Source organism: Pseudoalteromonas sp. McH1-42 (assembly GCF_022347845.1).
GTDB classification, from domain to species: domain Bacteria; phylum Pseudomonadota; class Gammaproteobacteria; order Enterobacterales; family Alteromonadaceae; genus Pseudoalteromonas; species Pseudoalteromonas rubra_D.
The window spans coordinates 57,198-114,868 of sequence record NZ_JAKRFU010000007.1 but is presented as its reverse complement, the minus strand read 5'-3'; the positions used below and the strand labels follow the sequence as shown (position 1 = coordinate 114,868).

Genomic DNA, 57,671 nt, shown 5'->3' with positions numbered 1-57,671 from the left:
TGTTAGCTGCTCTGTGTTGGCCGAGAAGGGTTGATCGGTAGAGCCGTCATCAATGAGGATAATATCAAGTTCGGGATGACGGGCTGCCAGCCCATCAAAGTAAGCCAGTCGCTCAGCAAAGTGTGTTTTATTACCTGCTTCATTATAAAACGGCACCAATATTGCCGTCGTTTGCGTTGTCACCCTTGGTGCCAACCAGGTTAACTGATAATCTTTCATAGCAAGCTCCTTAGTGGGATTTAACCAGCGACAACGACTGTGCCGGATAGGGATGCAGCTGACCATCACGCATCAGGTAATGGCAGTCACAACAATCAAAGTACGCCTCATCATGGGTGATCACGAACAGGGTTTTGCCCATGGCCTTCAATGTCGGTAACCATTGACGGTAAAACACCTGGCGGCTTTCGGGGTCGATGTTGGCGGCAAATTCGTCCAACACCAGAATAGGACGCTCTTCCATCAAAGCCTGCACCAGGGCCAGGCGCTTCATCTGGCCCGTCGACAAGCGGGTATTGGTAAAGCGGCCGTCACGAAACTGCACTTTGTCGCTCAACGCCAGCTTGTCCAGCCATTGATTGATCAACGCTTCATGCATCGGCTGACCATAGCGATCAGTAAACACCACACTGTCCGCCGAGATACCGGAAAACAGCTGGCGATAAGCCAATAACTGAGCATCATCCAACTGGGTATTATCAAGCCAGATCTGGCCACTTCGCGGCGTATACAAGCCACTGAGTAAGCGCATAAAGGTGGTTTTACCGGAGCCATTACCGCCAGATATAAACACGATATCTCCCTGATTAACCTCCAGATTAACAGGCCCCACGGTAAACCCTTGCTGGTGCTCAAACATCAACTTGTGGAGCGTCAGCCGATGCGAAAACGACACGTCTGATGGCACAATGCTCTGCTCCCCGGCTTCGCAGGCCAGTTGTTTGATTTCAGCCAGCTTTTGTTGCGAAACCTGGAGCTGACTAAGCACCCGAAATAACTCCATACTGCTGTGGAACGGGCTCACCATAAACAAAGTGATGATCACAAAGCTGATACTCTGCTGGGGCGATAAGGCAAACCACAGCGGCGCAACAAATACCGCCACCGCAGCCAATAGATAAAGTGCGGCCATCAACATCAGCTGATTATGCGCAAAACGACATTCCGCCATGATTTTATTGTGCTGGACTGCAGTCGCATCCCGGGTCAGGTGTTCCTGATACAGCGAGTCATTGCGCACAGCATTTTGCTTCACTTCCCGGATCCCCATCAACAGATCATGCAAATGCGTAAAGAAGCTGTCCTCAGCCTCTCGCGCACGTTCATATCCCTGATGAATGCGGGCAAAGCGTAAGCAATAGGCCGTCACTGCAAGCGCTATCAGACCCAGTGCAAGTAATGCCCCCATAGGCGCAATCACAAACATGTAAATCAGTGCCGCAATCACGGTAAATAAGTGGCCCACACTTAACGCGACGAACTGATTAAGCTGGCTGAGTGTGTTGGCATCATAAGCAATCGCCGAGAGGATCCGCTCCTGGCCAAATTGCTCGATCATCTGCAATCGCGCATGGCGCACCGCATCCAGAATATCCAACCGCACGGTCTTGATGGTGGTTTCAGTCAGTCGGATCACGCTGCGCTGAAAGGTCAGCTGCACCACCACAAAGCCAATGAAAGCCATTGAGAACCAGATAGCGCCCTGAGCTAGGCTGGCCGAATTACTACTATCCAGTTGCAGTGCCATGGTGAAGGTATGTAGGATCAAAATGGTGGTGCAGGCGCTTAAGCTGCTCAATAAAACCAGTTTGAGCGACAGCACCTGCCATAGGGCTCTGCATTTTTCTATCATGCCTGTCCTCCCAGACTGCGGGCATACAAGCGCGGTGAAAGCTGCCATAAAACGCCACCGAGTAACAACGAGCCGTAATACCGCAGATAACCATGAGTGCGGAACTTACGCTCATTGTGAACAAAGTGGCTTTGACTAAGCCACACATAATGCCCACCCTCACGCTGGCAACGCACGCCCAGATCGGTGTCTTCGCCACGTAATAAACGTGTATTAAAGCCACCAACGGTTTCAAACAAGTCAGCCGACACAAAACAATTGCCGCCCATGCTCTGGTGACGCTGGTTAAAACGATTGATATCTGTCGCGACAAAACGACCGAGCCAGTGACCACTGTCGCTCTTCAGTGGCGCCGTACCATACACAGCTCTGTGACTATCCTTGGCAAACTGAGCAATCTGCGCTGGTAATTGCGCACTACACAGGGTATCGGCATCAAGAAACAGCAGCATGTTGCCATTTGCCTGTGCAGCGCCATAATTACGCGCTGCAGCGGCACTGCCTGCGGAAATAGTAAATACCTGCTCAGTATAGGCCCGCGCCACCTGCACGGTTGCATCCGAACAGGTATCACAGACCACGATCAGCTCAGCATCCAGAGGCAACTGTTCAACCAGTAACGGCAAAGTAACTGCTAAAGTTTTTGCTTCATTATGAGCAGGCAAGATCACGGACAACATGCGCACCTCTAGAGCAAAAAGTTATGTGCATCGGGACACGCGTTGAGCACCTTTAGGCTTTGCTCACGCATCGTCTTTGCTGCACGCTGGTATGGCTCAGAAGCAATGAGCTCCTCAATTGGGGTATCAAGCACATTACCAAATACCAGATCAGGGAACTGCTTGGTCATCACCAGCTTGCCACCAATATCAACATCCAATTTCACACCCATTTTGAGATAATGTGGCCGTGCTGGCATTTTGCCGCGATAGTACTGACGGATTTCATCCGCATCATAATCCGGCCCGAACAACACGGGGATCTGTGCCGGATAGGCACGCAATGTATCTATAGTGTCGATGACATGTTCAATGTAATCCGGGCGAAAGTCCCCCATATCAAATCCGGTATAGGAATTAGGCACAGTATCAAAGTCTTCACAAAAGCGGTGATATTCGCTGCGCGCCATCATGTCCACGACCCACAGGTGGTTGTAGATCATCCAGTCAACACCCGCCTGTTCGCACTCATTAAGTAACTCAGTCGCCCGGTCCAGATTCTTAGCCATCATGGTATTCTCTACCCCGATCAGCCACTGTTTACCCTCTTTTTTACCGTCAGCCAGCAATTTAATACCGGCCATGGTTTTGTTGTAGGTGCCTTTACCCCGGATCGAGTCATGGATGTCTTTTGGGCCGTCGATGGAAATCAAAAAGGCCAGCTGATCGTGATACTTACTCAATACCTCAAAGTGGCGCTTAATCATCAGGCCGTTGGTACAGATATAAATAAAGCATCCGGCTTCAGCCAGACGGCTGAGAAACTTTGGAAAGTCAGGGTGTAAAGTGGGCTCTCCCCCGGTCAGTATGATGTCGCAGCGCTGACGCTCGACAAAATCAAATAAATGACCACTTTGCTCATAAGGGATGGCCGTAGGATCCAGGCCATGGTGAAAGCCTGTTTCACGCCACTGAAAACACTGCTCACAGCGCAAATTACAGCTGCTGGTCATTTTAATGACCAGCTTACAGATATTATCTGCTTCGATTTTTCCGCTCGCGGCATAGCGTCTGAGGGCGTTAGCCACTCGCTCGGTGCTGGCCTGATGATGGGCGGTAAACCCTGGGTTTCTGGCCATAAAATTCTGATGTGCCTGCGGTAATTCGCTGACCGCCAGTTGCGTGGCTTTCTTAGTCCACATAATCGACTCCTACAATATTATTTGCTACTTGCGAGTAAATGATGACAAATCTGGTTTGATGCATTGGCGTTCACTAAAGTGGCAGCCTTCATGATGGTTTGGCTGCGCAGTGATGCCGATGTCTGTATTTGGTTGAGCAAGTCACTGAGCTGCTGATCATTGCGCGCGTTCAGTGCTGCGCCCTGAGCGACAAACACCGCTCGATTGTGTTGCTCTTGCCCGGGTAAAGCGCCATGAATGATCAGACAGGTATTGGCCAGGGCCGCTTCGGTCAGAGTCAGGCCGCCTGCTTTCGTAATTATGATGTCCGCCTGGGCATAGTAGGGCTGCATATCCGACACGAACCCGGCCAGTTGCAACTGATGTTGGGCAACTTCTTGTCTAAAACGTGCTCCTAGCAGCTGGTGTAAAGCCTCATTCTGGCCGCAAATGACCGTCACCGAACCAGAGGGGTTCTGAGCCAATAACAAAGCCACTGTTGAAGCCGAAATGCCCAACCCCCAGCCACCGCCGCAGAGTAAAATGTTCAGAGCAGCCTCTTTCTTCTTCGCGGTGTTTTGGTCTGTCACCGTTAAGTCTGAGGCTACCTCAGTCGGGATACCCAGGGGCAATATGTCGGTCCCTCTGGCGCGATGCCAGTCCAACACAGGATGACTGTACTGATGAGAAACAAACAACTGAGTTAACGGCGTCCGCCAGCCATTAGAGATTTGATAATCACCCAGCACGCCACTGACTTCGACCTTGTGCCCAGCCAGTCTGGCAAAATAACGGGCGAAAAATGCACCGTAATAACTACAGGCAACCACCTGGTTATGGCGACGGATCACCGCTTTCGCTTCTTCCAGCTTTTCATTGCCTTTAAGCGCCAGCCACAACGGTAATAGTCGGTAGAGAAACGGATAAAACCAGCGGCTTGCATATAACTTACTGTGATGTTGTTTGCCCGACATGCACCACTGATAATACTGACCAAACAGCAAGTCGGAGAGCCACTGTGGCAACAGATCGGACACTGACAACAGCTCAACGGTTTTGCCTTGTTTGCGAAAACCGCTCGCCAGAGCCTCTGCCAGTGCTCGTGACCCCGCGCCAGACTCCACATATAACAAGAGCATGCTACTGAACCCGCTCAAGTGGACGCGTGGTATTGAGCCATAAGGCTCTTACTTCAGCCAACTCCAGTTTCATCACCACCATATCCTGTTGCGGACCATAGAAGCTTTCGAAACGACCCAAAGAGGTAAACTGCAAAGAATGATAGATATTGAGAATATTGGACTGCGTGGTGTCGGCAAACACCTCAATGTACAGCTCCTCATAATTGGTTTCTTCCAACAAGACCTTTAGGGTATCCAGCAACATTGCCATTTTGACCAGAGGTGAGACATGCTGATCGGCTACAAACCAGCCTCCCCAGACAATGCTTTTTGGGTCCCATAAGCGATAATGATAACCGGACATGCCAACCAGCTGTTCGCCTTGTTTAAAGCACCAGTAGTGACGACCATTGTCTATCCCCGCCGCCAGACAACGGCGATGAAATTCAATGGTGCGTATGGTGTCTTCGTTCAGTCCATCGACCATTGCATGCTCGATAAACTCAAGCTGCTCACCACCAAATGACACCGCTGTCTTTTCGAGCTGCTGATGGCGCATAAAGCGCTCGGTACGGCGCATTTTTTGTACCAAAAGTTCTGCTCTGCGATCTTTAAATTGCTGTTCCATATCCGGCCACCCATTTTGTTGCTTTGCTTTGATGGGCTGCAAGTTATTATAAGTATTGGATAAAATCGCTTATGGAAAAGTGATGAATGGTTACGAGAGCCCAATGAAGGCTGAGCAATGGTTATTCTAACTGATGATAAAACAGCCCATTTCAAAGCCATTAACATGGTCTTTTTTGCTTAACAACAGTCTCTAAATCCCACCTTATTTCCGAGCTGGAAAAGCACGTTTTTCTGTGTCATCTTAACCGGAACTTGTGCAACAAAAGAGGCTAATCATGCCGATAATCAAGCCACGATTTTACCTGCTGATACCACTCATTTTGTCTTTAATGGCATGTGTATCCCCCCCGTCAAAGGTCGTTGAATGGCCAGGAGGCAGATTGACGTTATCAGAAGAGGCGACCACATTCAGTGGCGAAGTTGGACAGAGAACATTTCAGGCGACTATCTCTGCACTGTGGCACGAAGGCGCACACTGGTATGTCATTTATGCCTGCAGCGCTTATGAACAAAACACGGACGCAGAGCGTTTTTCTGTCGGCGAGATAACATCTGAGTCAGCGCCCATCGACACACCTATCACGCTTGATTGTGGCTTAGGGATTACTTTGACTGTGCGACCGTGACTTTTTGGGACAACTATCGTGCAATAGTGGAGGGAGGAAGGGCGAAGGTGAGACCACGCAATACATCATCAACGGAGTCGCCTAAAACAAGATCCCGTATCGAGCACGGGATAACGGATGAAAAGGGTTGGAGTTGTATTCGATAGTAAGACATTTTAAAAGGCTGCTGACTGTTCCAAACATCTAACTGGGCTGAGCACATACACACTAGGTTCATGCCAAATCCCCTTGGTTATATCAGCCCTGAGCCGGCATCTGCTTAACACACAGCCACGCTGTGCCTTTCATTTTTTTCTGCACGAAACGCCTTTTTTACCGCGTTTAATCTCTTGCTCGATCTGCGCTTTAATGTCTTTAACACCCTGGCTGTCAGGATCTAGCTTCAATAATCTTTCTATCGTGCTCAGCGCTTCTTGGTATTTGCCTTGTGCAAACAATAACTGCGCGTTGGTTTCGATGAACACCGGGTGCCCGGGCACTAAATCCAATGCTTTTTGCAGCAGTGCTTCGGCTTCGTCAAGGCGCTTTTGTTGAATCAGTAAATCAGCATAGTTGTTGTACAACGTACAATCGTCAGGGTCTAATGCAATTGCTTCTTTATAGTACAACTCAGCTTCATCCGGCCGGTTGTGATTAGATAACAGGTTCGCATAGTTGTTCAAAGCTGAAATATATTGTGGGTTTAACTCTAATGCCTTTAGGTAATGATGTTCCGCTATGTCAAATAATTCCGCTTTCTCAGATAGCAAAGCGTAGTTATATTGATATTCACAATCATCAGGATCCAAAGTGATAGCATCTTTATAGTAGCGCTCGGCCTCTTGTATTCTGCCATTATCAAATAGTGCATTAGCGTAGTTGTTAAGTAACTCAGGTGATTTAGGTAGTGCCTTCACTGCGAGCAGATAGTGCTCAAGCTTTTCTTCCAAGGTCGACTTATTCTCAGCCTCTAGCGTCCAATCCAACCAGCTTTTATCCTGCTCTTGCTTAGGCTTAGGCAGTAGTTTTGCTTTGATGTCTTCTCCGCCCTCACGAGAGGTATTCAGTACCTGCTCCTGAAGCGTTTGCTTCATATCTTCGGTGTAGCGCTCCAAATCGTTTAGCTGATCATCATGCTTGTAACCCCAGAGGTTACCGATATCCAGCATCAACTGATCCCATTCAGGGGTCGGGACCAGCACACCGTTGTGCTTTTGCATCAGCGCAGCGATGTCGCCATTTGGTTGTCCGCCTGGTTCGTAATAGCACCAAAACGGTCTGCCACTGATGTCCCTTGGTGATAAATCAGATAAAAAGTTCATCAGACTGCCGTCGTTACCGCCATAGCCAATAAAAATGGGGGTATAGAATTTGAAGATATTCTTCAGGGCATCTTCCCAGGGCTTTTTCAGCTGCCCGGTGCCATCCGGGTCATTGATGGGGTCGGTAAACAAGTCACGGTGAATTTTGGCCACCATAGGGCGTCGTGCCAGTGGCTTCAGATACCCAGCTAGGGTTTCGTGACCAATCACATGAGGAGAGCGACGACCGTAAATATACAAAGAGTCGGCGACCAGATTATCGAAGTTGGTGGTGATCACCATGTTGTGGCTGGTTTTGGTCATTATCCAGGCTAGTACGGCATAACCAAAACTCGGACTACCAGCTTCAATGGCCTTTTCCAGCTCTGCGAAGCCAGCCTCATGATCGCCAGAAAAACAACGAGCAAATATCTCGGGATAATGACCAGCCAGGTTATCGGGCTGCCAGTTATCGATTTCCAGCGGGTTCAGCTTAAGCCAGCTGTCAAAGTCAGTCTCGGGCGATACCACCCGATGAAACAGCATTTGCATCCACTCCCTTGCCAGGGGGGCTGCGCCTTTAACACCAGACTGGATCGACGCACCAGCGCCCAGTATAAACACAAAACGCCGGTCTTCCATGGTGTCGTTAATACGCTTTAATTCGTCAAGGAAGCCTTTTAAGGCCCAAACCTGTACTGTTGATGCTTCTCTGTCCATGTTAATTTTTATAAATATTTTTATAACTGGACAAATTGTAACGCGAAAGTGCGACCCCTGAAAGTGATCTGGATCAGTCTCATAGAGGCATTGTCTAATCAGATGCGAGACAAAAACAAACTTCTTCTCAGATAAACAAGATTCAGTCAGTATCTGACAACACTATCGCTTAGGACACACTACCTTTTCAGCTTTCAGGTGATACATTTCAATGTCCGGATGACTGAAAAACCCCACTTCCCAGGGGTTTTTAGAGATAAACAATTCTCTCACCTCATTGAACAAGGCGCTGTCACTTGCTATCTGATGCACCTTTCCTGCGATTATGGAGTAATTCCACTCTACATAGTTTTCAAAGGTAAAACTGGCACGATTGTCGATGGCAAAATAGCACCGATTATCACGCTTCATCAGGCTGGATTTAAAGGTTTGTGGCAAAGTGATAAAAAAGACATCATCATCGGTGCTGGATAAAAACGCCATCACTGTGGTGTGTGGTTGTGATTGCGCTTTAGTGATCAGTACCCCGACTTTGTTGTCGTGTTCCTCATCATCCATTACAGGCGTTGCCGTTAACGGCGTGCATGGCAATGGCGTTTGCACACGCGGATCGTCAGGGAACTCATACTCCGGCGCTCGATATTCCAGTTCCACCGAAATCCCATAATAAACCTGATACTCAATTGGAGAAACGGTTATCTCTGTCTCATTGAGTGCAGTTACCCGGCCTTTATAAGATAAACGATAAACACTCAACTCAGCGTCATATTCGCTAACACCGGTGCGATTATCCAGATGTACCGTGACCAAATCTCCAACCTGCAATGCATGAGTTTCCCTGAGCTGGAGCAGGAGTTGATTGTCATCGTCTATTTGCGCAAAACAGATAAATACATCGATATCGCCAAGGTGTGTTTGGTAGGCCGACGCAACGGCAATCACAGGCGATGGAATAAACTGATTTAATGACGACATAACACTTCCTGAAAATGGGTTAACAGATTGCATTTGGCTGTATAACTCTAGCATATGGGCTTAAAAGCGCGCGCTTTGCAATACTACGCAACCATTCTTTTTTACAGAATGGTAGGTGCGATATTCGCGCATTTTGTTCTCCATGATAGAGCAGTAAAGTAGGGATATCACAGTTTAGGAGCATCACTGCTATGCCATCAATTCGTCGCGGCTCAGAGCGGGGCCTGGTTAATCTGGGCTGGTTGCAAAGCCAGCATACCTTTTCATTTGGTCATTACTACGACCCTAAACATATGGGATTTTCCGTACTACGCGTTATCAATGACGATACAGTGGCGCCGGGTAAGGGATTCGATACCCATGGGCACCGGGATATGGAGATCATTTCTTACGTTATGCAAGGTGCGCTGGAACACAAAGACAGTAAAGGCAATCATCACATTATTCCAGCCGGAGATATTCAGCTGATGAGCGCTGGTACCGGGATCACACATTCCGAGTACAACTATTTTGCGACTGAGCCAACCCGCTTTTTACAGATCTGGATCAGGCCTAACAAAAAGGGGCTCAATCCCAGTTATACACAAGCTACGATTCACCAAAAAGGTCCTCTTACGCCACTTGTGACCCCGGATGGACAGCGCGACTCATTGGTCATCCATCAGGATGCCAGGCTTTATCGTTTGCAGTTATCTTCTGGCGAGACTGTGACCCTGAACGCACCAGGAAGCTGGGGTTATCTGCACCTCATAAAGGGCGCAGCTCAATCCACGCAAACGCACCTTAATGCAGGCGATGCAGTAGGGCTCACAGAAGAAGAGTCTATTGAGCTAACCGCAACGACCCCACTCGAAGCACTGTGGTTTGAATTGCCACCAGATTGAGTTGCGCTCTTGGGCATGATCCCTTAGGGTAGGAAGCCTGCACCTAAAGTACCAACAAGATAATGTGAGTACTTACTGACAGCATTGTACTTTTATCTTGAGGGAATATGGCATGCCATTACATGTGCAATACAATCAATCACAACAACTACAGCATCTGAGTCATTCTTTTAGAGACTACACCGGGCCCGCTCGTTTGCTGCACAGCCAGCTCACCGACAACACAACCTTTTCCGCACTGGGTGGCCATGCCATTGCAAGTAGCGCACTGACTGCAACGCTACTGGATCACCCGGTGCATGATCGTACATCAATGAGCCAGTCGGTCCCTAAAAATACGCAACCTTCGACCCAAACCAGCGCTGAGCCCCGGACCTGCTGGCTCCATTATGAAATATCAGCATCACTTGGCGGCACCACAACGCTGCTCCGCCAGCAAGCAAATCACATATCGGCCAATACGCAGATACAGCTGGCAGCTTGCCTGAGCGCCCGCTCCGGCGACATCATCGCAGATACCCTCGCTGCGCAATTGACCGCTATACCCTGCATTTATTCCCACGAGGACGTCAAATCGCTCAAGCCCGGTGAGTCTCTCGCGCTTGATACTCAGGGTACATTAACAGTCCACACTTCAATAAAATGGAGTGAGTTGCTGTGTCGAAACTTTCATCTGTTCAGCCGCTGGCTAGCACAAGGAGAGCTGCTGGATCTGTCGTTCAATGCCAGTCTGAACGCCAACCTTGAGGTCTCCATCGAGGGAGGTTACCAGGTGATATTTGTCCGACCTGTCGACACACCTCATATACTGCGCCTTAGCTATGTCAAATCGACCGCAAACAATACACAAAATACTGTCAATGCCTGTATCACTGCAAAACTGAGTAACCCAAAAGCGTTTCAAGTCGCATACACGGCTATGGTGCAGGCTATCTTTCAACGCTCTACGGAAGAGGTTGATGCACTGACAGCACACTTACCTCCAAATACATTACCAAATCAACTGCTCCCCGTTGCGACAGCGCTCTTGAAACGACTGGGGCTGGACAAACTCGAAGAACTAAAACCGCGTATCAAAGAAATTCAGCAGAGCCTGGAAACCTCTATCTGCACAGCCGCTCAATCAGGTGTTGAGCTAAGCTTCTACTACCATTACCATCGCGTGCAGATGCATCAGGCACTTTTGCAACTGACAGTGTGCGACGACGCACTCACACCGGCATTGCATGAAGCCACAGTGACCGGCACACTGATGAGTCAACTGGACACACACCTGAAACAGGTGAACGTTGAGCAGTTTTTCAATCAGCGTATAACACAGCTACATCACACCTGGGGTTTTCACTTCAACGTCTTTTCCTGGCAGGCGATGAGCCGCGAAGATGCCAAGTTTCATGTTGTCACTCAAGAAAATGTTTATGGTGATGTCAAGCTAGCTGGTCAAGGCCAGCGATGTTATCAGGACCAGGTGGGCGAAGAGAAACGTCAGTTTTATCTCGACTTTGAAGCGGCCATGCCGACCTTTAAAGCACCAGATCAAGTTTCAATGCGGGACTTCAATCTGGCGCTGACCCTGTCACATAGCACACGTCAGGCCAGCCTGAGTGAACAAGCTGCTTGTCAGCTTGCTGATGAGTTAGCGGTCTGGGGACTCATTCCACCCGGTGAAGTCGATACCCTTGCCGGGCAACTCTATCGCAAGCTCAAAGCGCAGCAAGACATTCAGATCACATTGACACTCACCCTACCTTGTGATGTGTTTCGTGACTTACTGCCAATACTGGCAGACGCGAACCCGGCCCGGTTGTCGGAAGCACTGGCAGCGGCTTTGCCCCGTCATCTTCAGATGCCTAATTGCCGGGCCAACCCATTATTAAGAAGCGCTTTTTATGCACCAGCCTTTGCGCACTATCTCAGTGCCGACGAGTCAGACGCCGATACCCTGATTGAGCTTGCAGTCACACGTTTGAGACAACTCAGACAATATGAAAGCGCACATAAAGAACGAAACTGGCGCAGAAAACCGGGCCCGACACTTGCCAGAGTGATACACATGCACCCGGATTTAAAGGCAGACCTGGACAATCTGATAACAGGTATGCACAAGCTCAGTGGGCACGACAAGCTCAACGGTGACCCTGATGTACTAACAGCCATTTACCATTTATTCGATGATATGGGGGCGCAACACTTTTATATGCGCTTTTTCGCATACTATCTGCAGCTAAGCGTGACTGAGTTGGGTTACCAGCACGCTGCGCTGCAAGCCACGGGGTTGATTGAATTTGGCCCATCAACCACAAGACAAGCCTGGTTGCTGTCAGGTGTTGCGCCAATGCCTCGTTCTCTGTGACCGGCACATTGACAAAATCAGCAATGTATCTCAACCAAGCATACGATTATTTTGTAGGCAGTGCCCGGTATCCGGGTAATTGCTCAAAGCGCGCCAACCAGTCAAGTACGCGCGGAAAATCACGCAGGCTTGGCTCAAGTCTGGCAATCAGCGCAGTATAACTGTACAAGGCAATGTCAGCCAAAGTCGGGGTTCCCCCGGCAAGCCAGGGGCTTTGCTCAAGCTGGGTGCTTAAAAGTGAAAATAACCTTAACGTCTGCTGCATCGCGTGCGCCTCATTGCCGGGCTTCCCAAGCACCCGGATCCCACGCAGCGCCACGGGACCGGTACACAACTCACCGGCAGACAGGGCAAACCATCGCTGGATCTCAACCTGAGTAGTCAGGTCAGTTGGATACCAGACTCTTGCAGGATCATATTGCCGGGCAAGATAAAACAAAATGGCATGAGAGTCGGTGATAACCGTGTCCCCATCCACCAACACAGGTATCTTGGCAGCCGGGTTGAATTGTATAAACGACTCAGACAGGTGTTCACCGGATTTTATATCAACGGTCACAGTCTCTATGCTCAGACCCAGCATTGACGCAAGTGTGAGCACTTTATGGCTGTGCCCGGACAGTGGAAAATAGTAAAGCTGAAGATGACTCATAATAGCAACCAAATGCTCCTTATCGTGGTATTGGTCAATCATTAAACACCAAATGTCCAACAGAATAAAATGAAGAATATTGTTGACTGACTGTGGGTTATTAATTCAATGGCTGTTTTTTCGCTCAGCGTTTAAAGTGCACGCTTACAATGCTCACTCATCAGATCAATAAAGCATCGGATCTTGGCCGGGACATATCCACCGGGCCGATAAACAGCATGCACAGGAAACCCCTCCAGCTGATAATCCGCTAACAAGGCCACCAACTTGCCACTGTTCAGCGCCTCTTTGAATGCCCATCTTGGTCCCAGGTGCACCCCTTTACCAGCAAGTACAAGCTGCCTGACAGCAGATACACTGTTCACTGTAAACCCCCCTGACACTTTGACTTGGATGGCTTTTGTGCCTTTTAGCACTCTCACCTGCGCGTTACCCTGAGCGCGGGAATAAAACACAAACTGACACCGTTCAAGCATCGACGGCTCATTAATTTCTCCCACCCGGGCAAGATAATCCGGACTGGCAACCAACACCCGCTCGGCCATGCCCAGACCTCGGCAGATCAGGGCCGAATCCGACAACACACCAATACGGACCGCCACGTCGATGCCATTTGCAGTCAGGTCTTCAAAATGGCTCCCCAGCAGTAACTCGACCTTAAGATTGTCGTAAGTCGTCTGCATCTGACTGAGTACAGGCACGACAAATTGATTACCAAAATCGACCGGTGCAGCAATAGTCAGAGTCCCACTGGGCTGATCCTGCAACCCCCGCAGACGATTTTCTAATTCTATCTGCTGCTCCGAAATATGTTTTAGCCCCTGAAAATACACTAATCCGGCTTCAGTCGGCTGGGATCGCACCGTAGAGCGGTTAATCAGTTTAATACCCAAGTGCTGCTCCAATGCCGCCACCTTGCGACTCACCGAAGAAGGGTCTGTGTTGAGTTGCTCGGCAGCACCTTTCAAACTGCCAGCTTCTATGACCTTGAGGAATGTCAGCTCATTTGTGTTCATTACTTTTTGCATTTTTCGCAATTAATAAATGAAAATTTATGGGATACCTGAAATAAACGCAAGCGACTAAGCTTACTTTCGTCAACTAATCCAACAGGAGTAAGCATTATGTCCACCTCAAGCACACTTTTCGATTTGACCGACAAAGTCGCTATTGTCACTGGCTCAGCGCGTAATATGGGCCGAGCCTTTGCCATTTCACTGGCCGAACGAGGCGCGAATGTTGTGGTGCATTATCATAGTGATGCATCGCTGAGTGACGCACAGCAGACCGCAGCCGAGATCACTCAGATTGGCAGGCAGGCACTTGTGGTTCAGGGCGATCTGAGCCAGGAAAGCCAGGTTCTTGCGCTCTACAGCCAAACATTGGAAACCTTCGGCCGAGTAGACATTGTGATCAACAACGCCGGTAAAGTGCTGAAAAAAGCCATCGCGGATATCTCAGAGCAAGATTACGACCAGCTGTTTGCCATTAACACCAAGGCCCCATTCCTCATGATGAAGCACGCAGCCCGACATATTCAGGATCAGGGTCGTATTATCAATATGGGCACCTCTTTACTCGGCGCGTTTACCGGCCTGTACGGCGCTTATGCCGGTGCCAAAGCGCCGTTGGAAGACTTTACCCGGGCACTGGCAAAGGAAATTGGTAGCCGCGGCGTCACTGTCAACGTCGTAGCACCAGGCCCAATAGATACCGCATTTTTTCATGGCGAGGAAAATGCGCAATCAGTGGCCTATCTAAGCGCAGCCAGTGTCCTGAATCGCCTGGGTAACGTCGACGATGTAGTGCCCATGATTGACTTTCTGGTCAGTGAAGAAGCACGCTGGATAACTGGCCAGACTTTATTTGTCAACGGGGGGTTCGTTACCCGCTAAAATCGATATGACCAGCTCAGGCGCAGATTGCGCGGCGCCTGAATATACTTTACAGGAGACACGCCCCGGGCATTGCCATGGTAATAGGTCTTGTCGAATAAATTTTCGACATACAACCCCAGGGTGCTCTCCCCTTGTGTATAAGTCAGGTTCATATTGAGAGTTGTCCAGGCTGGTATTGTAACGACTTCAGTGCCGCTTTGTTGAAAACGGTTGGCTTCGGTCAGGACTTTATCCCAGTGATCAACAAAAGCTGAGACCTGCCAGTGCTGATCCAGGGTGTAACCCAGCCCCAGCTTGACCTTATAGCTAGGTACATCCAATCTGACCGATTGCGTCGCCACCTGGGTTTTATCCGGCGAAATATAACGCAGCGCCAGTTGTCCGTGCCAGCGCGATGCCTGCCAACGCAATTGGTTTTCCCAACCTGAGACTCTGTGTTCTCCTGCCACTATAGTGCGCCAAATCTGGGTATTGGGGTCCTGTACTTTTTGATAGAAATTCTTCGCCTGCATACTATACAGAGCTGAAATATTGGCGAATTCAATCTCACGCCAGCGAAATTTTTGGCTCCAGTTAAGCTCGTACATCTGCATACTTTGAGACTCAATTTCATCATCAACCACCAGGTCAAATTCAAAAATCGTTGGTGGTCGAAACGCTTTACCGTAAGTCAATTTGATTGCCTGATCGACATTGGGCTGATAAACCATGCTGATCCGGGGTAGCCAGCTGGCATTGGTGTAATCCTGGCGATGGTATCTGAGCCCGGCATTGACCTTAAGTGTGCGTTCGCCAAAGCGCCATAGCCTGGAATATTGCCCAAACACAGCATGCTTATCCGAGCGTTCCTTGTCCGTTGGCCAGGAGTCTGGGGTGACCAATTTAACGCCGTCTTCAGTTTGCCTGTATTTGATTTTACGGCCAATTTTGGTACGCCAGCCATCATACCCCAGTATCCAGTCCTGATCGGAGCTTGCCTGATAGGCCCATTGGGTATTGAGCCGAATTCTGTCCGACGGGCCGATATCTTCGCGCTCTGTATATAACACCAACGCTTCGTAGCGGCTTGCCTGAGCAGCGTTATCAACACTCAAGCGGTATTTCTCTTTGTATTCCCGAAAATAGCTTAGCTCCACATTACCCGACCAGTTTGCCGACGGTTGCATGTGCTTACCCAGATAGTAGCTACTATAACCGCGATAAGCATCATCGCCGGTAATATAATCGAAAGCCACCGCTTCTATACCACTTACGTTGGTTGTGCGGGTGAGGTTATTGCCAAAGTAAAACCAGGGAGTGCTGAGTCGGCTGTCCAGCGTGATATTTTTCTCACGATTGCGAAAATCATTCGGGTCATGGTTTCTTAACCCATCTTTGCTGTTTCGACTAAACGCTTCATCATCGACGATAAATTCTCGTATTTCACGATAATCCAGATCGCTTTCAAAATAACTGGCCGATACCGCCAGCTCGATCTCGCCTTGTTGAAAATGAAGCAAGCCGTGTCCGTGGCGTGTACCCACCTCACCAACCACTAGAGAGACTTCATTGACCTCACTTTCCAAACGAGTGATCACATTAATCACCCCTTGAGTTGCATTACCGCCGTACAAGGTGGAGTTTGGCCCTTGCAAAATTTCAACACGCTCAATTCTGGCGCTGGGAAAGTTATTCATAATAAAGGCTTCGTTAGCCAGCAGATTTTGTACTTCCCGCCCATCAATAAGCATCAAAGTCCCCGACATATTGCCGGTAAAACCTCTCTGCCCGCCTGGCAACCAGGCCCATTGATAGAAATAATCCATATTGGGTACTGAGGTGAGGATCTCTTTTAAGTCGCGCCAGCCATAACGCTCTATATCCGAACGACTGATCACATATACTGTGCCGGATGACGCCAGCCAGGTTTCGCTTTTACGTGCCGCAACGGTCACATCCTGACTGAGCAGCTCTTCAAACGACATTGCAAATACCGATCCCTCTTGCTCCTGTCCTACAGCCAGCGAACAGGGCAATATCGTGAAGAAAAACAAAGAAATAACTAATCGAGTCATATACTACTTACTGAACAAAGCGCCTTTGCCAAGTATAGCTAAGCATTTTGACTTTTGAGTGAAACCTAACAGAGCACAATGAACCTTATATAAATCATATTTTACGTATGACTTTTGCAACCGACGCAACACAAGTTATATCGATTTCAGAAATCCAGCTCGTTATTTAAACCATCAACGTTGGATTTCCGAGCAAGATAAAAGCAATTTAGGAGCAAGTTCAACTTATACTGAGAAATCAATATTCCAATAAATTTCATAGACATAAAACCGATTCAATGACAAAACCAATACCAGTTACAAAATGTCAACCTTGATATTAATCTTTGTTCACCTTAAAATTTATTTTTATTGAACGATCAATTAATAAAAACATGCCCAAAGTCGGAATGGAACCTGTGCGTCGCCAGCAGCTGATTGAGGCGACTTTGCAGTCAGTAGCTGAGCTTGGATTACAGGCCACCACAATCAACAGTATCAGTAAGAAGGCAGGCATGTCTTCGGGGATCATTAGCCACTATTTTGGTGGTAAACAAGGTCTCATAGAAGCCACAGTGCGCTATCTGCTGAGCAGTCTGCAACGCAGCTTATTGCAACGCACAGCTCAGGGATGCAAGCCTGAGCAACGCCTGATGTTTATTGTCGAAGCCAACTTTGCCGTGGTGCAACAACAGCGAGACACCACCCGCACCTGGTTGAGCTTTTGGGCGCATTCCATGCACGATGCTGAATTACATCGCTTACAACGCGTCAATGCTCGCCGACTTTACAGCAATTTGTTGTACTCGTTTAAACAATTAATGGCCCCAGCCAAAGCGCGCGAAGCCGCAGAGCTGAGTGCCGCTATGATCGACGGCCTGTGGCTCAGAGCCGTTCTCAATAAAGCCGATGATGCGCAGTTTGATAGCGCGCAGGATCTGGCCAAGCGTTATATCCAATCCCTCATCCAACAATTTGGAGTCTAATATGTCCACACCTGTCTACCAGAACTTTATTCACGGCCGCTATCTTGCCAACCAGACCGGCGAGCAGTTTGCGGTAAAAAACCCCGCGACCAACGAAGTCATTTATCACGTTGAAGTGGCCAATGCGCACATTCAAAAAGCGGCCATCGACAGTGCCAAAGCCGGGTTTGCGCAGTGGTCTGCCATGGCACCCATTGAGCGCAGCAGAATTCTGAATAAAGCAGTGGCACTATTACGTGAACGTAATGATGAACTGGCTAAAATTGAGGTGCTGGATACAGGTAAACCCTGGCAAGAAGCCGAGTGCGTTGACATTCAAACCGGTGCTGACGTAATCGAGTATTTTGCTGGGCTGGCGCCTGCGCAGGTTGGCCAGCAACAGATGGTCGGCAATGATTTTTACTACACCCGCAAAGAGCCGTTAGGAATTTGCGCGGGTATCGGTGCCTGGAACTACCCACTGCAAATTGCTTGCTGGAAATCCGGCCCAGCACTGGCGGCAGGTAATGCCTTGATCTTTAAACCGTCTGAAGAAACCCCGCTGGGTGCACTGAAGCTGGCCGAGATTTTTATCGAGGCCGGTATGCCAGCTGGTGTCTTTAACGTTGTACAAGGCGCTGCTGAAGTTGGGCAATGGCTCACGCTGCATCCGGAAATTGAAAAAGTGTCATTCACCGGTGAAGTGGGCACAGGTAAAAAAGTCATGCAAAGTGCGGCTTCTAACCTTAAAGACGTGACTATGGAACTGGGCGGTAAGTCGCCGCTATTGGTGTTTGATGATGCCGATATCGAGCAGGCAGTCAGTGCTGCCATGTTAGGCAACTTCTACACACAGGGCGAGATCTGCACCAACTGCACACGTGTTTATGTTCAGCGCGGGGTGTATGAGCAGTTTCTTGAGCAACTCAAGACTCGCACAGAGCAAAATATCATTGCCGGCGATCCACTTAATCCCGAAGTAAACCTGGGCGCCTTGATCTCGAAAAAACATCAGCAGCTGGTGCTGGATTACATTGAGCAAGGCAAGCAAGAAGGGGCCATTGTGCTTACCGGCGGTCATGCCTTGAGCCCTGCATCAGCGCCTAACGGCTACTTTGTCGCACCGACCATCTTCACTGACTGTCATGAGGACATGACCATAGTTCGCGAAGAGATCTTTGGTCCGGTGATGTGCGTCATGGTGTTCGATGACGAACAAGAAGCGATTGAACGCGCTAACAACACCCATTTAGGCCTCGCTGCTGGTGTGTTTAGCCGTGATATTCAACGTGCACACCGGGTTATCCACCAACTGCAAGCCGGTATTACCTGGATCAATGCCTATGGTAATTCTCCTGCCGAAATGCCAGTTGGGGGATATAAACAATCCGGTATTGGCCGCGAAAATGGTATCGAAACACTGGATCACTACACCCAGACCAAGTCTGTTTACGTCGGTATGAGCCAAATCGAAAGCCCATTTTAAGCAAAGGAGCCAGACTATGAAAAAAGTATTCGACTACATCATTGTCGGAGCTGGCTCAGCAGGCTGTGTACTGGCAAATAGACTGTCTGCTAATCCACAACACCGGGTTTTACTACTAGAAACCGGTGGCAGTGACAAAAGCATCTTTATTCAGATGCCCACGGCATTGTCAATTCCGATGAACACCGACAAATACGCCTGGCAGTTTCATACTGAGCCCGAGCCTTATCTGGACAACCGGGTCATGCATTGCCCACGCGGCAAGGTACTCGGTGGTTCGTCGTCTATCAATGGCATGGTATATGTACGTGGCCACGCCAAAGATTTCGATGAATGGCAGCAGCACGGTGCACAGGGCTGGGATTATCAGGCCTGCCTGCCTTACTTTAAGCGTGCTGAAAGCTGGTATCTGGGCGACGACCCTTATCGTGGCAATGATGGTCCATTGGGTACCAACAATGGTAATGAAATGGCCAACCCGCTGTATCGCGCATTTATCGAAGCCGGTGCACAAGCAGGATATGCCACCACACAAGATTACAATGGTGAGCAGCAAGAAGGTTTTGGTCCCATGCATATGACGGTTAAAGATGGCCGTCGCTGCTCCGCCAGCCGTGCCTACCTTGACCCTGTAAAGGGGCGTGACAATCTGACAATCGTAACTGGCGCTCTGGTACATAAAGTACTGCTGGAAGGTAAGCGCGCTGTTGGGGTCGAGTACCAATGCAAAGGTAAAATCCACAGCGCCAGTGCCGAACGCCGCGTCATTTTAAGTGCCGGTCCAATTGGCTCGCCTCACTTGTTGCAGTTGTCGGGCATCGGCGATCAGGCAACTTTGCAGGCCGCCGGTGTTGAGGTTAAGCACCACCTGCCAGGTGTCGGTAAGAACTTGCAGGATCATCTGGAGTTTTATTTCCAGTATAAGTGTAAGCAGCCCATCACACTGAATGGCAAACTGGACTGGTTCTCCAAAGGCTTGATCGGCGCTCGCTGGCTCCTAAATAAATCAGGTCTTGGCGCTACCAACCATTTTGAGTCCTGTGCTTTTATCCGCTCAAAAGCAGGCGTAGAGTGGCCAGATCTGCAATATCACTTTTTACCCGCAGCCATTCGCTACGACGGCAAAAGTGCATTTGACGGACACGGTTTCCAGGTGCATATCGGCCATAACAAGCCAAAAAGCCGCGGTGAGGTCACCCTTAAATCAGCCGACCCCACACAGGCGCCTAAGATCCAATTTAACTACCTGGCCCATCAGGATGATATTGAAGGCTTCCGGGCGTGTGTCCGACTCACTCGTGAGATCATTGAACAACCAGCGTTTGATGCTTATCGCGATGGTGAAATTCAGCCAGGAAAAGGCGTGCAGAGCGACGCAGAAATCGATGCCTTTGTACGCCAGGCAGTCGAAAGCGCCTATCACCCGTCCTGCTCATGCAAAATGGGTGAAGATGACATGGCCGTGGTGGATTCAAACACCCAGGTACATGGTATTGATGGCCTGAATGTGGTGGATTCATCTATCTTCCCGACAATCCCGAACGGCAACCTCAACGCGCCAACCATTATGGTCGCAGAGAAAGCCGCAGACATTATTCTGGGCCTGCCAGCCCTTAAAGCAAACAACGCTCAGGTTGCCATTGCAAGACAATGGCAGACAGTACAACGCAGCACGGAGATTTAACAAAGCCACCTGCGGCCCAACCGGGCCGTGGGATCTGCAGTGGTGCGCGATACAAATTGGTTGTATCGGGTTAATGCGGAAACATAAAAAAACGGAGAGACAATGAGTTATTTTTACTTATTTTGGGAGGGTGACAATGACAGTATGGCTTAGTGCAGGCATTGTGTTTACCCTAGTTGCTATCGCTTTTATTCTATTAAAATGGGGGAACCTACGCTGTGTCGGTGTGACACCGGTTAAAACCTTTACCTTTATTGCTATTTTATTTACGTCCGGCCTGGATGTTGGACTTATCATGTTTCCGCTGACGGAGTTTGCGGGTTACGCAGACATAAAAGCAAGCCCAGAATATGCGTTTGCCAATCCACTCGCCATTGAATTTGGCTTTTGGGGCTTCCTGATCTGGGGATTTTATTTTCTGACGTGTTTTTATTTCTGCGTAATAGAACCTAAGGTGAAGTTCTTCGAAATTCCCTGGGTTAAATTTATCAATAATGTTGTTATTATTGGTACTTGCGCCTTTACGGCCTATCTGTTGCTGACTAACCTGCCCTGGTATATGCCAAGTGTGGGCGATGGCGAGTCTATTGTGCCAACCTTTTACCTCATCGTGTTCGCCGCCATTTGTTTTGCGGTGTATTCAAGCACCAGCCTGAAGTATGTACGCATTCTGAGTATCTCTACGACCTGGATGTTTATCGCCCTGATCGCCTTTATGTGGGCCTCTGCGTTCGTATTTGGTGACAGTGAGATGAGCGCCTTTACGAATAACATTGCGTTGCTGGGTAGCTACTTCAGTAATATCAACGAGTTTGTGTTGCCACTTAACGATTACCACGAATTTTATCTGTTCTGGTGGTTTGCGTGGAGCATTATGATAGGTCAGTTCACCTCGCGTTTTGTCGGTGGCCTGAAAACCTATCAGGTACTGGCTGCTATGCTGGTGTTCCCGTCTATTCCCATCGCTGTCTGGTTTAGTGTCTTGTATCACTATCATGAAGCCGGGATCGACACCGCGGGTATCAAGAACCTGGCGATGGTAGTGGTTGGCGTGATTTTCGTGATCAACTCTCTGGACTCATTAGTTCGACTGTATACCGACAACCTGGGGTTGACGGTTAAAAAACTCGGGAAGCGCAACTATATTTTGTTTAATATTGCCGCCCTGTCGTTGCTGACGCTGCTATTTAAACTAAACTTTTTGCAGATACAATGGGTTGGTGCACTGGTTATTGCGCTCTTTTTTGGCTGTTTTGGCTATATTTGCTATAGCAAATTCAAAACAGTCGCCAACATTACCCGTTCACCGAAAGAGAATACCATCGACTTCAGCCGTATCGAGACCGTAAACTAAGGTTCAAAAGAAATGAAAATAAATTTAAAAACAACACTCTGCGCACTTCCTCTGGCTCTACTGTCGAACATAGCTATGGCAGGCTGGTCAACAACCATTACCGGTACTTCAGACTATACCTTTAACGGGGTGTCACAAACACAGAGCGACCCAACCATTCAGGGTAGCCTGGACTACGCAGCCGATGCAGGCTGGTATGTCGGTACCTGGGCTTCTGGTGTAGACTTTAGCGATGACACAGGCCACGAGTGGGACTTTTACGTTGGTCGCTCTTCGGAGCTGTCCAGCGCATGGACGGTAGACTATGGTATCGCATACTACACCTATCACGGCGATGATGCGTCCAGCGACTATAACTACCCTGAAGTCTATACAAAGTTTGCTTACGCCAGTAGCCTGGGCACTACCAATGTCAACTTATGGTATAGCTGGGACTATTTCGGTGTTGACGTCGGTCATAGTATTGTAATGCTATCGCATACTTTTGATATCGCCGATAACCACTCGGTTACCCTCAGTGGCGACGTGTCTAACTCATTTGATGCTGAGAAATATGCCTGGGATGGGCTCGACAGCTCTTATACCCACTATGCGGTGTCTTACACCACCACGCAGTTCGATTTCGATCTAACTTTCACTGTGGAAGACACCACCATAGATGGCGAGCATACCGACGAACGCTTTGTGTTCGCGATTGCACGAACATTTGACCTGTAATTTCTGCAACAACCAGGCACTGTTCAATCAGTGCCTGACTTCTTGCTTTATCACCAGTGAAGACCCAAACAACTTAAGAGCCACAGCGAAAAGCACTTGGCACAGAGCCCGTCCAACGTTTAAACGCGCGACGAAAGCTATGCACATCGGCAAACGCCATGGTGCTGGCAAGCTGACTGTTATTCCACTGATTGAGATCCATCAGGTGCAACGCTTCTTGCCCCCTCACTTCATCAACCAACAATTTGAAATTGGTGCCGTCCTGTTTGAGGCGACGCTTGAGTGTGGCCGGGCTCATGCCCAGATAATTAGCGGTATAATCCAGCGACCAGGCCTGTCCAAGGTTCTTTCGAAACAAGCGACGTAAGTGTGCCTGAAGTAATTGCGGTGGGTGCGATACCTGACTAGCACTGCGTTTTGCCTGAGCAAAGCGCAATGTGCTGGCCTCTTTAAAAGGCTGATACATCACCTCATCAGACATCACAATCGCGCAACGCGGTGCATTAAACCGCACATGCTCACCCAGATAGACCGGATAATGAAAATCCTGCCCGGGTTGCGACCAGGGCAGCTCTATCTGTATCCAGGTCTGTGCACCTAGCTGCTCTTTCAGCAACAAGCGACAAGCCGACAGGACAATCTCAAACACCATTCGCTGTTGAGTGCTCAACGACGCTGATTCAGTCAGCCTGATATACAGCTTGCCCTGATGTCGCTCAACATTAAACTGGATCAACGTCTCAAACCCTTTTTGTACTCTTGCCCAGGCCGTCAGTGCGCTGTGCAGGTCAGGGGCATACCGCCACAAGTCAAACAAAACATGACCATGTCCGGTCGCGATTCTTTGTCCCAGCTCCATCGCCAATTGCGGCTGCTCAGCAAGCTCTCGTTTGAGCTTTTTCAGAATAATAAGTACGTTGATTGGGGCAACCTGAGCCCCCGGATAGGCCAAATCTTCAAGAAACAACTGAGACCCACGGATCAGGTGCTGTGGTTTTATCTGATAGTGTTCAGCCAGCTCTAATATGGTAATCAGGAAGTGTGCCGGCATGCGCTTATCATGCAAATAGGCAAATTTCAAAGACATCACACATCCTCCCCGTCCATAGCCACGGAGCTCGTGCGTTTCGCTCCCGCCAGCTGCTGATTCAGTCGTTCGAACAGCGCCTGCTCTGATTCCCCGGCAATTCGGGTGGCCTGTACTGTGGTCACCGTCAACGTCCCCTTTAGCGCTGAGTTACAACACGCCTGGATCAACTGAGAGAATACTCTGGCCTCATCCGGTGGTGTTTCGGGCAGTAAAATCGCAAACCGATCACTGGTATAACGGCACGCCAGATCCGTTTCTCGCAGCGCAATTTCCAGCGCAGAGGCTACCTCATTGAGAGACTCGTCGCCTTTTTGCACACCATGTACCCGGTTGTATTGAGCAAAACCCTTTATATCAACCATCACCAACGAAAGTGGCTGGTTGCGTTTATCGTGCAATACCGCTTCACGGTTAAGCTGGATCAACAAATAGCGCAGGCTGTAAAGCTGAGTCACAGGGTCGATCAGGCTATGTTCACGATGAAAATGCTCTCTTTGTTTCAGCTGACGATTGACCGCTTGCTGTTCGCGATACCAGGTGACTAGCCCCCAGGTTAGCAAGGTCATACTGACTGGGGCAGGCAGCGACTCAAGCCAGGTAAACAGGTGGCTCTGTAGCGGGTAAGCAATGAACTCATCCAATAGATCCAGCCAGGTTGTGAGCCAGTAAGTTGCGGAACCTAGCAGCAATACCGTGGTAACCCGGCCTCTTGGACGACACAACATCAGGAGAATAAACCAAATAGCTGCCATCATCGACGTAGTGGCCTCGCCCGCGGCGTCAACCCAATCGATGTCATTCACTGATTTCAGCTCACCGATGAAGAGCGCCAACATGGTCAGCAAGATACTGACACAGAGAGTTATGTATAAGCTACTGACATTCTTCATCTTTTTATCCAATTACGCAATCATCCGGGTATCCTAGCTCGGATATATGACACTTTTAAGGCAAGCTCAATAATGGTCTGAGCTAATTGGACCCGGCCAGAATAGCTCACTTAACTTGCTCCGGGTTATACAGCCCTTTGAATCAAACCGAATATCACCATGATTTTATTGCGTTTTATATGAAATAAAGACGATGGTATTAAGACAAAGCAGCTCACCATTATAATTATATTGTTCTATCTGCATCGTTTTAGGTCCATCGACTGCCAAACCCTGCTCAGGGTGAAACAGAACTGTCACATTACCTGCTTAAGGTAGCCGCTCACTTTACACCCGTTGATGGTTTGGCGGCCTGCACACAACACCTGATGCAGGCTCGCTTCTGTCAGTTCTCTGTGATGTCGGAGCAAAAATATGAACATATCAACCTTATCTAAAACCATGCTTACTTTAGGTCTACTGGGCGCATTGAGCGCCTGCCAAAGCCAGCAGCCACAACAAGTAGTTACGCAAACTCTGCAAACCAAAATACAAGGCTCTGTCGAGGCAATTGTTGACAGCTGGCACTTACCCGGAACAGATCAGGTATTAACGGCATCAGAACACCATGGACTCAGTCTACTTCAGGGGAATGTACACAAAGCGCAACTCCCGGGCACATTCAAACAACTCCGCCTCAGTGCGATAAGCGACAACCAGTGGCTATATGCCGCGCTTGAAGGCAGCAAAGACAGTGTATTTGTGGGCACGCTGGATGCTACTGATGCACAACTGCAACCACGCTTTGAACTCACGCAAACCGGACTCCTGGTTGACAACTTCTGCTTATTTGCAGATCCGGCAGATCAGACTCTGTCTATCTTTGTTTCCGATGGTCGTGGCAGGGCGGAACAATGGCTGCTTCGCCAGCAACAACGTTGGCTGCAGGCCCCTTTGCTACTGCGTTCATTATCTTTGCCCTACGATGCCGATTCCTGTGCCGTGGACCCTGGCAATGGCTACCTCTACATCAGTGAACCACTGGGGATCTGGCGCTATTCAGCACGCATTGAAGACAATCCACAGTATTATCCGGTCTCACTGGTTGCCCCATACGGCGAACAGCGAGCACCGGCAATAAGCCTGGCAACCAGTCACTCTGGCGAACTCTTTGCGTTACTGGAAAATGGCCAGGAGATCCTGTACTGGGATACACCAGACGCCGCAGACAGCTGGATACCCGCTGACACGTTAGTGCTCAAAAATTACGAAGCCACAATGATGAACCTCAGCCAGTCATCGGGGCAACAAACTGCCGAGCTGAGCTTTGCCAATGAACAACAAGGCAGTTACGCCAGTGTGAATATTGCACTTAAACCAGCCCCAACGGCGAAGACGCTGCCAATAGTTCGGCCTAAGTCACAGAGCCAACCTGCTGAGCAGTTTGGCGATGCGATGGATGACCCGGCCATCTGGGTGCACCCGAGTAATCCCGCAGCTTCTCTGGTACTGGGTACACACAAAAAGCAAGGTCTGGAAGTCTATGACCTCAAGGGTAACCTGTTACAACAGTTCAAAGATGGTCGACTCAATAATGTCGACCTGCGCGATGGTTTCAGCTGGCAGGGTCGCACCATCAGTATTGTAGCAGCAAGTAAACGCAATGATGATAGCCTGGCATTTTATGGTATTGAAGCTGACGGCACAGTGTTTAGGCTGGGAACAGTACCTGCCGGGCTCAATGAAATTTATGGTCTCTGTATGGCCGCTTTTGAGGGCAACCATTATGTATTTGCCAATAACAAAGCTGGTCTGACAATTCAGTACACACTGGAGGCTGACAAAGGCAAAATTGCCGCCTTGAAGGCGCGCGAAATATCATTGCGCTCGCAACCGGAAGGCTGTGTGGCAGATGATGAGCGCGGCCGCTTGTTTATTGGCGAAGAAGATGTTGGGATCTGGGCCACCAGCCTGAACCCAAAGGATAACAGCCAGCCTGTGTCAGTGGCAAAAGTGGGTGAGCACCTGGTTGATGACATCGAAGGCCTTGCCTTATCGTTTGGCAAATCACCTGTTCTGGTCGTTTCCAGCCAGGGCAACAACAGCTATCAACTATACGAAGCAACGCCCCCATACCGACACCTGGCAGGGTTCCGCGTTGGAATGGATGGCTTTAGGGGCCTTGATGGTGCATCAGAAACAGATGGCCTTGCCCTGTCGACTCGCCTGCGCACTCCAGACTACCCTGAAGGCTTACTGGTGATTCAGGACGGTCGTAACCGCTTCCCCGATCAACCTCAGAACTTTAAATATGTAAGTTGGCAGGATGTATTAACAGCTACAGAGCTGAACAAACTTTCTCGCTAATCTGCGAAAATTTATACTGAGGCCTTATAGGCCTCCTACAATGGGTTAATAAAATTACTTTTCCACAATACAAACATATAACGGCATGACTCATATTCAATAAAAATCGTATTTATTTGCAAATACGGTCTCCACACATCAAGTTAACATTAAAAAAACAACCTTACCCAACCAGTTAATTTAACTTAATAAAAACCGATATTGATATATTATAACATATTAAAAATATGATTTTATATCTGGATTTAAAATCACAAACAAAATGATTAAATAACACACACAATCAAATAAAAGACCAACAATCAAATGAAAACCCACCACAACATTTAACATTATTTGACATAAAACCTTTGTACCCGAAAAGATATAGTATAGAATCCGCCACTTTTATAATACGGATATACTAGGATGAAAAAATCCCTTATCTTGGCACTGTTATTCAGTGCCAATGCTGCCGCATTTAAAATAGATACCCATGTCTGGGTTGGCCAACAAGTAATCGAAGATTTACAAGATGGTAAACTCGACTTTAAGGTCGACGGTAAAACTATTTCGGTACCAGTCAATAACAACACCAAAGACCTGATACTGCAAAACCAAAGCTATTATCGCTCAGGTAACATCGGTCCTGATATGTCACCTGACGTGATTGTTGGACAATCTCAGATCCATACTGAAGACCAGCTCGACAGAACAATGTGGAACACCAGCCAATGGTTAGACTTTCTGGATTCGGTTGCAGAGCGAGATTCGGAGCGAGCTTTTGTGCTTGGGTTTAAAGCGCATGCTGCCGCAGATATTTTCGCCCATACATATGTCAACCGCTATGCTGGCGGAGCATTTGACCTGGCAGATGGTGAAATTGACGTTGAACTGCGTCATATTCTGATTGAATCGCTTATTTCAAAACACACGCCCAAAGGCGCCTACAGCAGTCAACTTAGTGTGCCCGTTGGGTTTATTCGCGATAAAATTGTCTATAACCCAGACACCCAGTCGCAATGGAACTCCCCTTCTGGTAGCCATCTCTACGCCATCAACACACTCAGAAAAAACGTTGAAGACCTTGCCTACTCAAATATTTTTAAAGAATTAAAGGTTGCAGCGGTCAAGGCAGTAGCCAAAGCACAAGCAGGCATCCAGCTCAACGATCAAACAGCCGAAAAAATCGTTGAGCTTGGAGAAGACATAAATAAAGTCAGTAACTGGAACATAGACAAGGCACAACAAGTTCGCGATGCCGCCACGCGTTTCAAAAAAGACCTGACCAATGGACACCAAAAGCTCATCAGTGCGCAACTTGATACGATTAATAATGCCGCGAATGCTGTGGTTAAAGCACACGGCGAGCTATCCAATGCCCGGCTCAAATTAGCAAAGCTCACTAATGAGCTCAATTCAATTCCAATGAACCTCACCGAAAAAGTGACAGAAAAAGTTTGTAAGAACGTCAAATCTTGGTCAGGCGGATTATTTGGAGGTTGGGTAACTAAAAAGGTATGTGAGTCCAAACTTGTCGAAAAAATAATTGGCCTGAACCCAACGTATAAAGTGCAACAAGAACTGATAAGAGCAGAGAAACGCCTGGTTGAAAAACTAGGTTCATCTATCAATAAGGAAGTGAGTAAGTTAAAGAAAGCGTCTAAAGAGGCGCATGAGATCCTAAAATCAACCATTGATCTGGAAAACCAGCTGGCACAAAACCTGATTGACACACTGCAACAGTTCAACTCAGCCTCAATCAGTCCGGTTGAAGCATTCCTGAAGGCTTGGCTACAAAACATTGACCTTGCAACCACTCAGTACATTCACAATATCAACCATGCGGTGATTTACTCGGTAACCGATAAAGATCGCTCACAAAAAATGATTAATGACTGGGTAACCTGCTATTCATCTGGATTAATGGGTATGCCTGTCACCCTGACTTCATCAAGATGTACTGTCGAGGATTATTTACAGGAAACCCTGGATAAACTCTCAGAAATTATGCACGTTGTCAGCCCTGCTTATAAAGTCTATGAAGAGATCCAGAGAATTAAATCCAAGGTTGCAAATAAAGCAGTCGAAAAACTGATTAAAGAACTTACCAGTGATGAACTTTATCAGTTATTAAAACACCTCAGATCTGACATGAGTGAAGTGGCTTTGCAGCGCCAGTTTAGCAAAGATAACTCAGGTAAAGGGCTACTTGTCACCAATGACATCGTTACCCGTATCAAAGCGGATATGCATGTCACCGGCAATAGTCAATTTAATCCAAGTAAGTTTGCAGCCGCCCACAATGCCGTTGTTCTGGCAAAGCTGAGCATTCTAAACTACCGTGAGCTTAACCATCTGATTGCACAGTTCGGACTATCCAGTAGCCAGCATTATGGCAGTAGCTTTTACTATGCTGGTGAGAACATTCTATCTTCTGCAGTTCGATCATTGGATGGTAATCACCAATGGCAGGAAGTGGCTCCGCAGTATGTCAGACGCACAGGATTCAGTGGTGTGAGCACGCAACAGCGTAAATTTGGCTATGCACATAATAACGGCACACAGGGATTCAAGCTATGGCAAGATCCTAATGCACAAAGTAGAATCTTCAAGCAGTTGTTCATAGGCCCACTGGTACCTGGTATCGATGCTCCATCGGAAGTAGGTTTATCCCCACTCTCGGGTATTCAGTACACTCTGGACAGTTGTAGCTTTGCGCCATTCCCTCAGGATGAGCAAGACCGCACCTGTACCGTGATTAAAGTGCTCCCTGCACTGACCATGTTAAATTAATACCAATTTGCTTAATATTTGCTCCTTCAGATTGAACAGGTATTAAGTGAAATTGGTATGAGACATAAAAAAGCCGAGCTCACTAGCTCGGCTTTCTTCATCCTGCGCCCGATAAAGGCGCATTAAATCATCGACTCAGACAATTAGTTTTTCACAATGGCGTTGTGATACACGTTTTGTACGTCGTCACAGTCTTCCAGCATATTGATAAACTTCTCAAAGTTTGCCAGATCGTCTTCACCTGTGATCTCAACGTGTGTTTGTGGTACCCAGGTAATTTCATCTACTTCGAAAGTGATGCCATCAAATGCTTCAATCAGCGCTGTTTTCGCTTTGAAGTACTCAGTGTGTGGTGCAAACACAGAAACCTGACCGTCTTCGACCTCAACGTCAGTCACGTCTACATCCGCCATCATCAGCGCTTCCAGTACGGCTTCATCATCATCACCGGCGAAGCCAAGGATTGCAAAGTGATCAAACATGTGTGCAACACAGCCCGGACTACCAATTTTTGAGTCTGTCTTAGTGAACGGCAGACGTACATCCTTGATAGTACGGTTTGGGTTGTCTGTCAGACAGTCCACAATCACCATACAGTTACCAGGGCCGTAACCTTCATAACGTGCTGGTGAGTAATCTTCACCTGCACCACCGGCTGCTTTTTCAATCGCTTTTTCAATAACGTGCGCCGGAACCTGGTCTTTCTTAGCTTTATCGATCAAACGACGAAGGGAGAGGTTGGTGTCGGGATCAGCGCCACCATTCTTTGCGACTACATAGATCTCTTTACCATATTTTGAGTTTACTTTGGTCTTTGCCGCTGCCGTTTTTGCCATGGCGTTTTTGCGGACTTCAAATGCTCTACCCATCTTAATTCTCGTTTGTGCAAATTAAATTGGACAAGATTCTAACAAGACATTGCATTTTGGGCTATACCCAGACGAGAATTGCCCGGTATTGCGGCATTTCCTCCGGTTTTTTAAGCAAACTGATCTGTTCGAGCCCGGTGATGCAGGCCAAGTGCCGCAGGTAGGTCAATAAACCGCTCTATGATAATATCAGCTTGCGGAGCGTAATCTGGCAGACCAACGGGCGCAAACAAACAGGCATGCATACTGGCACGCTGTGCCGCCTCAATATCGTATTTGTAATCTCCCACATAGACACAGTGTTGATAAGGTAAAGACCAGCTATCAGCGACCATATGCAGTGCCTGAGGATCGGGTTTAGGTAACGCATCTTCACGTGTCAGCATATAGTCCAGGCCCAGACGGCACCGCTCAAGTTTTAGCTGCGCAGCCTTAGAGTAGTTACGTGTGACGATGGCCATAGGTATGCCGATGGATTTTAAAAACGACACAGTGTCTAACACTCCGGGGATCGGCTCCGCATGCTGTGCATCCTGCATCTCATGTTGATGGATGAGCGACATGGCTTCTTCACGCATGTAAGGAGAAGGCAAAGACTCTACAAAATCAAGCAAGTCTGCATCACGATCACAGCCTATCTGTGCTTTGATTAACGCAAAATCGAGTGAGGAGGTTACCAGGGTACCATCCAGATCAAAAATCACACCTTTTACCATTAATTCAGCCATTCATATTTCCTTATCACCAAGGCTTCAACCAAACTAAACATAGGGTAAGCCGAAACACCTTGCAAAGATATTAAAAATAAAATTATCGAGGCCCTACCTGCTGGTCACATCGCAGCAATGGGACCTGTAAAGCATACGCACATAACCATTGTACGGATCATTTGAAACCGAAGTAGGAACATGCCAAGGTAAAGATAAACAACTCAACAAGGAGTCGTGATGGATAACCCTATCGAACAGTTCTTATCCTGGTGGCAACAAGCCAAAGCTCAGCCTAATCTCAAGCAATGCAGCGCCGTCTGCATTTCTACCATAGATGAACAGGGCTTCCCGAGTGGTCGTTTTGTTGATCTTAAAGCGGTGAGTGATGCCGGCTTTACTTTTTGCACTCACCTGGGTTCGCAAAAAGGACAGGACCTGCGACGTGACCCCAAAGTGGCTATGACAGCCTGGTGGGACGCCCTGGGCTATCAGGTTCGTGTTAAAGGACTGGCAACCGAGATCAGCCGTGCCGATGCACTGCGTTACTGGCAAAGCCGCAGCCACGACGCTCAGCTCACCACCTTAGCCTGCCAACAGAGCCAACCTATGTCGTCCTTGAGCGATGTTACTAACGAACTCTGTACGCTAAGCGCAGAATATCAGTCGCAAGCTGTGCCACTCCCCGACGATTGGGGAGGCTTTGTTGTACACCCGCTCAGTATCGAGTTTCTCACCTTCAAAGAGAGCAGGCTCCATGTGCGCGAACTCTACCAGCATGAAAATAATGCCTGGTCCAAAACCTTGTTGCAGCCTTAGCGCATGTAAAGGCCCTTGCCAAATACCTCAACTTGCTCAATTCAGTTGTGCAGCCAAAATGAGTCTGTTATTGGAGCACGAATGACATCTGTCATGCCAATGTCATGACAGATCACACACGCCATCACACCCGCCATTTCGTAAAGTTATCCCAACAACAAAATAACTCATCAAAGGATAACTCACATGACTAAACATCTGACTCGCACCACCGCCCTTGCTTGCATGCTTGCCGCACTATCAACCAGCGCAATGGCACAAGATCTGACCATCACATTCAGTGGTTTGGCACACCAATCTGGAACACTCAAGCTCGTCGCCTATGACTCTCCGGCCGCATTTACACAACAACAAGCATGGCGGGTTGCACAACAACACGTATCAGGCACCCAACCTGAACTCATATTACGCGACGTAGAACCCGGACAATACAGCTTTATGGTTTATCAGGACCTCAACAACGACGGCAGGCTGAATCGCAATCGCTTTGGTATGCCAACTGAACCTTATGGTTTTAGCAATAATGCAATGCTCACTGGCGCACCCCAGTTTCCGCAACTGGCGGTACAAATTACGCAACAAAGTCAAAATTTAAAAATACGACTTCGTTGACTAAAAAAGTGTCACAGCAAGCCTTTTGTCTGTGACACTTATCCCTCAAACCATCCAAAAAACCCACTTCATTAACATACCTGTAAGAGAAACAGCGTGTACCCACAACAGAATCATAGTATTTTTTTCTTATTAAATGTTATGAAGTTACTGGATCAATAACGAAACTTTATGCAATAGTGTGTTCGCAAAGTGATCCAAAATTGTCACTTCGCACTATATTTAAACAGCTATTTACGCTTAAAACCCAAGAAGTGAGTCGTGCATGCTCAAAACAATAGCTAAAACCATATCCAGCCATCTTACCCTTGTTGTTCTGCTTCCGTGTTTATTGTTGGGCGGCGTCATTTTTTATGATGTGTCAGTTTCAGCAAAACGCATGAATGACGCCTATGACGCCGAATATAATGCCTTTTTGAGCCATGCAGTGCTCGCTCTGGTACACGAAACGCAAAAAGAGCGGGGGGCTTCTGCAGGCTTCATCGGTTCACAGGGCCAAAAATTTCAAAGCAACCTGACACAGCAACGTCGTCTTACCGAAAGCCAGCTCGCTAAGCTTAAAAGTGAAGTGATACACTGGGATTTGTCGGAAGAGATGACGCGCGAGCTCAACATATTGCTGCAAAAGTTCGACCAGCTCGACAGTGTAAGGCGCAAAGTCAGCTCGCTCTCTATGAGCCTGCCTGAAGCATTAAAATACTACACCGACATTAACAACCAGGGCCTGCATATTGTTATCACAGCAGCGCGCCTGAGCCGGGATTACATCGTTGCCACTGAGTTGATGGCGATATACAACTTCTCCAGCGCCAAGGAGTCTGCAGGCATAGAGCGAGCGGTGCTGAGCAATGTGTTTGCACAAGACAAATTTACCCCGGCACTTCGCACCCGCTATACCCAGCTTCACACCAAACAACAAGTCTATCTGACTGAAGCACTCGAAGCATCTCCCCCAGAGATGAAAGCCATGTTTACTGAGGCATTAAATAGCAGAGCCATGAAAAACGTTGACTCCTTCAGAGCCACCGTCGCAGATCGGGATTCGGGGTTTGGACAAGATCCCGAAGCCTGGTTCTCAGCGGCCACTCAACGGATTAATGCGCTCAAAGAGGCTGAAGAAAAAGCGCTGACACTGGTCGACAAAACGGCCATCAAAATTCAGGAGTCAGCGGTTACGGTTCTGGTCGTTGAATTGATTATTCTGGTAATAGGCTTATTGATAACAGCAGCGCTGTTTATCTCAATCCGCCTTCGTCATCAGCAGTCTGCCAAGATTGCAGAAGGCATCATCATCGCGATGAATCAACGCAACCTGGCGCATGAAATCGGCATTCTTAGCTCTGATGAGCTTGGTAAATCGGCAACCGACATTAACAGCCTGACTCGACAATTTGCTGAAGATCTGATCGAGTTTGGTCGAGCGTCGCAAAAAATCACCACATCGACTCACGAAACCGCCTGTGCCATCAGCCAGAGCCAGACCAATTTGGTTGAACAACAATCCGGTGTGCAAACCATTGCCTCCGCGGCTGAGCAAATGAGTGCCAATATTCAGGTTATCGCCAACTCTATGATAGAAAACGCGGCAGCGGCAAAGTCCGTGTCGCAGGAATCAATCAATGGTCAAAAGGTTGTGACAGACGCGGTACAAGTGATCCAGCAAGCATCCCTTGATATGGAGAAGTCTGCGACATCCGTCGATGCGCTGAACGAGCGGGTGGGCAGCATTTCGGGTATGGTTGATATGATCCAGAGCATTGCCGAGCAGACCAATCTGCTGGCACTGAACGCGGCTATTGAGGCCGCCCGGGCTGGTGAGCAGGGCCGCGGCTTTGCGGTGGTTGCCGACGAAGTCCGCAGCCTGGCCAGTCGCACTCAGCAGTCTACAGAAGAAATTTCTGCACTCGTGAGCGAACTACAAACCAGTGCTAAATCTGCCTCGGACGTTATCACTCAGGGCAAAGAAAATGCCATGCAGGCTGCCGAGCGTGCCGAGCTCATTAAAGAAGCGTTAGGCAAAATAGTTGACCAGGCTAAGCAGGTGGAATCAGTGACAGATTCGGTGTCAGTGAATACCCAGCAGCAAAGCAATGCCATTGACGAAGTCAGCCGACATATAGTAGAAATATTTGCCAAAGCCACCGAAACAGTAACCGGGGCCGAGCAAATTGCCGTGGCGGCCTCTAATATCGCAGAAGCCGCAATGGATATGGATGAATTAATAGACCGCTATAAAGTACAGGAACAGACAGACTAAATGACCTCACACCCTTTCGATACGCTGCGTCTTGATAACGGCGCAGCTTTGTTATTTACCCCATGCCCGGGCACTAAGGGCACCACACTGGATGACTCAGTACGACAATTGCGTGACGCCGGAGCACAAGCCATTGTAACACTCATGTACCCTTCGGAGTTAGAAAGTAACGAGGCAAGCGCGTTACCTCAAGTATGTGAAGACCTTGGCATGGCGTGGTTTCAGTTGCCCATTGCAGATGATGCCCCACCTAATGAAGACTTTACGCAGGCATTTATGAAGAGCTGGCCGCAGCTTAAGGCCATCCTGTCTGAACAGGGGACCGTTGCAGTGCATTGTAAAGGCGGCTCAGGACGCACAGGACTGGCCATTGGTTTGATCATGCATCAACTAGGGCTGGATAAAGCGGACATCATCCCTCAGGTGCAGGCACTGCGTCCAAAAGCGTTAAACCACCCGGCTCAGCTTGGGTTTTTCAATCAATTTTCCCGCTTCGAGTAATCATATGCGATTAATTGCCACTGTCATCGCACAGTGGCAATTGTATTACGCAAACCCGTATTGCTGACGAAAATGCTCTAAGACTTTGAGTAGCTCTGTTACTTTTTGCTCATCATATGCGTCATCATGTGCCCGCGCAAAGCGGCCATGGTCGTTATCAAAATATTGGCCAGACGCCCCGGAGAATTCCTCGGACAACGCCGCCCGCACCAATATATCTGCGCCTTCCTGAACATTGCCCCCGGCGACACCATAGGCCTGCTCAACCATTTTTGAACCCAGAAAAGACTTCGGATTCACCGCGACAATCGTCGAGTGTGAATCATCAGAAGCGGCACCCAATTGCATCGACCACATGGTCAGGGCCAGTTTGCTTTTGGCATATGCCGCATTATCCGACAAATTGCTGGATGCAATTATCTCTTGTGGCATCAGGGATGCTTGCGCAGCCGATGATAAGTTGATCACTCTGGCACCTTGCCTCATATCAGGCAGCAAAGCTCTCGTCAGCAAATAAGGGGCAATAGTATTCACCATAAAGCGTACATCAATGCCCTCTGGCGTGGTTCGCTCTGGTATTACAAACACGCCAGCATTGTTGATCAGCACATCCAGCTCAGTGCCTGCTCGTTTTAGCTCATTGATCAGATGCTTGATATCACTGATCACACTCAGATCTGCGGTGTAAGTCGCAACACGCTCCGGCTCGATATGCGCCGAAAGTTCAGCTTTGAGCGTCGATAGCTTTTCTGCATTTCTGCCGTGTAAGATCACGCGGTGGCCCAGTGCAAGGAGTGTTCTCGCCGTAGCCAGACCGATCCCATCGGTCGCACCGGTAATTAATATGGTTTTTGTCATTACTGTATCGCTCACTGAAGTTAATTGGGTCGAGTGAAAAGAACCGGAGCATACTCACGGTACAGATACAGCTTAGATTATTTAATAAAAATTTATTATCTCACTTATTAAACAATCAGTATTCTTATTATATTGATAATAAGATTCGATGTTCAGTGGTCAGCGTCAGAAAAACAGCTGCTCTGCGCAGATAAAACAAAGCAGCCATAACCACGAATTACCCTTGCTTTCTGGCGGCCTGATAAGCCTCGCGACTTTGTACCTGGTTGAGATAGCGCTGTATCTGTGGTTTATCGTCCAGCAGTTTGAGATTAGCGGCAAACTCCAGCGTGATGGTCATCATAATGTCTGCTGCACTAAATTGTGGACCGGCAAAAAACGTTTGTTGCGACAACGTTGCTTCAATATAACCCAGATCCAGTGCAAGCTCTTTGGCAATGTATCCATCCAATGGCGCGCTTCCCTCTCGCTGCTCCATACCCAGCAACAAAGTCGTGATCACCGGCAGTGCCAAAGACCCTTCGGCAAAATGCAACCATTCAAGATACTGATAATAATGTGTATCGCTTTTTGCAGGCCGTAGCGCTGTCGGCTCAGCCTGATCAAGTAAATACTCCATGATGGCCCCCGACTCGCACAGCACCAGCCCGTTGTGTTCAATGGCCGGCGCTTTATTTAGCGGATGAACCTGGCCCAGACTTGCTGGTGCCAGGCGGGTATGCGGATCACGCTCGTGGTGTACCACTTCGTAAGGCAGCTTAAGCTCTTCAAGCAGCCACAGTACGCGAGTTGAACGTGACTGATTAAGATGGTGTACTTTGATCATGAAAACATGGATCCCTTTTCTGAAAAAGTCGGCCGTACACATATCAAAAACGACCGACGAGAATAACGATGATTACTGTGTAAGATGTCTAGCCAGTGCTACACCCACAGCATGTGCGCTGGCCGGATTCTGACCCGTTATCAGGCGTGCATCTTCAACTACCAGCTCTTGCCAGGGCTGCACTTTTCGGTATTGCGCCGCTTTGCGGGCAATGGCTTCTTCAAGCAGGAAGGGAATATCGCTGATGGTACCAAAATCAATCTCCTCTTCGCGGGTAAAGCAAGTGACCGACTTATCGGCAATGAGCAGCTCACCGTTACTCAGAGTGATTGGGAGCAAGGCCGCTGGACCATGACACACTGCCGCTATCACCCCACCCGCTTCATAATGACTTGCCGCCAAAGCAGCAAACTGGTCGTCGCTTGCCAAATCGCTGAGCAGACCAAAGCCACCCGGATAAAAAATCGCATCATAATCGCTCACATTAAGCTCTGAGACTTTCAACGTATTAGCGATTTTTGCCTGCAATTCAGGATCTTCAAGCATCTGACGGTTCACCTCATCGTCTTCTGTTTCCGTGCCATATAACGGCACCTGACCACCCGCAATAGATGCAAGTTCAAAGGCAATTCCCTGTGCTTTTAATACATGAACGACATGTGTCAGCTCAGGAGCATAGGTACCATTTGCCTGATCTGTTTCGCCTAAGGTTGCGTGGTTAGTGACCGGAATTAGAACTTTTTTCATCCTACTTTATCCTCCTGAGTTACGTAATATTTGCGCAGTACTGGCGTATTTCGTGGCCAATGCGTTGTGTGTATTCACTTTAGATTATTTCTCAAAAAATGATAATGGATATAACTGACAAACACTTTTGCCACACTGCAAAAATCAGCTCGTACAGGTTGCAGGCTGTTTATATCAGTCCCGGATGCGACCAAATCCATTGGCTCAGACAGAAACTACCTTTACCTTAGCTGAAGTCCTACAGCTAATTACAACTTTCCACAGAGCTTTACACCCTCAGAGCAGGTCATTCTATATGGTAGGAGTCTGTTGATTATTGGACGTATCAGTTAAAGGAGAAATCATAATGTCCAGATGGAATCCAACTTTTTTCACTGCCTTCTTACTTATACTGCTTTGCTTACTCAGCGGTTGTCATAACAGTAACCAAGAGCTGGTTGAAGACCGTGTCATCACCTTCAGCTCAGGCGAAAACACATTACATGCCAGACTGGTGGTACCTAAAGTACATCAAAGCAACGATGCTATCGTCTTACTTATACATGGGGATGGTGCGATGGATCACAGCGCCAATGGCTACTTTGAGCCAATTATCACCACTTTAAACGAGCAACGATACGCGACTCTGTCCTGGAGCAAACCTGGTATTGGCAATTCTGACGGCGACTGGTTGACCCAAACTATGTCACAACGTGCAGAAGAAGTCCGCAGTGCCATTCGCTATCTGAGACAAAATGGCTATCCAGATAACCCTATTGGCGTGGTTGGCTTCAGCCAGGCAAGCTGGGTGCTGGCCGATTTAGGCAACGAGCCCGAAATCATGTTTGCCGCCCTGATAGGTGGCGCTGCAAACTGGCGAGAGCAAAGTAAGTATACAATGTGGCTGCGCCTGATAGAGGAAGAGCAAATTCCCCCTGACGACACCGCCGTCTGGCAAGAGATTGAAGAGCTCAACGAGCTGGAGTATCAGCTCATTAAAGCCGGATTTAACGACTACCTGGGCAGTGACCTACACTTACATCCATTTATGACACAACCATTGGAGGATGAAGCACGCTTTCGCTTTGTACGTGCGAATATCGACTCCGACGTCAGTCTTGGATTTGCTCAGATCCACTTTCCAATGCTGGCGCTGTTTGGTGATTCAGATATCCGGGTTGATATTGAACATAGCCAGCAGGTATTTACTAATACCGTAGGAGCACCAGACAAACTGACTCAAAAGGTGATCAGCAATGCCTCCCACAGCCTGCTTAAAACCGAGCTGCCGATGCGAGCAGCACTGTATTTAACTGAAGATGATTTTGCACCAGGTGCACTAGCCACACTGGTCGAGTGGCTGAATACACACGCTCACAAGGCACCACCACAGCGCTTATAGGCTTAAACCAGGGTGAAGCTGCAAGCAAACTTCACCCTCTTTTCGCTTTTTAGTTGCATGATAGCTATAAAATCAATACCTTAGTTATATAACAATAAAAAATACCCAATCATGTTGTACATCATACTGACCATTGCACTGCTGGCGCTCAGCGCTTTACTGTTTACCCCGTCTTTCAAGGCCTTCACACACCGTTATGAGGTAGCCTGTAATTTTATTCTGACCCTGGTTGCCACCTTAGTCGGTGTACTGCTGGCAATTGCGATCAGCAACTACGACGCAGATCGAAAAGAAGTCAAAGACTTGATTAAGGTGCTCCATGCTGCAGAAGCCGTCGTTGAGGAAAGTCTGGAATACAGTATCAGCCTTCATGAGGCCTATCAGCAGAACATCGATAAATATGGCGAAAAACAAGCGTTTTTTACCCGTAACCCACTCGTTTACCCCCAATACCTGGATAATATGCTCACCCAGAATCTGGTAAGCAAAAACCTTTCCATGGAAGGGTTAAGCGAACTCAATGAGCACCTGATCATCTTGCAGCGCTCCCAAAAGGTTGCACCTGAAACTTTTATTGCCAGCATGCGCTATATCAAGCAAATACTGATCCTGGAGCGTCGATTTCAAAACGCTGAGCTGTCAGAGCAAGATTACATGCAAATGCAGGACGAACACGAAGAGCAACTGGTACGCCCCAACCATAACACCAACAAGAATTAAGGATAGCCATGCGTTTACTACTCGTCGCAACACTTCTGGCAGCCAGTGGCATGAGTCACGCCACGGCCAAAATAGATGACAAGCAAAATCTCCTGACGCCAAATCAAATACAACAGGATCTACAAAGCTTTATTGATTATGTCCGGCTAGGCTACGCTTACCGCGATGAGAAGCAGACTGACTTTGCTACCTTTGAGCAATGTGTTCGCCAGCAAAGTACTGAACTCAAAGACAAGATGCAGCTCTCGAGACGACTTAATCACTGCCTGGAGCACTGGTATGATCATCATGCCGATGTAACGCCCAGACCCAAAGACTATTACTTACCTATGCCCACAGCCAGTGGCCTGTGGGCACACTGGCACAATGGAAAAGCCATACTGACTGAAGTGCCATTTATGGGACCTGCCTACCAGCAAGGCTTTCGGGCAGGCATGCAGGTGCTGCGTCTGAATGGGGTACCTGTTGAGCAAGCCATAGAGCAAGCCAACGTTTCTGGTTTTGATGAGGCAAGGAGTTGGACACTTAACCGATTACTCACAGGTAAGCGTCAGCAACGGCTCTCCCTGGAAGTCCACTGGCGTGGTAAGACCGAGATAAAACTGCTGGATATTGAAGCTATTGTACAGGAGGTGATAGCAGAAAAGCCGTTACTCACGCAAAAGCGATTTGGAGCCGTTGGCTATATCCGCCCGGAAAATAGCCTGGGCAATAACGCGCTGATCCAGGCTTTTGATGACGCCATGCATCAGTTGCAAGATACTCAGGCGATGATCCTCGATTTACGTCACACACCCAGCGGCGGCAACACAGAGGTAGCAAGAGGCATTATGAGCCGCTTTATAAATGTTCGTCAGCCCTATCAAACCCATGAGCTGGTATCCATCGAGCGCGAGTTTGGCGTGAAACGCGCCTGGCAGGAATTTGTGTTTCCACGGGGAGACTTTCAGTACGACAAACCCTTAATTGTACTTTGTAATAAGTGGACTGGCAGCATGGGAGAGGGCCTGACCATAGGCTTGCATGGCATGGGCCGGGCGACGGTTATTGGCACTCAGATGTCCCAGCTACTGGGTGCCATATACAGTGAAACTCTGCCACATAGCCAGCTTAACTACCTGTTACCCAGAGAAAAGCTCTTCCATATCAACGGAACACCGCGAGAAGCCTTTATGCCAGATCAAGTCATAGAACAAAAAAACCATGATCAGAGTAAAGACGTTATTCTCGACATCGCTTTAAAGCAACTACAAAGCCTGTGAGCAAGCTTACAGCAGGCCTTGCCACACAAGGCCTGTCAACGATTACATTGCGCTACTTGCATACCTCAGGAGCCTGGTAATCCAGCTTCATTAAATCAAAGTAGTTTTGCCCCAACGCGATATATCGAAAGGCTTCATCATCCAGGTACTGATTAATGCGGCTATTGATCTCAACTTCACGCTTGTAATCCCTTTGCTGATAGCCTTTTGCTGCCACAATATCACTGCCAGTCAAAATACGTTTTGGATAACGATTGAAAAACGCCACATACTGCTCACGTATTGCCGCATGACGAAAATATGCCTCATATAAAACTCGCCATGAAATATCCAGCATCAGATTAGGGTAGGTATCCAACAACCGGGATAAAATCGCAATATGTAACTGCGGATCCAACCTGGTTTGCTCCCGAGACAACCCCATATGAACCCAGACGATCGGATTTTCCGGGTAACGGGCCAGCACACTCTCCATCAGATGCAAATACTTGGTTGGCGCCTGATCTGAGCCGATATCAGCATGAATTGACAAAGGCATAGGTGCCCTGCCCCCTCCAGGCCCTCTGAGTCTGGCCATAAAGGGCGCCCAGTCATCAATTCGCTGTGGCGGCGTTGCCCGGTGCGAATGAGCGAACAAGGCTTGTTTTACCAGATTCACCTCCCCCATCCAGGTAAAAGCAGGCCCAAACTCCTCGTCCAGCAGTGCCATTTGTTGCGCTATATGCTGCGGCTCACTAAGGTCAGCAAAGCTCATCGACAGAGTCAGGTGGACTTCCTCATTAGGATACAATAACGCGTTGGATGCATTGATCACATCATTTCTTATGGTCGGCTTAATTTCACCCGCCGGACACACCGAAAAGCGCTGACAACCACTTTGTGCGCTAAACATTTGTCCAATCCCAAAGGCATTCACAAATAACACGCCAGCTGGCTGAAAATAGCTGATCAATTCAGGATAAGGAACGGCCTCTCCACCGAAAGGGCGGAAGTGGGCATGGGCATCCACCACGAAAGTATAAGATTGGGTGTCCCTGTCATAACAAGCCTGCTCTGCGCTACGCTTAAACTGTGTCAGATGACGTTCGCTCTGCGTATTTTGGCAAGCCGCGGTCAAGGCCATTACCATCGGCAGCAATACGGCACGTAATTTAGGTATTTTCACTATTTTCTCCCAGCCAGATTGAACAATGGCAACACGACAATTCCGGACTTTGGGTCCGCTTTTGCGATTGATAGCAGCATGAAATATATAACCAATTGTTATCATTATACAATTTTTCTGGTTCATTCTTTGCTGTAGACTCAACCCTCATCACGGATCATTAAAAGGATGTTGACCATGTCACAGCGTTATCGCGACTTTATCTGGTTCACCTGTTTTCAGCCAGCGCTTATGCAACTGCGCAAGCAAGCACGTTGGGCATTGAGCATGTTTGTCCTGCTGACACTAACTCTCAGTGCCGTGCTCTGTGTTGCTGCTGTGCTCTACCACATTTGGTTTAAGCCGCTCCCCTACCCCCAGCCACAGCAGGTACATCTGCTGGGTCATCACCGTCAGGCCAGTGCCGCTGGACTGAATGATCAGGGCTGGCCTTATCCCGCACTCACGCAGCTGTTAGATGCGATAAGTCAGCCTTCTTCGGCATCAGACAATGAAGCATTGCTAGCCCTTTACTATGCCGAAGAGGTGCCCCTGAACACTGCCTATCAGGAGAAAATTAAAACCGCTTACGTCAGTGGCGACTGGCAAACGATGCTGGGAGCTGAACTCATTCATGGTCACAGCAATGCGTTGTTAGCTGCGCCAGACACTCAGCCACAGGGTGCTGTGATCAGCCATGCCCTGTGGCAAACCGCTTTCGGTGGGACACCAGACATATTAAAGCACCATCTCAATATCAATGGGATACGTCACCCTATACAGGGCGTTGTTGACTCAAAATATCATCCGCCCGAACTATTAAAACCTGGCTGGCAGCCAGAGCTTTGGCTGCCCTGGCGTTTCAACAACTCTGAATATAAAGAGTACTGGCAAAGCCCTGATCCGAACATTCGAGTCCTGTTGCGTACGCCGACACCTCAAACGCAACTTGTTGGCTTACAAGCCAAAGTAAATGGATCAGCAGCCTTGCATGCACCTGCACAACTGAGGGACTGGCAATCTCGTCTAACCGGACACCCCCTGAAAGCTGCATTGCGTGGTGACCATCCGGTTATTTTTATTGTCTTTGCCTGTACGCTGGCGTTATTGTTTCTGGCAAGCCTGAATCTGGCGCAACTATTTTTGCTCCAGATTCTGCAAAGTCGGCATCAGCTGGCTGTGCGTTCTGTGGTTGGCGCAAAATACACAACGTTGCGCAATACCTTATTGTGCCAGCTGACTTTATTAATAGCCCCGTCACTGGCGCTCGCCCTGGGACTAACGCATCAGGCACTAACCTATAGCAGTAAATGGTTATCACAGTTCATTTATCAAGGTGAACAGCTGACCGTTAACTGGCAGATCGTATCGCTGGCATGCCTGCTGGGGAGTGTAATCCTGGCTTTGTTTATGATCTTAAGCCACAAACATTGCCAGCCAGAAAAGTTACTGAACAGCCTCAAACGCAGCGGCAAAGGCCAGGCTGCACAACTATCGCAAACAACAATCAGGCGCTTTGTTGCGTCTCAGGTATTGTTAGTTTCCCTGGCAGTTTTGGCGTGTACTCAGCTCGTTAGGGACAACCTGAAGCAGCTAACTCACCCGCTGGGATTCGACACCCAACAGATCTATGAACTGGAGTTCAATGTTGCCACTCTTGACTGGCAGGGCTGGTCAGCTTATGCACCAATGGCAAAAGCGTTTAAACACTCTTTGCTGCAAGAGCCTGGTGTAATAGCAGCCAGTTTCGCCCGCACCCCACTTAAAGATGACTTCCAGTTTAATGTCACTGCATCCTGGAACGATACCCGTTATCTGCCATTTCACCGTAATGTGGATCAGGATTACTTTAGAGTACTGGCACAAAAGCTTATTGGAGGGCGGACCTTCACCGCACAAGACATCGAGGAGCAACGCCCCGTAGTAATAGTCAATCGCACATTCGCCCGTCAACTGGGTGGTGAAGTGCTGAATAAGACGCTGAAAATTGATGGTGTACAAGCACAACGCATTATCGCGGTCATCGAAGACCTGCAATTGCCCGGAAAGCCTATTTCACCGGCACGCATTTACCTACCTAACTTTGGCTCAGCGACTTACCTGCTGGTTAAACTTGCACCAGGGGTGACCTTGAGCAAAACACAACTCAGTGCGCGGTTAAAACAACAGCATCCGCAATTTGTGCTAACCCAGTGGCGCGCATTGGAAGAAGAAGTTGCACACGCCCATCAATATCGGCGTATTACAACCTGGCTGCTGGTCTTTATCAATCTGCTGATCCTAATCATTACTGCTTATGGCGTATACAGCCTGCAAAGCTACGCAGCTTATCTTCAGCAAGGGGTAGTCAAAGTTCATTTGATGCTGGGAGCAAAACGTCGTCAGGTATTGTTGGCAAGGATCCGTGCATTTTTGCAGCCCGCATTGCTCAGCCTTACACTTGCAGTGATCGCGATAAGCTTGAGCTGGCCGTGGCTCGACACATTAATGGTATTTTCTCCCAGCCTGACACTCATTGCAGCAAGCTTAGCCGGTGTGATTGTGACCCTGGTGGTTATCAGTCTAATCACAGCCCGCCAATATATTCCAACCAAGCGGTTGTTATGATGTGTAAAGGGGGTTTCCATCCCCCCTTTTTATATACTAACCGCGGACCTCTGTGACCTGTTTTAATCGCGATAAATCCCGCCACAACACAGGTGCCACAATCAAGGTTAGCACCAAGTTTGACACTGGCACTGATAACCATACTCCATCTACGCCAAACTGATGTGGCAGCATATATAAAAATGGTACCTGAATGGCCATGTTCCCCAGTGAGATCAGAAGAGATTTTCCCCCCTGATCCAGTGCTACATAATACATGGCAGCAAGAAAAATAAACCCATCCAGAAACACCATAGACAAATGCAAACGTGCACCACGTTGCGCCTCATTGAGTAGTGCTTGCTCCTGAGTAAAGAAGGACACGATCGCTTCGGGAAACACGTTCAGGCACAGCACAATAACGAGACCAACCGACAAACTCACCTGGCATGCCAGCTTAAGGGTTGCGCGGATCTTTTGTATTTGTCCTGCACCATAATAATAACTCACCGGTGGTTGCATACCACTGGCAACCCCTTCAGCAAAGAAGTAATAGATCACCCCAATATAACCAATGAGCGCAAAAGCAGCGACGTGTAGCGGCTCACCATAAGTCAGTAACTGTTTGTTGTGCAGCGCAGTAATAAAAGCAAAATACAAAAACATCACCAACCCGGATGCCCCTTGGATCAGAGCGCGCCTCGCCAGTTTCAAAGAAAAAGTTAGCCTGCTTAAGCGCAGTCCGATACCCGCTTTTGATGAGCAAAAATAACTGAGCGCCAGTATGCCGACCAGAGATTGCGAAACCACACTGGCCCAGGCTGCGCCAGCAAGCTGCCATTGCAATAACACGATAAACACATAATCCAGTACAATATTGGTCAGTGCACCGAGGATTAATAACCACGTAGCCACGCCCGGACTGCCATCATTGCGGATCAACATGGGCAAGGCGCCTGCAGCCATGGTCGCTAACGCCCCCCAGCCAAATACCGACAAATAGCTGTAACCGAACTTAAGTACCTCTCCACTGGCGCCCTGCAAATCAAGCAACAAACTGCCACTAGCATACAAACCTAAACTGGTTATCGCTGCCAGTATCAGCAGTAACCAGATACTGGTTGCCAGCACAGCATGCGCCTGAACGCTGTTTTTGGCACCTCGAAACAAGGACAAAAGGCTCCCCGCACCTATGCCTACCAGTGCACCCAGGCCCGCTATCAGGCCCACTACAGGCCAGGCGATATTCACCGCAGCCAAACCATCGGCCCCAATAAAATGGCCAACGAATACCCCATCAACAACCTGATACAGCCCGTTCACCATCATAGCTGCGATAGCCGGTATGGTGTAACGCCAAAATGTTCGGATCACCGAATCTTTGTGCTTGTTCGCCGGACCTTTGTGATTTTGACTGAGCTCTGTCAGCTCAACATCGTGCGTTTGCATAAAACTCCCCGCTCATTGCGAATACCCGCTATTATGCTTAACTATCGGATGAAAGAAAGTTAGTTACTATCCGCTTTTCGGATACTTTGGAGCCTTTATGCACTGGACACTCGATCAACTGGAAGCCTTTGTGACTGCCGCAAGAACGGGGTCATTTTCTGCAGCCGCCCGAAAACTGGGTAAAGCCCAGTCCCGGATCAGCACAGCTATAGCCAACTTGGAAACCGATCTGGGTTTTGAGTTATTTGACCGCTCAGCTCGATTGCCGGTGTTAAATGCCGCGGGGCATGACCTGTTCGCGGAGGCAGAAGCGGTGCTTATGCAATGCCAGCGGTTACAGTCCAGGGCGCTCTCTATGAGCTGCGGAGAGGAAGTATCTCTGACCGTCGCCATGGATGAGGCTGTTCCCATCAATGCCTTTGAAACCCTGTTTGAACAACTGTCACATCAGTTTCCTCTCCTGAAACTATCTATATTAAACGGTTCACAGGATGATATTGCGGGCTGGGTTGATGAACAAAAAGCCGATCTGGGCATTTTATTTCATCAAAAGCCTCTTTCACAAAGTCTCGATTTTACGCCGCTTGGCAGCTTTGAGCAGCGCCTGATAGTCGCCCCTCATCACCCGCTGGCATCACACTCTCAGCCAACCGTAGAACAATTAAATCAGCATCGGCAGCTAGTGATCCGAGACCGCATAGGCCACAGCCAGTCTCAGGCTATTTCTTCTTTTCACTGGCATGTAGACAGCTATTACTATATTGCAGGCCTGGTTTTAAGAGGTGTTGGTTGGGCACTGGTGCCTGAGCATGTCGTAAAGTCTCACTGGTTTAACGAAGCGGTTGTCACGCTTTCCACCCGACATATTCCTGGCTCTCTGACCGTAGACATGGGTCTGGTCAGGCGCAGAGACAAAGCAACAGGGCCCGTCATTCACTGGATTTACGACACCGCTTTATCAATGGCACTTTAGAGCCAGTTATAGTCCATTTGGCGGGCCGTTTTAATCGCCAATGATTTGCCAAAGTGCAGCTTTACCAGCTCAAGGCTCATGTCGATACCTGCTGACACTCCCGCAGAGCTGGTAAAATTCTGATCCATGACAAACCGTTTATCCTCACACACTTTCAGGTGCGGATAACTGGATTGCAACCGTGCCAAATCATCCCAATGCGTGGTCACTGATTTACCGTCAATTAGCCCAGCTTCGGCAAACAAAAAGACCCCAGTGCACACTGATGCACAGCGACGGGTATGCGTCGCTGTTTCAGCCAGCCAGGCCAACACAGAGGTATTGCTGAGTACATGCTGATGCTGCCCACCTGCAACAATCAGTAAATCAAATCTGGGATGACCGTGAATGCTGTAATGCGGGTTTACAGACAAACCACCACGGCAACTGACGGGTGCATGACTGGGTGCAATCAGGCTGACGTTTACGGGCTCGTCTACAAAACGAGCAGCCGTGCTGAACACTTCAAATGGGCCGCTAAAGTCCAAGACTTCAACGCCATCGTAAATAAAAATACCGATTTCCATTGAATGATCCAGAATAAGGAAGTTTTTGAGCTCCCTTAGTGTAGCGCAGATCTTAGCCATTCATATCTATTTACACTTTGATTTTGGCGATTAATCGAGATCTGATTGCACTTTCATGAATTTGTCTTTTAGTATGCTTGGCAATAAAATGCCAACAAGCGAAAACCAACTATGTTGAAAATCAAACTAACACTACTTAGCGCCGCCGTCGTGATCGGTCTGGCAGGTTGTAGCAGCACGCAGCAAAGCAGCACAGCCACGCCAACAATTGCAGAAAAGCAATATCAAAACCCGCTTTTACAGCCTTTTACCGGTCCTTATCAGGGCGTTCCTCAATTCGATAAAGTAAAACTGACAGATCTTGAGCCAGCGCTGGACATCGCGCTGGCTGATCACTTAAGCGAAATTGACCTGATTGCCAACAACACCGCACCAGCGACGTTCGACAATACTATCGTTGCAATGGAGCGTTCAGGTCAGGCATTGGATCGCCTTTTTACCTACTTTGGTATCTGGAGCGCCAACAATTCCTCTCCTGAATTTCGCCAAATGCAGGGCGGCCTGATGGCTAAGTACGCTCAATACCGTTCTAAAATCACCCAAAACAAGGCGTTATTTGAGCGTGTTAAAACAGTGTATGAGAGCCAAGAGTTTAAGCAACTGAGTGCTGAAGAACAGCGTATCACCTGGCTACAGTACAACAGCTTTGCCCGTAACGGTGCCACATTAGAAGGTGAAGCCGCTGATCGCTACGCCGAAATTAACCTCGCTTTATCAAAGCTACACGCAGACTTTGCCAATAATGTACTTGCCGATGAAGAAGGCTATGTCGTTTATCTGACGAAAGATCAACTTTCTGGCCTGCCTCAGTCCTACATTACCTCTGCGGCTGCAGCGGCTGAAGAACGCGGTAAAACAGGTATGTATGCGGTTACCAATACCCGCTCTTCCATGGACCCATTCCTGATGTACTCCACGGAACGTGAGCTACGTAAGCAGGTGTGGCAGAACTACTACAGCCGTGGCAATAATGCCGGTGAACACAATAACAAAGCCATCATTAATGAAATCCTGACATTACGTCACGAGCGAGTGCAGCTCCTCGGTTATGAAAACTACGCACAATGGCGTCTTGAAGACCGCATGGCTAAAGATCCGAAAAACGCGATGGAGCTGATGGACAAAGTCTGGCCAGCCGCAATTGCCCGTGTAAAAGAAGAAGTGGCAGACATGCAAGCGCTGGCAGATAAGGAAGGCGCCAACATTAAGATTGAACCTTGGGATTACCGCTTTTACTCTGAAAAAGTGCGCAAAGCCAAGTACGACCTGGACTCTAACGAAGTTAAACAATACCTTCAGCTGGACAAACTACGTGACGCTATGTTCTACGTCGCGGGCCGCCTGTTTAACTTCGAATTTACCGAAGTGCCAGAAGGGTCAGTACCTGTCTTCCATGAAGACGTACGTGTATGGGAAGTCACCGATAAAACCAGCGGTGAGCATATTGGCTTATGGTACTTAGACCCATTCGCTCGTCAGGGCAAGCGCTCAGGTGCATGGGCAACCTCATACCGCGGCCACACCACCTTTGATGGCAAAACCAACGTACTGAGCTCAAACAACTCAAACTTCGTCAAAGCACCAGCAGGGCAGGCTAGCCTGATCTCCTGGAACGATGCTGTGACCTATTTCCATGAGTTCGGACATGCGCTGCATTCTCTGTCTTCTAAAGTAAAATACCCTGGCTCTAACTCGGGCGTACGTGACTACACTGAATTCCAGTCGCAGCTACTGGAACGTTGGCTGGTCACCGATGAAGTCATTGATCGTTTCCTGGTTCACCATGAAACGGGTAAGCCAATGCCGAAAACACTGGTGAATAAAATCAAGCAAGCAGCCAACTTCAATCAGGGCTTCGCCACCACTGAATACCTGGCATCAGCCATTATGGATATGAAGTTCCACACCACAGATCCAGCTCAGATTGGCGATCCGGTTGAATTTGAAAAATCTCAACTGGCTGCCATTGGTATGCCATCAGAGATTGTCATGCGTCACCGCACCACACACTTTGGTCATGTTTTCTCAGGTGAAGGCTATTCAGCCGGCTACTACGGCTACCTGTGGGCCGAAGTGCTGACATCAGATGCAGCACAGGCATTTGCCAGCGCACCAGGTGGCTTTTATGACGAAGAAGTCGCTGATCGTCTGGTGAACTACCTGTTCTCTGTACGTAACGCAATGGACCCGGCAGAGGCGTACCGCAAGTTCCGTGGTCGTGATGCGGCGGTAGAAGCCCTAATGTTAGATCGCGGCTTCCCGGTTAATGCAGACAAGTAACCGTAAAACCAAAAAAGCCCTGTTATAACAGGGCTTTTTCTTTACAAACGGCGTTTTTAAAGCGCTACTCAATGATCTCAAGTAAGTGCAGCTTTTTAAATTGCTTTTCCAATGTTGCCATACTGAATGGCTTAATAATAAACCCATCCACTTTTTCTAGTAACACCTGCTGTACCCGCTCTCGACCGTTTTCACAGGTCACCATCACAAGTTTGAGATTTTTTAGTGCTGGTCTGGTACGAATTTCGTGAAGTAAGGCCAGTCCATCTATGTGTGGCATATTCAGGTCGGAAATCACTAACTGGTAGGGTTTTGCCTCGAGCAACTCCAGTGCTCGTTTGCCATCTGTCGCTTCATCTATGTCTGTAAAACCAAGCCGACGGAGCATACCTATCATCACATGCCGCATTGACGCCATATCATCAACAACCAGTATTTTCACCTGTCTCTCCTTAATATTAATACCAATTTCACTTAATACGAGTTCATTTTGACGAAGCAAATATGACGCTAACGGCGTTAAAAATTTCTCATTTAGAACAACTAAATAGCAAAATTTTTGCCTGGTTATCGACCCTATTTTCTCGCCTCAAAATAGAACGCTTAATTAAGCAAATTGGTATAACTTCACCGATAATAAGAATAAAAATTAGACCAAGATATCAGCAAAGTCGACTTTACTCGTAAGGATCAGGAAAATTCCTAGTTTGACTCTTTATTTAGTGACAAAGACATAAACACACTGAGCGGATTATCGCGGTACAGACCGAAGCGTTCACAACGGTCAAAACCAAGGCTTTCATACAGGTTAATTGCCTGTTCCTGCTTCACACCAGTTTCAAGGCGGATCAGTGGAATTTGTGCATCGCCTGCGTAATGCAATAAGATTTGCATGATACGCTTAGACAACCCTTTGCCCCGGTACTGAGGTTTAACATACAAACGTTTTATTTCACCGTATAAGGTTTTATCGAATTGTTTAACGATGGCGCCACATGCCACTATGCCTTCTTCGTTTCGTAGCCCCACAGCACGTACATTGGGTTGATTGAGCTCTTCCAGTGCCAAAGACTGATCACTGGCAATGGGGTAGAGGGTATTCATCAGGCGGTCAATTTCTGCAAATAGTTCTCTAACACTTGGATCATCTGGTTTTAAATCAACTAGTTGCATAATTTTCCTTTCAACTGACAGTTACTTTCCGGGCCCAGCCAGACCTCATTTACACGACACGTAATCAGGTTAAGCGTAATGACTGGTGCGACAAAATAAAAGGGTATTTTAACGTACTTTGCGGGAAATATAACTAAATATATTCAGATTATATGGTAAGGAAACATGTTGCAGCATGTGATTAACGTAGGATGCGGGACCTTGTCACATCTGTCGGATCAATAGCCATTCATACCCTCCATGGCATCTTACCATTCAGGCTAGCCAAAGTGTGATAGCAAGCAACAATATGGTGGCAATCGTTGTGAAAAGCAGTGAGCACTGATTCTGGCCAGTACGGTCTGATTGTGAAAACAACATAAACAACTCTCCTATGCTTCTTCCCAACCTAAAAACCACAAAAGTATTAATAAAGGAAGATGCACTACAACCAAAAGTAGTAACATTGATAGCAAAAAATTACCCAAAACACCAGAAAATAGTGCAAATATTATCCTAAAAACTAGGCCAATTGTCCGACACATATATACAATTCCTTATAATGCAAGGACTTAAACCAACCCACTCACTTGTATGAAAAAAACACAAAAAGGTTGGGTTTACGCCAATTCGGACCTATATAAGGAAAAAAGGAGATGCCATGATCACATTAAAAGCAACCAGTAAAGACAATTACAGTGATGTATTTACGCTACAATTATTGCCTGAAGACCTGAGTTTTATCGCATCGCCAGCCGAAGCCCTGGCCGAATCAGCGTTTTTTCCATACTACCGAAACCAGCTGATCTACCATCATCAAACACTGGTCGGGTTTATACAGTATCACCCTATGGAACCAGAGGGCACAAAACATGAATATACCATCACACAGCTGACAATAGACAAGCGCTTCCGTCGTCAGGGATTTGCCAGGCAAGCCCTGAAAAAGTTACTCACACAGCTCAGAGCCAAGTCTGATTGTCAGATAATTTCTGCCGTCTATGTGGAAGGCAATGAACGCATGCGCAGTTTGCTCAGTGACATGTCTTTTGAATTTAAAGGCCGCTGGACCGACACCGCTTATCTGATGGAGTGGCATCGTGAAGCGCCTCTCCCAAAGGTATACCTAAGCACTGTGTGGCAAGAAAATTTCGAACAATTGGGTGACCTTGCGCTACATGAACCACAACAGCCGTTGGTGGCCCCCAACGAATGGACTTTACTGGAAGCTGCCCATAATCCGGGGTATGAAGTACGTGCAATCAACTATCAGGATAAACAAGTCGGGCTACTGATGTGGGTTCCTGAAAAACCGCACCGCATTTCAATTTGGCGTCTGATGATTGATAAAGCTTATCAACAGCAGGGCATAGGCAGACAAGCGCTAAAAGCGGCGCTGGAGGAGATCCGGAGCCAGCCAGAGGTGACAGAAATCGCCATCTGTTATGTACCGGACAATCCGGTCGCCAAAGATTTTTATGGCAGTTTTGGCTTTGCAGAAACGGGCTTCGATGAAGAGGAAGAAGAGATGCTCGCCGAGATCAGATTATACTAAGTTGCTTAATTAAGTGTTCTATTTTGAGGCGAGAAAAGAGTGTCGATAACCAGGCTAAAATATATGAATCTATGGCTAAGGTATAAGGTTCTAAATGAGAAATTTTTAACGCCGTTAGCGTCAATGCGCTCCTTCAAATTGAACTGGTAATATGTGAAACTGGTAATATCATCACAACACTGTAAAGGGGCTTAACACAAGGGAATGGGTTGCTGTGGTTTAGCGTAACGAATGCCGGCATCATCAAACGCCTGCACATCCTCTTGTGAATGATAATGGTATACACACAATCTGTTCAAAATAGCTGGGGGATACTCTCGTAACAAATCGTCCAACCCGGCATGACTGGGATTACCAGACGCCACACAATCATGAAAAATGATTTCTCCCTGAGTCACGTGATGGATCAGTAGCTCGGGAATTGGGCGGGTATCGCCACTATAAAAAAACCGCCCAGGAAGATGCAAAGAGAACGCACTGCCAGGCGCCTGATGGCGAACCGGATAGCAGTTCAGCCGAAGCTGTTGATGGAAAAAGTGTTCACCAACCGGGTGCAGCTCAAACGTATGCCAGATATCTTCGCGTAGCTCAGCCAATCCAGTGTAGGCCAACATCGCACACAAAGATTGAATAAGCTGAACTGGTACATATAAACGTACTTTTTGCCCGCTCAATGCCGCCTTAAAATACAGCTGTTCCAGGCCGCCAATATGATCGTAGTGCAGATGAGTGATAAATACGGCCTGAGGTAAAGAGTGGCAGCCAAACGCGCGTTTGAATCGCGCCAGGGTGTCGTGGCCACAATCAATGAGTAACCAGGGGGTGTCTTCACAACAAATCACACATGCAGCATTACCAAGCTCTGCCGCACTGGCCGCACCAACACCCAAAAAGAGCGCACAATCTGGCACTGACACCTGTGAGTGTGTGCGATGCGGTTTATCTTGTGTTGGCCGGGCCACTATCGAATCTAACATCGGTCTGCTCGTCAATATTCGCCACTCGGTACACACCCAATACTAGATGCAATAATTGACATTCCCGTGACAAGGCCATGCTTAGCAAATAGATAGATACACCAACATTTGGTTAATTTCACTAAATCAAGCCACTATATGTCCAACCAAATGAACGTCAAAAACACATAATACATTGATATATAATAACTAACATTCTTGGCATCTGTTTTGCTTTGTTCATGGCATATGAAAAAAATAACAAATTGGAATTGCGCCATGATCAAAAAACTTTCTCCCTTATTCGCAGCACTCGCACTCAGTGGTTGTGTGATTCATATTGATGGCCACAGTAAAACAGTGGCAGACGTGGAGCTGCACAAAACCCTGACGCTGGACGCCACAAATTTGAACAGCCTGATGGCAGATACCAGTTCAGGCTCACTGGATATCATCGGTGACGACACCCTCTCACAAATAGAAGTTGATGCAAAAATACTGACAGACAAAGATCACAGTTATCAGCTTACGCTTGAGCAGGACGGCAACAACGCACGACTGATCGCAAAACAAAATGCCCGGGTTGGTATCGTCTGGTACAGCGGTAATAGCCCCAGAATTGATCTGACTGTCCGCGTACCTAATAGCCTTGCATTGGACATTGACGATAGCTCAGGCGACATTGCTATCTCAGGCATGACCGGAGACATCGAACTGGAAGACGGCTCGGGCGACATCAGCATCAATGGCGCAGCAAATGTTAAAATTGATGACGGCTCAGGGCAAATGCTTATCCGTGGCGTCAGTGGCATGCTGGATATCGAAGATGGCTCAGGCGACATTACCATTCAGGGCGGCAGCCAGCTGAAACTCGATGACGCGTCGGGCCAGGTATACATTACCGACGTGCGTGGTGATCTGGATATTGAGGACGGCTCCGGCGATATCCAAATCATTGGCGGACGTTCGCTTACCCTGGACGATGAATCAGGCAACATCAGTCTGACCGATATGAGCGGTGACCTGACCATTGTAGATGGCTCCGGAAACCTTGAGATCCGCGGCGGTAATTCGCTTGATTTACGCGACGACTCAGGATTTGTGCGGGTTCAGGACTTACAGGGTAATGCCAAGGTCAATGATGGCAGTGGCAATCTGGTGCTACAAAACATCAAAGGCCATGTCACCATCGACGATGATTCCGGCGACATTGAAGTCATTCAGGCAGGTGGCCTTACCATCACAGGTGATTCCTCCGGCGGTCAGCGCATCGAAAAGGTCCGTGGCGAAGTCAATATTCGAGATTAACCCCCTATAACGGCACCTTTTGCAAGCAAAGTGTCACCTTTTGCCAGTGTATTATGTGAGTTCAGCTTCTACAATGAGCGCATAACTTCTGGTAATAAGGTGACCTCATGACTTACGCAAACACAGCCCTGATCACAGGCGCATCTTCTGGTATTGGTTTAGAACTAGCGCGCTTACACGCCCAGCAGGGCGGTGACCTAGTTCTGGTCGCCCGCTCTGAAAACAAGCTCAATGCCCTGAAAAAAGAGCTGGAACAAACCCATGGTGTCAACGCTTGCGTGATCACGGCTGATCTCACCGACCCGACGTCAGCGCAAGCAATCTACAACGAAACAAAACGCCAGGATATCGAAATTGATATCCTGATCAACAACGCCGGATTTGGGGGCCATGGCTTTTTTCATGAACGCGATTTACAGGCTGATCTGGACATGATCCAAGTCAATATCAGTAGCCTGACCGCACTCACACATCTCTTCGTACAGGATATGACAGCCCGCAAACATGGTAAAATCCTGAACGTCTCGTCCACCGTCTCCTTGCTTCCGGGGCCATTGCAGGCAACTTACTACGCAACCAAAGCGTTTGTGACTTCTTTTTCTCAGGCACTGGCAGAAGAACTAGGCGATCATGGGATCAGTGTGACGGCGCTATGCCCGGGTCCGGTTGCCACCGAGTTTGCCAAAACCGGTAATCTGGAAGAGCTTGCAGTCTTTAAACAAGGAAAAAGTCCACAATCAGTCGCCAAATGTGGTTATCAGGCCATGCAAAAAGGTAAACTCTTGGCCTTTAATGACCCTATGTTAAACTTTATGCTCAACTGGATAGTGCCTCTGCTACCTCGCCGACTGGTACTTGCATTGTCACGCCGCACAATGGAAAAATAATGAAGCGAACAGCAAAATTTACCCTGTCACCACATTGCCTGATCTTATTTAAAGATCTCAACCTGGATCAGGCGCTGCTGTTAAAACAGGCAAAGCTACCAGCCGACCTGTGGCACAGCTTGCCTACCTCAGTGACAGCAGCCCAGTATTTTGACCTGTGGCATGCGATGGAAGCGCAGCTTGGTGAAACATTGCCGCTGAAGTTAGCGCAGCATCTAAATGTGGAAGCCTTCGACCCAGCCATTTTTGCCTGTCTGTGCAGCGCCAATCTGAGTGCAGCCATGCACCGTCTTAGCAGCTACAAGCCCCTGATCGGGCCGCTGACCCTGGACGTACACGAAGATAAGCAGGGCCTGTTACTCAGCCTGGATTGCTATGGCTACGATAAACCTCTGCCGAAATCCCTGGGCCTGTGTGAGCTGGCTTTTTTTACCCAACTTGCTCGCCTGGCAACCCGTACACAGGTGATACCCAAAACCCTATATGTGACACAGCTTCCCGACAATATAGCTGATTTTGAAGACTATTTTGGCACCAGTCTGACACTCAGCAATCAGGTGGCGATACGTTTTCATCAGGCGGACACACAGCGACCCTTTATGACTGAAAACGCCGCGATGTGGTCTTTTTTTGAAAATGATCTGGCCCAGCGTCTGGCTGAACTCGATGCCAGCGCCAGCATGACGCAAAAAGTCAAAGCGCTGCTGATGGAATTACTGCCCTCAGGGCAAGTGAGCGCAGAGCAGGTAGCGGCCAAGCTGGCGATCAGTAAACGTACATTACAGCGTAAACTTGATGGGGAATCAGCAAACTTTCAGTCGCTACTAAGCGCGCTGCGATCCGACCTTGCCCGACAGTATCTGCGTCGCTCCAGCATGTCTTTGCAGGAAATCGCCTTTCTGCTGGGCTTTAGCGATGCCAATACCTTTATTCGAGCGTTTAACAAGTGGAATGGGGTGCCTCCAGGCCACTTCCGAAACCAGAATGAGCACTGTGCAAGCAAGAATTATTCAATTTAATAGAAA

General features: G+C 48.2%; 49 protein-coding genes (1 of these 49 only partly in view). 25 read left to right on the top strand and 24 right to left on the bottom strand.

What is annotated here, in order from left to right:
* The 6 genes in view from MHN31_RS07420 to MHN31_RS07395 are tightly spaced (at most 17 nt apart) and all read right to left on the bottom strand, a layout consistent with a single transcriptional unit that may run on beyond the window.
* Positions 1–219, bottom strand: partial view of a glycosyltransferase family 2 protein gene (locus tag MHN31_RS07420; protein WP_239443923.1) — the 5' portion only. It extends 885 nt beyond the left edge of the window; only the first 219 of its 1,104 coding nucleotides appear in the window; the start codon lies at positions 217–219; its stop codon lies beyond the left edge, outside the window.
* 10 nt (positions 220–229) lie between these two features.
* A complete protein-coding gene (locus MHN31_RS07415) occupies positions 230–1,852 on the bottom strand; it encodes an ATP-binding cassette domain-containing protein (protein WP_239443922.1) in 1,623 nt (540 codons plus the stop codon).
* Positions 1,849–2,532, bottom strand: coding sequence for a glycosyltransferase (locus MHN31_RS07410; protein ID WP_239443921.1), 684 nt, complete (start codon positions 2,530–2,532; stop codon positions 1,849–1,851). The genes MHN31_RS07415 and MHN31_RS07410 overlap by 4 nt, the downstream gene beginning before the upstream one ends.
* 8 nt (positions 2,533–2,540) lie before the next feature.
* Positions 2,541–3,713, bottom strand: a complete 1,173-nt coding sequence (locus MHN31_RS07405) for a radical SAM protein (RefSeq protein ID WP_138537085.1) — start codon at positions 3,711–3,713, stop codon at positions 2,541–2,543.
* A gap of 17 nt (positions 3,714–3,730) precedes the next feature.
* Complete coding sequence (locus MHN31_RS07400) at positions 3,731–4,831, bottom strand: glycosyltransferase (RefSeq protein WP_194867774.1); 1,101 nt, start codon at positions 4,829–4,831, stop codon at positions 3,731–3,733.
* 1 nt (position 4,832) lies between these two features.
* Positions 4,833–5,441 carry a hypothetical protein gene (locus tag MHN31_RS07395; RefSeq protein WP_239443920.1) on the bottom strand — a complete coding sequence of 203 codons (609 nt, stop codon included), beginning with the start codon at positions 5,439–5,441 and terminating at the stop codon, positions 4,833–4,835.
* Between the two features lie 382 nt (positions 5,442–5,823).
* Here MHN31_RS07395 and MHN31_RS07390 point away from each other — a divergent pair, with 382 nt between their 5' ends.
* Positions 5,824–6,069: a hypothetical protein gene (locus tag MHN31_RS07390; RefSeq protein ID WP_138537081.1), complete on the top strand. Its 246-nt coding sequence runs from the start codon at positions 5,824–5,826 to the stop codon at positions 6,067–6,069.
* Between the two features lie 284 nt (positions 6,070–6,353).
* Here the strand turns inward: MHN31_RS07390 and MHN31_RS07385 are convergent, their stop codons facing one another.
* Entirely contained in the window at positions 6,354–8,069 is a 1,716-nt protein-coding gene (locus MHN31_RS07385) for a tetratricopeptide repeat protein (protein ID WP_239443919.1), read from the bottom strand.
* A gap of 162 nt (positions 8,070–8,231) precedes the next feature.
* On the bottom strand, positions 8,232–9,044 hold the full coding sequence (locus tag MHN31_RS07380) for a hypothetical protein (protein ID WP_239443918.1): 813 nt from the start codon (positions 9,042–9,044) through the stop codon (positions 8,232–8,234).
* Between the two features lie 191 nt (positions 9,045–9,235).
* Between MHN31_RS07380 and MHN31_RS07375 the strand changes: the two genes are divergently transcribed.
* Both MHN31_RS07375 and MHN31_RS07370 read left to right on the top strand, forming a co-directional pair.
* On the top strand, positions 9,236–9,928 hold the full coding sequence (locus tag MHN31_RS07375) for a pirin family protein (protein WP_239443917.1): 693 nt from the start codon (positions 9,236–9,238) through the stop codon (positions 9,926–9,928).
* 112 nt (positions 9,929–10,040) lie between these two features.
* Positions 10,041–12,281, top strand: coding sequence for a hypothetical protein (locus tag MHN31_RS07370; RefSeq protein WP_239443916.1), 2,241 nt, complete (start codon positions 10,041–10,043; stop codon positions 12,279–12,281).
* Between the two features lie 46 nt (positions 12,282–12,327).
* On the opposite strand, the gene MHN31_RS07365 is transcribed toward MHN31_RS07370, so the two are convergent.
* Together MHN31_RS07365 and MHN31_RS07360 are read right to left on the bottom strand one after the other, a co-directional pair.
* On the bottom strand, positions 12,328–12,975 hold the full coding sequence (locus tag MHN31_RS07365; protein ID WP_239443915.1) for a glutathione S-transferase family protein: 648 nt from the start codon (positions 12,973–12,975) through the stop codon (positions 12,328–12,330).
* Between the two features lie 89 nt (positions 12,976–13,064).
* Complete coding sequence (locus MHN31_RS07360; RefSeq protein WP_239443914.1) at positions 13,065–13,949, bottom strand: LysR family transcriptional regulator; 885 nt, start codon at positions 13,947–13,949, stop codon at positions 13,065–13,067.
* A 108-nt stretch (positions 13,950–14,057) separates the two neighbouring features.
* Between MHN31_RS07360 and MHN31_RS07355 the strand changes: the two genes are divergently transcribed.
* Positions 14,058–14,828, top strand: a complete 771-nt coding sequence (locus MHN31_RS07355) for an SDR family oxidoreductase (RefSeq protein WP_125560441.1) — start codon at positions 14,058–14,060, stop codon at positions 14,826–14,828.
* On the opposite strand, the gene MHN31_RS07350 is transcribed toward MHN31_RS07355, so the two are convergent.
* On the bottom strand, positions 14,825–16,885 hold the full coding sequence (locus MHN31_RS07350) for a TonB-dependent receptor (protein WP_239443913.1): 2,061 nt from the start codon (positions 16,883–16,885) through the stop codon (positions 14,825–14,827). The two genes, MHN31_RS07355 and MHN31_RS07350, sit on opposite strands and share 4 nt — an antisense overlap.
* A gap of 374 nt (positions 16,886–17,259) precedes the next feature.
* Between MHN31_RS07350 and betI the strand changes: the two genes are divergently transcribed.
* From betI to MHN31_RS07325, 5 genes are all read left to right on the top strand, one after another.
* Positions 17,260–17,850, top strand: coding sequence for a transcriptional regulator BetI (gene betI / locus MHN31_RS07345; RefSeq protein WP_125560437.1), 591 nt, complete (start codon positions 17,260–17,262; stop codon positions 17,848–17,850).
* Between the two features lies 1 nt (position 17,851).
* The gene (gene betB / locus MHN31_RS07340; RefSeq protein ID WP_239443912.1) at positions 17,852–19,315 is read left to right on the top strand and encodes a betaine-aldehyde dehydrogenase; all 1,464 of its coding nucleotides are present in this window, start codon (positions 17,852–17,854) and stop codon (positions 19,313–19,315) included.
* 16 nt (positions 19,316–19,331) lie between these two features.
* Complete coding sequence (betA, locus tag MHN31_RS07335; RefSeq protein WP_239443911.1) at positions 19,332–20,999, top strand: choline dehydrogenase; 1,668 nt, start codon at positions 19,332–19,334, stop codon at positions 20,997–20,999.
* Positions 21,000–21,135: 136 nt separating this feature from the next.
* Positions 21,136–22,353: a BCCT family transporter gene (locus MHN31_RS07330; RefSeq protein ID WP_239443910.1), complete on the top strand. Its 1,218-nt coding sequence runs from the start codon at positions 21,136–21,138 to the stop codon at positions 22,351–22,353.
* Positions 22,354–22,365: 12 nt separating this feature from the next.
* Positions 22,366–23,070 carry a TorF family putative porin gene (locus tag MHN31_RS07325; RefSeq protein WP_239443909.1) on the top strand — a complete coding sequence of 235 codons (705 nt, stop codon included), beginning with the start codon at positions 22,366–22,368 and terminating at the stop codon, positions 23,068–23,070.
* A gap of 73 nt (positions 23,071–23,143) precedes the next feature.
* Here MHN31_RS07325 and MHN31_RS07320 read toward each other — a convergent pair whose 3' ends face one another.
* Together MHN31_RS07320 and MHN31_RS07315 are read right to left on the bottom strand one after the other, a co-directional pair.
* The gene (locus tag MHN31_RS07320) at positions 23,144–24,157 is read right to left on the bottom strand and encodes an AraC family transcriptional regulator (RefSeq protein WP_239443908.1); all 1,014 of its coding nucleotides are present in this window, start codon (positions 24,155–24,157) and stop codon (positions 23,144–23,146) included.
* The gene (locus MHN31_RS07315; RefSeq protein ID WP_239443907.1) at positions 24,157–25,050 is read right to left on the bottom strand and encodes a diguanylate cyclase; all 894 of its coding nucleotides are present in this window, start codon (positions 25,048–25,050) and stop codon (positions 24,157–24,159) included. The genes MHN31_RS07320 and MHN31_RS07315 overlap by 1 nt, the downstream gene beginning before the upstream one ends.
* A gap of 414 nt (positions 25,051–25,464) precedes the next feature.
* Between MHN31_RS07315 and MHN31_RS07310 the strand changes: the two genes are divergently transcribed.
* Complete coding sequence (locus tag MHN31_RS07310) at positions 25,465–27,396, top strand: phytase (protein WP_239443906.1); 1,932 nt, start codon at positions 25,465–25,467, stop codon at positions 27,394–27,396.
* 408 nt (positions 27,397–27,804) lie between these two features.
* Positions 27,805–30,171, top strand: coding sequence for a zinc dependent phospholipase C family protein (locus MHN31_RS07305; RefSeq protein WP_239443905.1), 2,367 nt, complete (start codon positions 27,805–27,807; stop codon positions 30,169–30,171).
* Between the two features lie 143 nt (positions 30,172–30,314).
* Here MHN31_RS07305 and MHN31_RS07300 read toward each other — a convergent pair whose 3' ends face one another.
* Together MHN31_RS07300 and MHN31_RS07295 are read right to left on the bottom strand one after the other, a co-directional pair.
* Positions 30,315–31,040, bottom strand: a complete 726-nt coding sequence (locus tag MHN31_RS07300; protein ID WP_010384392.1) for a YebC/PmpR family DNA-binding transcriptional regulator — start codon at positions 31,038–31,040, stop codon at positions 30,315–30,317.
* Positions 31,041–31,150: 110 nt separating this feature from the next.
* Positions 31,151–31,768 carry an HAD-IA family hydrolase gene (locus tag MHN31_RS07295; RefSeq protein WP_239443904.1) on the bottom strand — a complete coding sequence of 206 codons (618 nt, stop codon included), beginning with the start codon at positions 31,766–31,768 and terminating at the stop codon, positions 31,151–31,153.
* Between the two features lie 219 nt (positions 31,769–31,987).
* Between MHN31_RS07295 and MHN31_RS07290 the strand changes: the two genes are divergently transcribed.
* The 4 genes from MHN31_RS07290 to MHN31_RS07275 all read left to right on the top strand — a co-directional run bounded on the left by MHN31_RS07290 (position 31,988) and on the right by MHN31_RS07275 (position 35,936).
* Positions 31,988–32,566: a pyridoxal 5'-phosphate synthase gene (locus tag MHN31_RS07290; protein WP_239443903.1), complete on the top strand. Its 579-nt coding sequence runs from the start codon at positions 31,988–31,990 to the stop codon at positions 32,564–32,566.
* Between the two features lie 186 nt (positions 32,567–32,752).
* Entirely contained in the window at positions 32,753–33,178 is a 426-nt protein-coding gene (locus MHN31_RS07285) for a DUF2141 domain-containing protein (protein ID WP_125560415.1), read from the top strand.
* A 265-nt stretch (positions 33,179–33,443) separates the two neighbouring features.
* Positions 33,444–35,435: a methyl-accepting chemotaxis protein gene (locus tag MHN31_RS07280; RefSeq protein ID WP_239443902.1), complete on the top strand. Its 1,992-nt coding sequence runs from the start codon at positions 33,444–33,446 to the stop codon at positions 35,433–35,435.
* Complete coding sequence (locus MHN31_RS07275) at positions 35,436–35,936, top strand: tyrosine-protein phosphatase (RefSeq protein WP_239443901.1); 501 nt, start codon at positions 35,436–35,438, stop codon at positions 35,934–35,936.
* Between the two features lie 45 nt (positions 35,937–35,981).
* Here the strand turns inward: MHN31_RS07275 and MHN31_RS07270 are convergent, their stop codons facing one another.
* The 3 genes from MHN31_RS07270 to MHN31_RS07260 form a co-directional block, all read right to left on the bottom strand.
* Complete coding sequence (locus tag MHN31_RS07270) at positions 35,982–36,794, bottom strand: SDR family NAD(P)-dependent oxidoreductase (protein WP_239443900.1); 813 nt, start codon at positions 36,792–36,794, stop codon at positions 35,982–35,984.
* A 217-nt stretch (positions 36,795–37,011) separates the two neighbouring features.
* Positions 37,012–37,620, bottom strand: a complete 609-nt coding sequence (locus MHN31_RS07265; RefSeq protein WP_239443899.1) for a glutathione S-transferase family protein — start codon at positions 37,618–37,620, stop codon at positions 37,012–37,014.
* Between the two features lie 72 nt (positions 37,621–37,692).
* On the bottom strand, positions 37,693–38,367 hold the full coding sequence (locus tag MHN31_RS07260; RefSeq protein ID WP_239443898.1) for a type 1 glutamine amidotransferase domain-containing protein: 675 nt from the start codon (positions 38,365–38,367) through the stop codon (positions 37,693–37,695).
* A gap of 346 nt (positions 38,368–38,713) precedes the next feature.
* On the opposite strand from MHN31_RS07260, the gene MHN31_RS07255 reads away from it, so the two are divergent.
* The 3 genes from MHN31_RS07255 (at position 38,714) to MHN31_RS07245 (ending at position 41,730) form a co-directional block, all read left to right on the top strand.
* Entirely contained in the window at positions 38,714–39,748 is a 1,035-nt protein-coding gene (locus tag MHN31_RS07255) for a lysophospholipase (RefSeq protein WP_239443897.1), read from the top strand.
* A gap of 111 nt (positions 39,749–39,859) precedes the next feature.
* Entirely contained in the window at positions 39,860–40,468 is a 609-nt protein-coding gene (locus MHN31_RS07250) for a hypothetical protein (RefSeq protein WP_239443896.1), read from the top strand.
* 8 nt (positions 40,469–40,476) lie between these two features.
* Entirely contained in the window at positions 40,477–41,730 is a 1,254-nt protein-coding gene (locus MHN31_RS07245) for a S41 family peptidase (RefSeq protein ID WP_239443895.1), read from the top strand.
* A 52-nt stretch (positions 41,731–41,782) separates the two neighbouring features.
* On the opposite strand, the gene MHN31_RS07240 is transcribed toward MHN31_RS07245, so the two are convergent.
* The gene (locus MHN31_RS07240) at positions 41,783–42,895 is read right to left on the bottom strand and encodes an amidohydrolase family protein (RefSeq protein ID WP_239443894.1); all 1,113 of its coding nucleotides are present in this window, start codon (positions 42,893–42,895) and stop codon (positions 41,783–41,785) included.
* A gap of 177 nt (positions 42,896–43,072) precedes the next feature.
* Between MHN31_RS07240 and MHN31_RS07235 the strand changes: the two genes are divergently transcribed.
* Positions 43,073–45,481: an ABC transporter permease gene (locus MHN31_RS07235; protein WP_239443893.1), complete on the top strand. Its 2,409-nt coding sequence runs from the start codon at positions 43,073–43,075 to the stop codon at positions 45,479–45,481.
* Positions 45,482–45,517: 36 nt separating this feature from the next.
* On the opposite strand, the gene MHN31_RS07230 is transcribed toward MHN31_RS07235, so the two are convergent.
* A complete protein-coding gene (locus MHN31_RS07230; protein ID WP_194867746.1) occupies positions 45,518–46,909 on the bottom strand; it encodes an MATE family efflux transporter in 1,392 nt (463 codons plus the stop codon).
* Positions 46,910–47,006: 97 nt separating this feature from the next.
* Between MHN31_RS07230 and MHN31_RS07225 the strand changes: the two genes are divergently transcribed.
* The gene (locus MHN31_RS07225) at positions 47,007–47,882 is read left to right on the top strand and encodes a LysR family transcriptional regulator (RefSeq protein WP_125560393.1); all 876 of its coding nucleotides are present in this window, start codon (positions 47,007–47,009) and stop codon (positions 47,880–47,882) included.
* Here the strand turns inward: MHN31_RS07225 and MHN31_RS07220 are convergent.
* Positions 47,879–48,448, bottom strand: coding sequence for a DJ-1/PfpI family protein (locus MHN31_RS07220; protein WP_239443892.1), 570 nt, complete (start codon positions 48,446–48,448; stop codon positions 47,879–47,881). The two genes, MHN31_RS07225 and MHN31_RS07220, sit on opposite strands and share 4 nt — an antisense overlap.
* A gap of 171 nt (positions 48,449–48,619) precedes the next feature.
* Here MHN31_RS07220 and MHN31_RS07215 point away from each other — a divergent pair, with 171 nt between their 5' ends.
* Complete coding sequence (locus MHN31_RS07215; protein WP_239443891.1) at positions 48,620–50,788, top strand: M3 family metallopeptidase; 2,169 nt, start codon at positions 48,620–48,622, stop codon at positions 50,786–50,788.
* 64 nt (positions 50,789–50,852) lie between these two features.
* On the opposite strand, the gene MHN31_RS07210 is transcribed toward MHN31_RS07215, so the two are convergent.
* Positions 50,853–51,230, bottom strand: a complete 378-nt coding sequence (locus tag MHN31_RS07210) for a response regulator (RefSeq protein WP_010384412.1) — start codon at positions 51,228–51,230, stop codon at positions 50,853–50,855.
* Positions 51,231–51,490: 260 nt separating this feature from the next.
* The gene (locus MHN31_RS07205) at positions 51,491–51,961 is read right to left on the bottom strand and encodes a GNAT family N-acetyltransferase (protein ID WP_125560387.1); all 471 of its coding nucleotides are present in this window, start codon (positions 51,959–51,961) and stop codon (positions 51,491–51,493) included.
* Between the two features lie 640 nt (positions 51,962–52,601).
* Between MHN31_RS07205 and MHN31_RS24380 the strand changes: the two genes are divergently transcribed.
* Positions 52,602–53,495, top strand: coding sequence for a GNAT family N-acetyltransferase (locus MHN31_RS24380; RefSeq protein WP_343224678.1), 894 nt, complete (start codon positions 52,602–52,604; stop codon positions 53,493–53,495).
* A gap of 191 nt (positions 53,496–53,686) precedes the next feature.
* Here MHN31_RS24380 and MHN31_RS07190 read toward each other — a convergent pair whose 3' ends face one another.
* A complete protein-coding gene (locus MHN31_RS07190; protein ID WP_239443890.1) occupies positions 53,687–54,472 on the bottom strand; it encodes an MBL fold metallo-hydrolase in 786 nt (261 codons plus the stop codon).
* 258 nt (positions 54,473–54,730) lie between these two features.
* On the opposite strand from MHN31_RS07190, the gene MHN31_RS07185 reads away from it, so the two are divergent.
* The 3 genes from MHN31_RS07185 (at position 54,731) to MHN31_RS07175 (ending at position 57,665) form a co-directional block, all read left to right on the top strand.
* Positions 54,731–55,759: a DUF4097 family beta strand repeat-containing protein gene (locus MHN31_RS07185; RefSeq protein WP_125560381.1), complete on the top strand. Its 1,029-nt coding sequence runs from the start codon at positions 54,731–54,733 to the stop codon at positions 55,757–55,759.
* A gap of 107 nt (positions 55,760–55,866) precedes the next feature.
* Complete coding sequence (locus MHN31_RS07180) at positions 55,867–56,646, top strand: SDR family oxidoreductase (protein WP_125560379.1); 780 nt, start codon at positions 55,867–55,869, stop codon at positions 56,644–56,646.
* Positions 56,646–57,665, top strand: a complete 1,020-nt coding sequence (locus MHN31_RS07175) for an AraC family transcriptional regulator (RefSeq protein ID WP_194867744.1) — start codon at positions 56,646–56,648, stop codon at positions 57,663–57,665. The genes MHN31_RS07180 and MHN31_RS07175 overlap by 1 nt, the downstream gene beginning before the upstream one ends.
* Positions 57,666–57,671 lie beyond the last annotated feature (6 nt).

What these genes read in the sequence shown, in the direction of transcription:
- MHN31_RS07255 (WP_239443897.1), top strand. Translation starts at nt 38,714, where the DNA reads ATGTCCAGATGGAATCCAACTTTTTTCACTGCCTTCTTACTTATACTG.
- MHN31_RS07415 (WP_239443922.1), bottom strand. Translation starts at nt 1,852, where the DNA reads ATGATAGAAAAATGCAGAGCCCTATGGCAGGTGCTGTCGCTCAAACTG.
- MHN31_RS07350 (WP_239443913.1), bottom strand. Translation starts at nt 16,885, where the DNA reads ATGACTCGATTAGTTATTTCTTTGTTTTTCTTCACGATATTGCCCTGT.
- MHN31_RS07260 (WP_239443898.1), bottom strand. Translation starts at nt 38,367, where the DNA reads ATGAAAAAAGTTCTAATTCCGGTCACTAACCACGCAACCTTAGGCGAA.
- MHN31_RS24380 (WP_343224678.1), top strand. Translation starts at nt 52,602, where the DNA reads ATGATCACATTAAAAGCAACCAGTAAAGACAATTACAGTGATGTATTT.
- MHN31_RS07405 (WP_138537085.1), bottom strand. Translation starts at nt 3,713, where the DNA reads ATGTGGACTAAGAAAGCCACGCAACTGGCGGTCAGCGAATTACCGCAG.
- MHN31_RS07235 (WP_239443893.1), top strand. Translation starts at nt 43,073, where the DNA reads ATGTCACAGCGTTATCGCGACTTTATCTGGTTCACCTGTTTTCAGCCA.
- betI (WP_125560437.1), top strand. Translation starts at nt 17,260, where the DNA reads ATGCCCAAAGTCGGAATGGAACCTGTGCGTCGCCAGCAGCTGATTGAG.
- MHN31_RS07270 (WP_239443900.1), bottom strand. Translation starts at nt 36,794, where the DNA reads ATGACAAAAACCATATTAATTACCGGTGCGACCGATGGGATCGGTCTG.
- betA (WP_239443911.1), top strand. Translation starts at nt 19,332, where the DNA reads ATGAAAAAAGTATTCGACTACATCATTGTCGGAGCTGGCTCAGCAGGC.
- MHN31_RS07395 (WP_239443920.1), bottom strand. Translation starts at nt 5,441, where the DNA reads ATGGAACAGCAATTTAAAGATCGCAGAGCAGAACTTTTGGTACAAAAA.
- MHN31_RS07360 (WP_239443914.1), bottom strand. Translation starts at nt 13,949, where the DNA reads ATGAACACAAATGAGCTGACATTCCTCAAGGTCATAGAAGCTGGCAGT.
- MHN31_RS07185 (WP_125560381.1), top strand. Translation starts at nt 54,731, where the DNA reads ATGATCAAAAAACTTTCTCCCTTATTCGCAGCACTCGCACTCAGTGGT.
- MHN31_RS07305 (WP_239443905.1), top strand. Translation starts at nt 27,805, where the DNA reads ATGAAAAAATCCCTTATCTTGGCACTGTTATTCAGTGCCAATGCTGCC.
- MHN31_RS07300 (WP_010384392.1), bottom strand. Translation starts at nt 31,040, where the DNA reads ATGGGTAGAGCATTTGAAGTCCGCAAAAACGCCATGGCAAAAACGGCA.
- MHN31_RS07330 (WP_239443910.1), top strand. Translation starts at nt 21,136, where the DNA reads ATGACAGTATGGCTTAGTGCAGGCATTGTGTTTACCCTAGTTGCTATC.
- MHN31_RS07370 (WP_239443916.1), top strand. Translation starts at nt 10,041, where the DNA reads ATGCCATTACATGTGCAATACAATCAATCACAACAACTACAGCATCTG.
- MHN31_RS07275 (WP_239443901.1), top strand. Translation starts at nt 35,436, where the DNA reads ATGACCTCACACCCTTTCGATACGCTGCGTCTTGATAACGGCGCAGCT.
- MHN31_RS07295 (WP_239443904.1), bottom strand. Translation starts at nt 31,768, where the DNA reads ATGGCTGAATTAATGGTAAAAGGTGTGATTTTTGATCTGGATGGTACC.
- MHN31_RS07365 (WP_239443915.1), bottom strand. Translation starts at nt 12,975, where the DNA reads ATGATTGACCAATACCACGATAAGGAGCATTTGGTTGCTATTATGAGT.
- MHN31_RS07285 (WP_125560415.1), top strand. Translation starts at nt 32,753, where the DNA reads ATGACTAAACATCTGACTCGCACCACCGCCCTTGCTTGCATGCTTGCC.
- MHN31_RS07280 (WP_239443902.1), top strand. Translation starts at nt 33,444, where the DNA reads ATGCTCAAAACAATAGCTAAAACCATATCCAGCCATCTTACCCTTGTT.
- MHN31_RS07290 (WP_239443903.1), top strand. Translation starts at nt 31,988, where the DNA reads ATGGATAACCCTATCGAACAGTTCTTATCCTGGTGGCAACAAGCCAAA.
- MHN31_RS07215 (WP_239443891.1), top strand. Translation starts at nt 48,620, where the DNA reads ATGTTGAAAATCAAACTAACACTACTTAGCGCCGCCGTCGTGATCGGT.
- MHN31_RS07320 (WP_239443908.1), bottom strand. Translation starts at nt 24,157, where the DNA reads ATGTCTTTGAAATTTGCCTATTTGCATGATAAGCGCATGCCGGCACAC.
- MHN31_RS07245 (WP_239443895.1), top strand. Translation starts at nt 40,477, where the DNA reads ATGCGTTTACTACTCGTCGCAACACTTCTGGCAGCCAGTGGCATGAGT.
- MHN31_RS07220 (WP_239443892.1), bottom strand. Translation starts at nt 48,448, where the DNA reads ATGGAAATCGGTATTTTTATTTACGATGGCGTTGAAGTCTTGGACTTT.
- MHN31_RS07385 (WP_239443919.1), bottom strand. Translation starts at nt 8,069, where the DNA reads ATGGACAGAGAAGCATCAACAGTACAGGTTTGGGCCTTAAAAGGCTTC.
- MHN31_RS07375 (WP_239443917.1), top strand. Translation starts at nt 9,236, where the DNA reads ATGCCATCAATTCGTCGCGGCTCAGAGCGGGGCCTGGTTAATCTGGGC.
- MHN31_RS07180 (WP_125560379.1), top strand. Translation starts at nt 55,867, where the DNA reads ATGACTTACGCAAACACAGCCCTGATCACAGGCGCATCTTCTGGTATT.
- MHN31_RS07230 (WP_194867746.1), bottom strand. Translation starts at nt 46,909, where the DNA reads ATGCAAACGCACGATGTTGAGCTGACAGAGCTCAGTCAAAATCACAAA.
- MHN31_RS07355 (WP_125560441.1), top strand. Translation starts at nt 14,058, where the DNA reads ATGTCCACCTCAAGCACACTTTTCGATTTGACCGACAAAGTCGCTATT.
- MHN31_RS07400 (WP_194867774.1), bottom strand. Translation starts at nt 4,831, where the DNA reads ATGCTCTTGTTATATGTGGAGTCTGGCGCGGGGTCACGAGCACTGGCA.
- MHN31_RS07175 (WP_194867744.1), top strand. Translation starts at nt 56,646, where the DNA reads ATGAAGCGAACAGCAAAATTTACCCTGTCACCACATTGCCTGATCTTA.
- MHN31_RS07225 (WP_125560393.1), top strand. Translation starts at nt 47,007, where the DNA reads ATGCACTGGACACTCGATCAACTGGAAGCCTTTGTGACTGCCGCAAGA.
- MHN31_RS07265 (WP_239443899.1), bottom strand. Translation starts at nt 37,620, where the DNA reads ATGATCAAAGTACACCATCTTAATCAGTCACGTTCAACTCGCGTACTG.
- MHN31_RS07310 (WP_239443906.1), top strand. Translation starts at nt 25,465, where the DNA reads ATGAACATATCAACCTTATCTAAAACCATGCTTACTTTAGGTCTACTG.
- MHN31_RS07190 (WP_239443890.1), bottom strand. Translation starts at nt 54,472, where the DNA reads ATGTTAGATTCGATAGTGGCCCGGCCAACACAAGATAAACCGCATCGC.
- MHN31_RS07205 (WP_125560387.1), bottom strand. Translation starts at nt 51,961, where the DNA reads ATGCAACTAGTTGATTTAAAACCAGATGATCCAAGTGTTAGAGAACTA.
- MHN31_RS07250 (WP_239443896.1), top strand. Translation starts at nt 39,860, where the DNA reads ATGTTGTACATCATACTGACCATTGCACTGCTGGCGCTCAGCGCTTTA.
- MHN31_RS07325 (WP_239443909.1), top strand. Translation starts at nt 22,366, where the DNA reads ATGAAAATAAATTTAAAAACAACACTCTGCGCACTTCCTCTGGCTCTA.
- MHN31_RS07380 (WP_239443918.1), bottom strand. Translation starts at nt 9,044, where the DNA reads ATGTCGTCATTAAATCAGTTTATTCCATCGCCTGTGATTGCCGTTGCG.
- betB (WP_239443912.1), top strand. Translation starts at nt 17,852, where the DNA reads ATGTCCACACCTGTCTACCAGAACTTTATTCACGGCCGCTATCTTGCC.
- MHN31_RS07315 (WP_239443907.1), bottom strand. Translation starts at nt 25,050, where the DNA reads ATGAAGAATGTCAGTAGCTTATACATAACTCTCTGTGTCAGTATCTTG.
- MHN31_RS07410 (WP_239443921.1), bottom strand. Translation starts at nt 2,532, where the DNA reads ATGTTGTCCGTGATCTTGCCTGCTCATAATGAAGCAAAAACTTTAGCA.